General features: G+C 72.6%; 42 protein-coding genes (1 of these 42 cut by a window edge). 18 read left to right on the forward strand and 24 right to left on the reverse strand.

The annotated features are described in order from the left end of the window. Nucleotides 1-5,361: type I polyketide synthase (locus tag CK485_RS06450; protein WP_199239258.1), on the reverse strand; the 5,361-nt coding region annotated here is incomplete at its 3' end. A 609-nt stretch (nucleotides 5,362-5,970) separates the two neighbouring features. On the opposite strand from CK485_RS06450, the gene CK485_RS06455 reads away from it, so the two are divergent. Next, nucleotides 5,971-7,404, forward strand: a complete 1,434-nt coding sequence (locus CK485_RS06455; RefSeq protein ID WP_109447903.1) for a condensation domain-containing protein — start codon at nucleotides 5,971-5,973, stop codon at nucleotides 7,402-7,404. Here CK485_RS06455 and CK485_RS06460 read toward each other — a convergent pair. After that, a complete protein-coding gene (locus tag CK485_RS06460) occupies nucleotides 7,386-7,721 on the reverse strand; it encodes a hydroxyisourate hydrolase (protein ID WP_109447905.1) in 336 nt (111 codons plus the stop codon). The two genes, CK485_RS06455 and CK485_RS06460, sit on opposite strands and share 19 nt — an antisense overlap. A 304-nt stretch (nucleotides 7,722-8,025) precedes the next feature. Between CK485_RS06460 and CK485_RS06465 the strand changes: the two genes are divergently transcribed. Next, on the forward strand, nucleotides 8,026-8,229 hold the full coding sequence (locus CK485_RS06465) for a hypothetical protein (RefSeq protein WP_109447907.1): 204 nt from the start codon (nucleotides 8,026-8,028) through the stop codon (nucleotides 8,227-8,229). A 72-nt stretch (nucleotides 8,230-8,301) separates the two neighbouring features. On the opposite strand, the gene CK485_RS06470 is transcribed toward CK485_RS06465, so the two are convergent. Then, nucleotides 8,302-11,649: a BTAD domain-containing putative transcriptional regulator gene (locus CK485_RS06470; protein WP_109447909.1), complete on the reverse strand. Its 3,348-nt coding sequence runs from the start codon at nucleotides 11,647-11,649 to the stop codon at nucleotides 8,302-8,304. A gap of 589 nt (nucleotides 11,650-12,238) precedes the next feature. After that, entirely contained in the window at nucleotides 12,239-12,994 is a 756-nt protein-coding gene (locus CK485_RS06475) for an SOS response-associated peptidase (RefSeq protein WP_109447911.1), read from the reverse strand. Nucleotides 12,995-13,098: 104 nt separating this feature from the next. On the opposite strand from CK485_RS06475, the gene CK485_RS06480 reads away from it, so the two are divergent. Then, entirely contained in the window at nucleotides 13,099-14,070 is a 972-nt protein-coding gene (locus CK485_RS06480) for an SDR family NAD(P)-dependent oxidoreductase (protein WP_109447913.1), read from the forward strand. Nucleotides 14,071-14,104: 34 nt separating this feature from the next. Here the strand turns inward: CK485_RS06480 and CK485_RS06485 are convergent, their stop codons facing one another. Both CK485_RS06485 and CK485_RS06490 read right to left on the reverse strand, forming a co-directional pair. Then, nucleotides 14,105-14,464, reverse strand: coding sequence for a hypothetical protein (locus CK485_RS06485; RefSeq protein ID WP_241968175.1), 360 nt, complete (start codon nucleotides 14,462-14,464; stop codon nucleotides 14,105-14,107). 8 nt (nucleotides 14,465-14,472) lie between these two features. Next, the gene (locus tag CK485_RS06490; RefSeq protein WP_109447917.1) at nucleotides 14,473-14,982 is read right to left on the reverse strand and encodes a SigE family RNA polymerase sigma factor; all 510 of its coding nucleotides are present in this window, start codon (nucleotides 14,980-14,982) and stop codon (nucleotides 14,473-14,475) included. 210 nt (nucleotides 14,983-15,192) lie between these two features. Here CK485_RS06490 and CK485_RS06495 point away from each other — a divergent pair, with 210 nt between their 5' ends. Then, nucleotides 15,193-15,615 carry a hypothetical protein gene (locus tag CK485_RS06495; protein WP_109447919.1) on the forward strand — a complete coding sequence of 141 codons (423 nt, stop codon included), beginning with the start codon at nucleotides 15,193-15,195 and terminating at the stop codon, nucleotides 15,613-15,615. A 320-nt stretch (nucleotides 15,616-15,935) separates the two neighbouring features. Here the strand turns inward: CK485_RS06495 and CK485_RS06505 are convergent, their stop codons facing one another. Both CK485_RS06505 and CK485_RS06510 read right to left on the reverse strand, forming a co-directional pair. Beyond that, a complete protein-coding gene (locus CK485_RS06505) occupies nucleotides 15,936-16,331 on the reverse strand; it encodes an ROK family protein (protein WP_109447923.1) in 396 nt (131 codons plus the stop codon). A 369-nt stretch (nucleotides 16,332-16,700) separates the two neighbouring features. After that, nucleotides 16,701-17,909 carry a S53 family peptidase gene (locus CK485_RS06510; RefSeq protein WP_109447925.1) on the reverse strand — a complete coding sequence of 403 codons (1,209 nt, stop codon included), beginning with the start codon at nucleotides 17,907-17,909 and terminating at the stop codon, nucleotides 16,701-16,703. 795 nt (nucleotides 17,910-18,704) lie between these two features. On the opposite strand from CK485_RS06510, the gene CK485_RS06515 reads away from it, so the two are divergent. Together CK485_RS06515 and CK485_RS06520 are read left to right on the forward strand one after the other, a co-directional pair. Continuing rightward, entirely contained in the window at nucleotides 18,705-19,391 is a 687-nt protein-coding gene (locus CK485_RS06515; RefSeq protein ID WP_199239259.1) for a GntR family transcriptional regulator, read from the forward strand. Further along, nucleotides 19,388-20,248, forward strand: a complete 861-nt coding sequence (locus tag CK485_RS06520) for a sterol desaturase family protein (RefSeq protein ID WP_109447929.1) — start codon at nucleotides 19,388-19,390, stop codon at nucleotides 20,246-20,248. The genes CK485_RS06515 and CK485_RS06520 overlap by 4 nt, the downstream gene beginning before the upstream one ends. An 11-nt stretch (nucleotides 20,249-20,259) precedes the next feature. Here CK485_RS06520 and CK485_RS06525 read toward each other — a convergent pair whose 3' ends face one another. Beyond that, entirely contained in the window at nucleotides 20,260-21,327 is a 1,068-nt protein-coding gene (locus CK485_RS06525; protein ID WP_109447931.1) for a Gfo/Idh/MocA family oxidoreductase, read from the reverse strand. A gap of 2,147 nt (nucleotides 21,328-23,474) precedes the next feature. On the opposite strand from CK485_RS06525, the gene CK485_RS06530 reads away from it, so the two are divergent. Together CK485_RS06530 and CK485_RS06535 are read left to right on the forward strand one after the other, a co-directional pair. Continuing rightward, a complete protein-coding gene (locus CK485_RS06530) occupies nucleotides 23,475-27,350 on the forward strand; it encodes a Pls/PosA family non-ribosomal peptide synthetase (RefSeq protein ID WP_241968176.1) in 3,876 nt (1,291 codons plus the stop codon). 40 nt (nucleotides 27,351-27,390) lie between these two features. After that, a complete protein-coding gene (locus CK485_RS06535) occupies nucleotides 27,391-28,809 on the forward strand; it encodes a M1 family metallopeptidase (protein ID WP_241968177.1) in 1,419 nt (472 codons plus the stop codon). A gap of 42 nt (nucleotides 28,810-28,851) precedes the next feature. On the opposite strand, the gene CK485_RS06540 is transcribed toward CK485_RS06535, so the two are convergent. Then, nucleotides 28,852-29,205, reverse strand: a complete 354-nt coding sequence (locus CK485_RS06540; protein WP_109447943.1) for a hypothetical protein — start codon at nucleotides 29,203-29,205, stop codon at nucleotides 28,852-28,854. Nucleotides 29,206-29,466: 261 nt separating this feature from the next. On the opposite strand from CK485_RS06540, the gene CK485_RS06545 reads away from it, so the two are divergent. Next, nucleotides 29,467-30,306 carry an SAM-dependent methyltransferase gene (locus CK485_RS06545; protein ID WP_109448495.1) on the forward strand — a complete coding sequence of 280 codons (840 nt, stop codon included), beginning with the start codon at nucleotides 29,467-29,469 and terminating at the stop codon, nucleotides 30,304-30,306. Nucleotides 30,307-30,361: 55 nt separating this feature from the next. Here the strand turns inward: CK485_RS06545 and CK485_RS06550 are convergent, their stop codons facing one another. Continuing rightward, on the reverse strand, nucleotides 30,362-31,702 hold the full coding sequence (locus CK485_RS06550) for a ricin-type beta-trefoil lectin domain protein (protein ID WP_109447945.1): 1,341 nt from the start codon (nucleotides 31,700-31,702) through the stop codon (nucleotides 30,362-30,364). Nucleotides 31,703-32,289: 587 nt separating this feature from the next. Between CK485_RS06550 and CK485_RS06555 the strand changes: the two genes are divergently transcribed. Then, on the forward strand, nucleotides 32,290-34,563 hold the full coding sequence (locus CK485_RS06555) for an RICIN domain-containing protein (RefSeq protein ID WP_109447947.1): 2,274 nt from the start codon (nucleotides 32,290-32,292) through the stop codon (nucleotides 34,561-34,563). Nucleotides 34,564-34,690: 127 nt separating this feature from the next. Here the strand turns inward: CK485_RS06555 and CK485_RS06560 are convergent, their stop codons facing one another. Further along, on the reverse strand, nucleotides 34,691-35,794 hold the full coding sequence (locus CK485_RS06560; protein ID WP_146214493.1) for a hypothetical protein: 1,104 nt from the start codon (nucleotides 35,792-35,794) through the stop codon (nucleotides 34,691-34,693). Nucleotides 35,795-36,116: 322 nt separating this feature from the next. On the opposite strand from CK485_RS06560, the gene CK485_RS06565 reads away from it, so the two are divergent. Continuing rightward, on the forward strand, nucleotides 36,117-36,686 hold the full coding sequence (locus CK485_RS06565) for a HutD family protein (RefSeq protein ID WP_109447950.1): 570 nt from the start codon (nucleotides 36,117-36,119) through the stop codon (nucleotides 36,684-36,686). A gap of 115 nt (nucleotides 36,687-36,801) precedes the next feature. On the opposite strand, the gene CK485_RS06570 is transcribed toward CK485_RS06565, so the two are convergent. Further along, a complete protein-coding gene (locus tag CK485_RS06570) occupies nucleotides 36,802-37,431 on the reverse strand; it encodes a TetR/AcrR family transcriptional regulator (RefSeq protein ID WP_109447952.1) in 630 nt (209 codons plus the stop codon). An 89-nt stretch (nucleotides 37,432-37,520) separates the two neighbouring features. Between CK485_RS06570 and CK485_RS06575 the strand changes: the two genes are divergently transcribed. From CK485_RS06575 to CK485_RS28965, 4 genes are all read left to right on the forward strand, one after another. After that, nucleotides 37,521-39,143: an FAD-dependent monooxygenase gene (locus tag CK485_RS06575; protein WP_109447954.1), complete on the forward strand. Its 1,623-nt coding sequence runs from the start codon at nucleotides 37,521-37,523 to the stop codon at nucleotides 39,141-39,143. 126 nt (nucleotides 39,144-39,269) lie between these two features. After that, nucleotides 39,270-39,743 (forward strand): GreA/GreB family elongation factor, encoded by a 474-nt coding sequence (locus CK485_RS06580; RefSeq protein ID WP_109447956.1) that lies wholly within the window; start codon nucleotides 39,270-39,272, stop codon nucleotides 39,741-39,743. Between the two features lie 268 nt (nucleotides 39,744-40,011). Further along, nucleotides 40,012-42,516 (forward strand): ATP-dependent Clp protease ATP-binding subunit, encoded by a 2,505-nt coding sequence (locus CK485_RS06585; protein WP_109447958.1) that lies wholly within the window; start codon nucleotides 40,012-40,014, stop codon nucleotides 42,514-42,516. Between the two features lie 61 nt (nucleotides 42,517-42,577). Further along, on the forward strand, nucleotides 42,578-42,748 hold the full coding sequence (locus CK485_RS28965) for a hypothetical protein (RefSeq protein ID WP_199239260.1): 171 nt from the start codon (nucleotides 42,578-42,580) through the stop codon (nucleotides 42,746-42,748). A gap of 44 nt (nucleotides 42,749-42,792) precedes the next feature. On the opposite strand, the gene CK485_RS06590 is transcribed toward CK485_RS28965, so the two are convergent. The 3 genes from CK485_RS06590 to CK485_RS06600 form a co-directional block, all read right to left on the reverse strand. Next, entirely contained in the window at nucleotides 42,793-43,140 is a 348-nt protein-coding gene (locus CK485_RS06590) for a DUF1801 domain-containing protein (protein WP_241968178.1), read from the reverse strand. A gap of 52 nt (nucleotides 43,141-43,192) precedes the next feature. Next, a complete protein-coding gene (locus tag CK485_RS06595; RefSeq protein WP_109447960.1) occupies nucleotides 43,193-43,591 on the reverse strand; it encodes a VOC family protein in 399 nt (132 codons plus the stop codon). A 298-nt stretch (nucleotides 43,592-43,889) separates the two neighbouring features. Next, on the reverse strand, nucleotides 43,890-44,369 hold the full coding sequence (locus CK485_RS06600) for a hypothetical protein (protein ID WP_109447962.1): 480 nt from the start codon (nucleotides 44,367-44,369) through the stop codon (nucleotides 43,890-43,892). Between the two features lie 239 nt (nucleotides 44,370-44,608). On the opposite strand from CK485_RS06600, the gene CK485_RS06605 reads away from it, so the two are divergent. After that, on the forward strand, nucleotides 44,609-46,357 hold the full coding sequence (locus tag CK485_RS06605; protein WP_109447964.1) for a TIGR03767 family metallophosphoesterase: 1,749 nt from the start codon (nucleotides 44,609-44,611) through the stop codon (nucleotides 46,355-46,357). A 157-nt stretch (nucleotides 46,358-46,514) separates the two neighbouring features. Continuing rightward, a complete protein-coding gene (locus tag CK485_RS06610; protein ID WP_158288174.1) occupies nucleotides 46,515-47,507 on the forward strand; it encodes a helix-turn-helix transcriptional regulator in 993 nt (330 codons plus the stop codon). An 81-nt stretch (nucleotides 47,508-47,588) separates the two neighbouring features. Here the strand turns inward: CK485_RS06610 and CK485_RS06615 are convergent, their stop codons facing one another. From CK485_RS06615 to CK485_RS06630, 4 genes are read right to left on the reverse strand one after another with little or no spacing between them, the layout of a single operon-like run. Beyond that, nucleotides 47,589-49,223, reverse strand: a complete 1,635-nt coding sequence (locus tag CK485_RS06615) for a glycoside hydrolase family 13 protein (protein WP_109447968.1) — start codon at nucleotides 49,221-49,223, stop codon at nucleotides 47,589-47,591. Between the two features lie 41 nt (nucleotides 49,224-49,264). Continuing rightward, nucleotides 49,265-50,152: a carbohydrate ABC transporter permease gene (locus CK485_RS06620; RefSeq protein WP_109447970.1), complete on the reverse strand. Its 888-nt coding sequence runs from the start codon at nucleotides 50,150-50,152 to the stop codon at nucleotides 49,265-49,267. A 6-nt stretch (nucleotides 50,153-50,158) separates the two neighbouring features. Further along, nucleotides 50,159-51,133: a sugar ABC transporter permease gene (locus CK485_RS06625; protein ID WP_109447972.1), complete on the reverse strand. Its 975-nt coding sequence runs from the start codon at nucleotides 51,131-51,133 to the stop codon at nucleotides 50,159-50,161. Between the two features lie 17 nt (nucleotides 51,134-51,150). Next, a complete protein-coding gene (locus CK485_RS06630) occupies nucleotides 51,151-52,563 on the reverse strand; it encodes an extracellular solute-binding protein (protein ID WP_109447974.1) in 1,413 nt (470 codons plus the stop codon). 222 nt (nucleotides 52,564-52,785) lie between these two features. Here CK485_RS06630 and CK485_RS06635 point away from each other — a divergent pair, with 222 nt between their 5' ends. Beyond that, nucleotides 52,786-55,053 (forward strand): discoidin domain-containing protein, encoded by a 2,268-nt coding sequence (locus CK485_RS06635; protein ID WP_109447976.1) that lies wholly within the window; start codon nucleotides 52,786-52,788, stop codon nucleotides 55,051-55,053. Between the two features lie 111 nt (nucleotides 55,054-55,164). Here CK485_RS06635 and CK485_RS06640 read toward each other — a convergent pair whose 3' ends face one another. The 4 genes from CK485_RS06640 to CK485_RS06655 form a co-directional block, all read right to left on the reverse strand. After that, nucleotides 55,165-56,169: a LacI family DNA-binding transcriptional regulator gene (locus CK485_RS06640; protein WP_109447978.1), complete on the reverse strand. Its 1,005-nt coding sequence runs from the start codon at nucleotides 56,167-56,169 to the stop codon at nucleotides 55,165-55,167. Nucleotides 56,170-56,236: 67 nt separating this feature from the next. Next, nucleotides 56,237-56,902 (reverse strand): DUF4232 domain-containing protein, encoded by a 666-nt coding sequence (locus tag CK485_RS06645; RefSeq protein WP_199239261.1) that lies wholly within the window; start codon nucleotides 56,900-56,902, stop codon nucleotides 56,237-56,239. A 254-nt stretch (nucleotides 56,903-57,156) separates the two neighbouring features. Continuing rightward, on the reverse strand, nucleotides 57,157-57,564 hold the full coding sequence (locus tag CK485_RS06650; RefSeq protein ID WP_241968179.1) for a hypothetical protein: 408 nt from the start codon (nucleotides 57,562-57,564) through the stop codon (nucleotides 57,157-57,159). Further along, nucleotides 57,536-57,671: the 3' portion of a helix-turn-helix transcriptional regulator gene (locus CK485_RS06655; protein WP_109447982.1), read on the reverse strand. Its footprint extends 74 nt past the window's final position; the window shows 136 of its 210 coding nt (coding positions 75-210); its start codon lies beyond the right edge, outside the window; the stop codon is at nucleotides 57,536-57,538. Before CK485_RS06655 ends, CK485_RS06650 begins: the two co-directional genes overlap by 29 nt.

Genomic DNA, 57,671 nt, shown 5'->3' on the forward strand with positions numbered 1-57,671 from the left:
ATCAGCGAACCGCACCGCATCACGCACCTGATCCGTCCAGTACTCCGGATCCGACCACGAACGCCCCACACCCACCGCCGGCTCATACGCCACCACCGGCTCACGAAACTCCACCGACGCCAACTCCGCCCGAAAACCATCCAGCACCGGCTCCATCAACGGCGAATGAAACGCATGACTCACCGGCAAACGAGACACCCGACGCCCCCGAGACACCCACCCCCCAGCAACCGCCTCACACACCCCCACCTCCCCCGAAATCACCACATCAGACGGACTGTTCACCGCAGCGACGGCAACACGACCCTCCAACCCCACCAGCGAACCACGCACCTCCTCCTCACTCGCCGCCACCGCGAACATCCCCCCACCCGACGCCAACCCCTGCATCAAACGACCCCGCGCCACCACCAACCGCGCCGCATCCGCCACACCCCACAACCCCGCCACACACGCCGCAGCGAACTCCCCCACCGAATGACCCGCCACCACACCCGGCACCACACCCCACGACCCCAACAACCGGAACAACGCCACCTCGAACGCGAACAACCCCGGCTGCGTGAACCCCGTCTCATCCACCAACCCCGCACCCACACCTCCAGGAACAGCCCACAACACCTCCCTCAACGACCGCCCCAACAACCCGTCAACCACCCCACACACCTCATCGAACGCCCCCGCGAACACCGGAAACGCCTCATACAAACCCCGCCCCATCCCCAACCGCTGACCACCCTGACCCGAGAACACCACCGCGAGCCGGGGGTCACGGTGTGCGGTCGAGGTGATCAGGCCGGGGGCCGGACGGCCGTCGCGCAACGCGTGCAGTGCGTCGAGGAGTTGGGCGGCATCCGTGCCGAGGGCCACCGCCCGCCGCTCGAAGCGCGTTCGGGCCGCGAGGGTCGCCGCAACACCGTCCGGGTCCTGGCCGTCGTACCATCGCGCGATCCGCCCGGCCTGGGTGCGCAGGGATTCCTCTGTGCGCGCGGTCACCGGCCAGGCGGTGAGCGTCCCGCTGGGCCGCGGGGCGGCCGGGAGGGCGGCGGTGTGACCGGGCTCCTCCAGCACGACGTGGGCGTTGGTGCCGCTGATGCCGAACGAGGACACCGCGGCCCGCCGCGTTCCGTCCTCACGCCTCGGCCATCGCTGATCCGCCGTCAGGAGCCGCACGTTGCCGTCGCCCCAGTCGGCCTTGGTGGTCGGCTCGTCGGCGTGGAGGGTGCGGGGCAGGATCTCGTGGCGCATCGCCTCCACCATCTTGATGACGCCCGCGACCCCGGCCGCCGCCTGGGTGTGGCCGATGTTGGACTTCACCGAGCCCAGCCACACGGGGTGTTCGTCGTCGCGCCCGGCGCCGCGCCCGTAGGTGTCGATGAGGGCGTTGGCCTCGATCGGGTCGCCCAGCGCGGTGCCGGTGCCGTGTGCCTCGATCGCGTCCACGTCGCCCGCGCCCAGGCCCGCGTCCGCGAGCGCCTGTCGGATCAGCCTGCGCTGCGCCTGACCGTCCGGCGCGGTCAGCCCGTTGCTCGCGCCGTCCTGGTTGATCGCGGTGCCGCGGATCACGCCGTGCACCGGGTGCCCGGCACGTACCGCGTCCGACAGCCGCTCCAGTACCAGCACTCCGCAGCCCTCGGCGAACGAGGTGCCGTCGGCACCAATGGAGAACGCCTTGGCCCGGCCGTCCGGGGCAAGGCCGTTCTGCCTGCTGAACTCGACGAGGTTGCCTGGAGCGGCCATCACGGTGACGCCGCCGGCCAGGGCCATCGGGCACTCGCCGCGCCGCAGGGACTGCACCGCGAGGTGCACGGCGACCAGGGAGGACGAGCAGGCGGTGTCGACGGTGAGCGCGGGGCCGGTCAGGCCGAGGGTGTAGGCGACCCGTCCGGAGGCGACGCTGAGGGCCGTGCCGGTGAGCAGGTGGCCGTCCCCTGCGCCCGACGGGGCGGAGAGCCTGGGGCCGTACTCCGCGGCCATCGCGCCGACGAAGACGCCCACGGGCCTGCCGGAGAGCGCGGCCGGGTCGAGGCCCGCGCGTTCCAGGGCCTCCCACGAGGTCTCCAGCACCAGCCGCTGCTGCGGGTCCATGGCGAGTGCCTCGCGCGGGCTCAGCCCGAAGAACGCGGCGTCGAACTGCGGCGCGTCGTGCAGGAATCCGCCGTACGCGCTGGTGAGCCGGCCGGGCCCGTCGCCGAGGAGGGTGTCGAGGTCCCAGCCCCGGTCGGCGGGAAGGTCACTGATCGCGTCCGTCCCCTCGGCCACCAGCCGCCACAGCTCCTCCGGTGTGGTGACGCCGCCGGGGTAGCGGCAGGCCATGCCGACGATCGCGATGGGATCGCCCGCATCGGCCGGTGTGTTCTGAGCGGGCCGCGGTGCGGGGGCGGGGGCGGCGGCGGGGGAATCGCCGTCCAGGAGGTCGTGGAGGCGGGCGGCGAGGCGCTCGGGGGTGGGGTGTTCGTACGTCACGGTGGTCGGCAGCGGCAGGCCGGTGAGCGTCCTGAGCCGGTCGCGCAGTTCGACGGTTCCCATCGAGTCGAGTCCGAGGTCGCGGAAGCTGCGCGCGGGATCGAGGGCGGTGCCGTCGGCGTGGCCCAGGACGGCGGCTGCGGCGTCGGTGACGGTGCGCAGGAGTGCGGCCGGGGTGGGAAGCGGCCGGGGGCGGTCGTCCTTCGAGGGCGCGGCGGCAGGGGTCGTCGCCGCGCGGGGGCGCGGTGCCTCCCCGATCCAGTGGCGTTCGCGCTGGAAGGCGTAGGTGGGCAGGTCGGTGAGGCGGGCGCCGGGGACGTCGTGCTCCGGGCTCCAGTCGACGGGCGCGCCGTGGGTGAACGCCTCGGCGAGGCTGCGGCGCAGCCGGTCCCGGCCGCCTTCGTCCCGTCGCAGGGTGCCCACTGCGGCGGCTTCGCGGTCGGCCTCCTCCGCGGTCTCCTGGACGGCGCCCAGCAGGATGGGGTGCGGGCTGCACTCGACGAAGAGCGTGCATCCGGCGTCGAGCGCGGCGCGGGTGGAGTCGGCGAAACGCACCGGCGAGCGCAGGCTGCGGTACCAGTACTCCGCGTCGAGGGTCGCGGTGTCGACGGGCTGCCCGGTGATGGCGGAGTGGAACGGGATGTCGGTGGAGACGGGGGCGATGGGGGCGAGGGCGGTCAGGATCTCGTCGCGTACGGCCTCCACCGCGGCGGTGTGCGAGGCGTAGTCGATGGCGAGGGGGCGGCTGCGCACTCCCATGGCCTCGAACCGCTCGCGCAGCACGGCGAGTTCGTCCTGCGGTCCGGCGAGCACGGTGGCGCGCGGGCTGTTGACGACTGCGACGCCGACGGCGCCGGACGCGGGCAGTTCGGCGGCCACGACGTCACGTGGAGCGGCCACCGACAGCATCCTGCCGCCCGCGACGCGGGAGAGCGCGCGGGCACGCAGTGCGACGACACGGGCGGCGTCGGGCAGCGGCAGGGCGCCGGTCACCGTGGCGGCGGCGATCTCGCCCTGCGAGTGGCCCAGCACGGCGCAAGGACGCACGCCACGGGAGCGCCAGACCTCGGCGAGGCCCACCATGACGGCCCACAGCGCGGGCTGCACGACGTCCACCCGCTCGTGGCCGGGGGCGTCGGGCTCGCCGCGCAGGACGGCGAGCAGGTCGTAGTCGACGTAGGGGACGAGCGCTTCGGCGCACTCGGCGATGCGGGCGGTGAACGGGCCGGCCTCGGCGAGGAGTTCGCGGGCCATGCCGGCCCACTGGGAGCCCTGCCCGGGGAAGACGAAGGCGCAGCCGCCCGTGGTCGCGCGTCCCGCGATCACCTGGGCGCCGGGCCGGTCGTCCGCCAACTCCTGTACTACTGCGACGAGTTCGGCACGATCGGCGCCGAGCAGTACGGCACGCTGTTCGAAGAGGGTGCGGGTGCGGGCGAGGGAGAGCGCGACGTCGGCGGGGCGGGCGTCCGGCCGGTCGGCGAGGTGGGTGGCGAGGGCGCGGGCCTGGCCCCGCAACGCGTCATGGGATCGCGCGGACAGGATCCAGGGGGCGGGCTCGCTCGCGGCCTCGACGCCGTCCGGCGCACCGCCGTCCCCGCGGTCCGTAGCCGGTTCGACGGAGGCCAGCACCAGGTGGCAGTTGGTGCCGCCCATGCCGAACGCGCTGACTCCGGCCACCAGTTGCCCGGTCTCGCCGGGCCAGTCGCGTACAGTCCGCACGACTTCGAGGCGCAGGTCGGCCAGCGGGACGCGGTCGGAGGGCGTCTCGAAGGTGGGAGTGGGGACGAGGGTGCGGTGGCGCAGGGTCAGGGCGACCTTGATCAGGCCGGTGATGCCCGCCGCTCCCTCCAGGTGTCCCACGTTGCCCTTGGCCGATCCCACCAGCAGCGGGGATCGGGCGGCGCGGCCGATGGTGAGGGCGGCGCCGAGGGCCGTCGCCTCCACGGGATCGCCCACCGCGGTGCCGGTGCCGTGCAGTTCGACGTAGCGCACGGAGCCCGGGGTCACGCCCGCCTCGCGGCAGGCGGCGCGCACGACCTCTTCCTGGGCCCGCGCCGACGGCACGGTCAGGCCCTCGCCGCCGCCGTCGTTGTTGACGGCGCCGCCGAGGATCACGCAGTGCACGGGGTCGCCGTCGGCGAGGGCGGCGGACAGCGGCTTGAGGACGACCATGCCGCCGCCCTCGCCGCGCCCGTAGCCGTTGGCGCGGCGGTCGAAGGTGTGGCAGCGGCCGTCGGGGGAGAGTGCGCCGAACCTGCCGAGCGCGGCGCTGGTCTCGGCCAGCAGGTTGAGGTTGACGCCGCCGGCCAGGGCCAGGTCGCAGGCACCGCGCCGCAGTTCCTCACAGGCCAGCCGGACCGCCACCAGGGACGAGGACTGGCCGCTGTCGACGACGAGGCTCGCGCCGCGCAGGCCGAACAGGTACGAGACGCGGTTGGCGATCAGGCTGCGGTGGGTGCCGGTGACGGAGTGGCGGCTCAGCGCCGACTCTCCCAGCCTGTCGTGCAGTTGGGCGTAGTCCCCGGAGATCGCGCCGACGAAGACGGCGGTCGGGGTGTCGCGTACGGATTCCGGGAGGAGGCGGGCGTCCTCCAGCGCCTCCCAGGCCAGTTCCAGCGTCAGCCGCTGCTGCGGGTCCATGGCGGCGGCCTCGGCCGGCGGGATGCCGAAGAACGCGGCGTCGAAGCGGTCGGCGTCCTCGATGAACCGTCCCCGCTCGTGCTCCTCGGCGCCGCCCTCGGCCAGCCGTCCGGCGGGAGCCGTGCCGTCCGCCTCGCCTCCGGCGCGCAGCAGCTGCCAGAACTCCCGCGGGCTCGCGGCTCCGGGCAGTCGGCAGGACATACCGATGACGGCGACCGGCTCGGCGGTCCGTGACCGTTCATCCACGGAAGACATCGACCCACCTATCGTCATGCCGCCATTCCCGTTCTCGGCGGGAACACGGAAGGGATCGGGAAAGGAGCAGCGGGAAATCGCGAGGGGCGCCGCGAGGTGCCGCGGTCGGCCGGCGGGCCGCGTCGGCCGGGGGTGTTCCGGCCGGTCGTCCCGGGGTGCGCCACCGAGCTTCCCCGGGGCGACGTCGCTGGTCAAGGCGGTACGGGAGGGTGGGCGGTGGCAGTCAGTGCCGGTCAGAAGCTGCCAGCGCGGGCGCGTTGACCAAGGGTGCGGGCGCATGGGTAAGTGGGTGCCATACCGGCTTCCCCGACGCGTCGCGGAAAGGGCTGGGAATCGCGGAAGCGCAGGCGCGGAACTGCCCCGCGTCCGTCCACCTCCGCTTCCGGTGTCCGAATCCGTCGCGTCCTCCACGGAAAGGGGGTGGCAGCCATGCGCATGGTGGTCTGTACGAAGACCGCGCGCCGGCGCGGCATCCGCCGGGGCTGACGCAGGCCTCCCGGCTCCGGGGCGACCCGGGCTCTCTTCGCCCCCGCGTCCGGCGCGCCGCACGGCGTCCCGGACGCGGGGGCGGGCCGGTGGCAACCAGACGACCCACGTACGGGAGGGATTATGCCCATCGACGCCCCGCTGCACTTCGGGCAGTTGTCGACCTGGCGTTCCATCGAGACCTTCGCCGCCGACCGGCTGATGGAGGTGAACGTCCCGGGCTCCTGGGACGTGACCGGACTGGACGAGGCATGCATCCTGCGTGCACTGCGCTGCCTGACGGAGCGTCACGAGGCGTTGCGGACCACGTTCCACACCGCGGGCGAGGTGCCGTTCCAACGCGTGCACGCGCAACTTGAGCCGCGTGTCCACCGGTTCGAGGCACCCGACGCCGAACCCGGTACCGTGACGACCGCCCTGCGGGCCCTGCACGGCCGCGCGTTCCCGGTGACGGACGATCCCGGGTGGCACGTGGCGCTGCTGCGGGTGGGCGGGCGGCCGCGCAGGCTGCTGGTGTCGCTGTCCCACATGGTGGTCGACGTGTGGGCGGTGCGCCAACTGGAGGCCGAGTTCCGCGTGTTCGCCACCGGCGGGGTGCCCGGCGGTGAACCGGCGGCCCACCCTCGTGACCTGGCCGAGGCGCAGAGTGGTGACGGCTGGGCGTCCCGTCGGCGCGGTGCGCGCACGTACTGGAACCGGGTGCTGGACGGGGGCCCGGGGCGCAACCTGCCCGTCCCTCCCGCGCGCACCGACGAGTGCCGTATCCAGGCGACGTTGCGTTCGCACCGGCTGGCGGAGCTGACCCGTCAGGCGGCGACGGCGCACGGGGTGTCGCCGCAGAGTGTGCTGACCGCGATGACGGCCGCGGCGCTCGCGACCGTGCTGCGGCGCGACCGGGTCGTGCTCAGTGTGATGTGCGCGAACCGCTTCGACCCGCGCTGGCAGTCCATCGTCAGCACGATGAACCAGCTCGTCCCGCTGGTGTGCGCCACCGGCCCGGACACCGCGCTCGGCGCCTACCTCAAGCGCGTCCACCTGGGCGCCCTGCTCGCCTACCGGCACGGCTCCTACGACGTGGACATGGCAACCGAGCTGGCCGAACAGCGCGTCGGCGGCGTGTCCTTCGCGCACGACTGCTGGTTCAACTACGTCACCGGCCCGGACGCGCCGCCTTCCGGTCCGCCGGGCACGCCGCCGCCTGCCGCGTTCGCCTGGACCCCGCCGCCGCGCCATGCGGGTCATCCCTTCTACGTGAGGGTCAACGGGGACGGCGACACCAGCGTCGAGATCACCCTGCGCGCCGATCCCGACCTGCTGCCCGCCGGGGCCGTGGTGACCGCGCTGCGCACGATGGTGCTGGGGGTGCGACGGGCGGCCACCTCCCCGGACAGCACGCTGGGTGAGCTGTCCGACGTGGCTGATCTGCCGTCACCTGCCGTTGCGGGGGCGGAACTCGACGCCGGCCTCTTCCCGCCCGAGGTGCCGGCGGCACCACGGGTGAACCGGGGACCGGAGGCGTCGCGTCGGCCGCGGACGCTTCAGCTCACGCCGCGATAGCTCAGACAGGAGTGCGAGGAGACCACCAGCGGCAGATGCAGGTCCGCCACCGGGTCGCTCACCCGGAACTCCACGATGGCCCGCGGGTGCAGCGGCACCGTGCCGAGGATGGCGTAGTAGCCGTCCAGGTCGCAGACGAGCTGGTAGACCCCTGACTCCAGGGGCGCGCCGCTCCACACCGCGAGGGTGCCGTCCGCCCCCGTCCGGCCGCGTACGAGGTCCTTCCAGCCGCCGTCGACGTGGCACCTGAGCAGGACGTCGACGTCCGCCGCGGCGACGCCGAAAGCGCTGTCGGTGATGTGGATCGAGAGCTTCATCGGGACACCGTTCCTCGTTCGGGCGCGGAAGGACCGCGGGTACCGGCCCACGGTTGGCTGCGCCGGTATCGTCCGGCTATCGATCCGCCTTCGCCCACGGGCCGGCTCCCTTCGGGGAACGCCGAAGTCACGCCGGGCCGGACCGGCGGAGGCCGCGGTTCCGCCGACGGCGGCCGCCACTCGAGTCGCGCTCGATAGCGGTTCGAGGACGCGGGGGAAGCCGGACGAAAGCCCCCCGGCGAACCATCGAAGCCATCGACCGCCGGGCCCCGGACGGCGGTCCCCACCACAGGAGTTGGCTTCGATGTCCCCTTACGCCCTGCGCCGCCTCGCCGTCTGCGCCACCCTGCTCACCGCTCTCGCGGGCAGCGCGGCGGCCGTCGCACCCTCCGGCTCTCCCGCCCACGCCCCGCGCACCGCGGTCCTCACCGCCGACGGCGGCAGCACTCCGGCCCCGACCGGCACGCCCACCCCGGCGCCCGCCCCCGGCAACACCCAGTGGGACTGACCCGCGCCTCGATCGCGACTTCTGCGGCGGGACCGTCCGCCCGACCCGCCCGATCCCGCTCAGCCGATCCGCTCACACCACCTGGTCCGCGCAGGACATCTCGTCCGCCCGCGTCAGCGTCCCGGCCTCCCCGGCGGCCTCGCCCGGCAGCGCGGCCAGCCGCCGGTTCAGCTCACCGACCAGCGCCATCGCACCCTGGTCGAGCCGCAGCCCGGACAGCATCCCCTTCGCCGCCCGCCAGTCGTCCCTGGCCGCCTCCGGGTCGCCGCCCTGCGCCCGTATCCGGCCCCTGACGCCCAGCGCCCTGGCCCTGAACAGCGTCGCCCCGATCGCCTCGAAGCCCCGCAGGGCGTGCTCCGCGTGGGAGGCGGCCGCCTCGGGACGCGCCACCATGCAGGCTTCCGCGAGCGCGAGGGTGATCCGGCTCTCCGCCATCCGCGCGCCCTCCTTCACCGCCAGGCGCAGCGCCTCGGTCAGCGTCTGAGTCGCGGCGCCGTGGCCGCCGCTGCGCATCTCGACGGTGGCGAGGCCCAGGAGCGCGTAGCACTGCCCTACCTTGTCGCCCGCCGCGCGCACGCTCTCCAGCACCGCCTCGTAGGCACGCCGCGCGCCGTCGAGGTCGCCGCCGCCGAGGCACAGCTCGCCGAGGCGGTTGCGGACCTGGGCGGCCACCCGTTCGTTGCCGACCTCCTCGCAGATCTCCCCCGCCCGCTCCAGCAGGCGCAGCGCCGCGTCCGGTTCCCCGCAGTCCTGGCGCACCCGGGCCATGCGCTGGAGCACGTGGGCCTCGGCGACGCGGTCGCCGGTGACCTGGAAGACGCCGAGCGCCTCCTCCCACCGGCCCATGGCGGACGTGACGTCGCCCTTGAGCCAGTCCTGGTAGGCCATGTTGCGGGCGACGAGCGCGGCGCCGTGGTGGTCGTCCATCCGCCGGTAGAGCGCGTACGCCTGCTCGAACTGGCGCATGGCGCGGTCGGAGGCGTGCTCGAAGGAGTGCAGCGAGCCCAGGGAGTAGCGCATCGCGGCCTCGCCGCGCCGGTCACCGGCACGGCACGCCGCCTTGAGCGCCACTTCGTGGGTGTCGCGCCAGTCGTCGAAGTAGGAGTTCGCCTCGAACAGCGTCACCGAGCTGAGCGCCAGGTCCCAGGCATGGTCGACCAGTCCGCCGGCCGCCGCCTGGCGCACCGCCGCGACGAGGGACGTGCGCTCCTGCTCGTACCAGCCGAGCGGGTTGGCCATCAGCCGGTCGACGAGCCGTCGCGGCAGTTGCCAACGGCTCGCCGGGCTGCGCAACTCCAGGTAGTCGCCCGCGTACTGGCGGCGGTGGGCCTCGCCGGTGAGCGACAGCAGGGCACCGAGCCAGCGTTCCAGGGCGCCGCGCCGCTCCCCCGCGTCCTCCTCGACCAGACGCTCCCGGGCGAACGGACGCATCATGTCGTGGAAGCTGTAGCGCACGTGGCCGCCGGGGCCCGGCTTGGCGTTGATCAGGTAGGCCTCGGCCAGCACCTCCAGCGCCTCCTGGGCGCGCGGCGCGTCGACCTCGAGCAGCGGGGCTCCCACCCAGTGGGCGAAGCTCGGCACGTCGAGCAGCGCGAGGCGGCGGAAGAGCAGGCGGGCGTCGTCGGACAGCCCGTCGTAGGTGAGCGAGATGGAGGCGCGCACCTCCAGTTCGCCGTGGTTGAGTTCGTCCAGGCGCCGGGACTCGTCCACCAGGCGGTCCACCAGGTCGGCCACGCTCCAGTGCGGGCGGGCCGCGAGCCGGGCGGCGCAGATGCGCAGTGCCAGCGGAAGGTTTCCGCACAGCCGGCTCAGTTCCGCGACGTCTTCGGGCTCGGCGCCGATGCGTTCCTCGCCGACGATGCGGGAGAGCAGTTCCGCCGCGCCGCCGTCGCTGAGCGCGCCGATCTCGACACGGGCCGCCGACGGCAGCCCGGTGAGTCTTCGGCGGCTGGTGACGATCACCGAACTGCCCGCGGTTCCCGGCAGCAGCGCGGCGACCTGGCGCTCGGTCATCGCGTCGTCCAGCACGATCAGCATCCGGCGTCCGCTGACCAGGTCCCGGAAGAGTTCGGCGCGCTCCTCCAGGCCCTTGGGCAACGCGGGGCCGCTCACCCCGAGCACCCGCAGGAAGCGCTCCAGGATGTCGGCGGGACTCGCCGGCCGGTCACCGGTGCGCAGGTGGGCGTAGAGCTGGCCGTCGGGGAAGTCCTGCGCGAGCAGGTGGGCCACGTGCACGGCGAGCGTGGTCTTGCCCGCGCCGCCCTGTCCGACGACCACGCACACCCGTACCGCGTGCTCGGTGCCGCCGTCGCCCTTGCCGCCGACCTGGCGGAGGATCAGCTCGATGGTCTCGCGGCGTCCGGTGAAGTCGGGTATGTCGGCGGGCAGCAGGCTGGGGGTACGCGCCTGCGGCCAGGCGTGGGTCGTTAACCCGGTTTCCGGGGTGGGGGGTTCGGCGCCGGTGCCTTCGGTGACGGCTTCTGCCACCGGATCGGTCGTCGCGCCCGGGGCGGACGTCACGGCGGAGGCGCCGGTCGGCAGGGCCGCCAGGGACTGCGAGGGCGCCTCGGGGGTGCGGGACGACGCGACGTCGGAGGTGGGGGCGTGCTGCCGAGCGGCGGGCTCGGCGGCAGAGGCGGGAGCCGGGCCGTGTGACGGGGGAACGGCGCCCGGCGGGGCGGGGGTGAACTCCCCCGCCAGCATGCTCTGGTGGAGACGGCGCAGCTCCTCGCCGGGCTCGATGCCGAGTTCGTCCATCAGCACGTGGCGGGCGCGCCGGTACTCCTCCAGCGCCTCCGCCTGCCGCCCCGCCCGGTACAGCGCGGTCATCAGCAGCGCCTTGAAGTGCTCCTGGAGCGGGTGTTCCACCACAAGTGACTGCAACTCGCCGATCAGTTCGCGGTGTTCACCGGAGAGCAAGCTGCATTCCAGGCATTCGCCCAGGACGGTCAGCCGCCGCTCGTCGAGTCGCGCCGCGCCCAGCCGCACCAGCCGGCTGTCGACGTCCGCGAGCGCGGGGCCGCGCCACAGTGCCAGTGCCGACCGCAGCTCCGTGACGGCCCGCGCGGGGCGGGATCCGGTCATGGCGGCCCGCCCCTCGGCGACCTGCTGCTCGAAACGGTGCAGGTCGAGGGTGCCGGGCTCGACGCGGATGCGGTAGCCGGGGTTGCGCGTCTCGATGGGATCGGGACCGCTGAGGGTGATGCGGCGGCGCAGGTTGGATATGCAGATGTGGATCTGGCCGCGCGCGGTCGCGGGTGGGTCCTCGCCCCAGACCGCGTCGATCAGCCGGTCCACCGGGATCACGTGGTTGGCCTCGAGCAGCAGCAGCGCCAGTACGGCTCGCTCCCGCGGGCCCCCGAGCGGTACCGCGGTCCCCGCCCGGAAGACTTCGAGGTGCCCAAGGATGCAGTACTCCACCGCTCATCCCCCCGAAACGACCAGCCCCCAGTCGCGACGCCACGTTGATGGCCCGTCCCCCGAGTCGCGTGTGGTGTCCAAACATATGCAGGGGAACACGGAGGCGACAAGGCGTGGGGCTCAAGCGGGAGTTGGGGCGCGAACCCTGTGTGATCGGCAAGCCACGGCCGCGGGCGGCTTCGCGGCGGCTCGGTCCCCGGTGGAAAGCGGAAGGAGCGGGGCGACCGGTCCGGTCCCGGATGACCGTGCCGGCCGCCCCGTTCGCGTGATCGTCGTCATCCTTCCGCCGCCGTGAGCAGGCGAACCGGCGTCGGCCCCGACCGCACTCGAAGGCGTGAACCCGGCCCGCCGGGGTTTCGCCGCGGACCGGGCAGCTTCACGCAGCGGCCGGGTGCGACGCGGGCCGGTACGACCGTGCGGCTGCCCCCCGGCGACTTCACGGGCGAGCGTTCGGGATCGTCCGCGAATCCCGAACGCTCCCGTCCTGACGCCCCAGCTCCCCCGACGTGGTGTGGCATCCCGCATCCCCGCCGATCACGTGGACGGCGAACCGCGCCGTGCCCGGGGGTCACGCGATTCCGCGGCGGCCTCACGCGCCCCGGAACGGCTCGACGTCGACCGCGGTCAGCAGCTCGGGGCCGTTGTTGCGCACGTTGTTGACCGCCGTGGTCACCGCCTGGGCGTCGAGCCTGCCTCCGGCCGGAGGCGTCAGCAGCTCGCGCAGTTCCTCCGGGTCCTGGCGGGCCGGGTCCAACCAGGCGTCCCAGTCCCCGGCGGCGATCGCCAGCGGCATCCGGGGATGGACCCGCCCGGCCGCGTCCGTGGCCTCGGTGGTGATGATCGTGCACGAGGCCAGCCAGGCCCGCGGGTCGTCGTCCTCGGCGACCTGCGGGTCGCGCCAGAACTCGTACAGTCCCGCGAACGCCATCAGCGACCCGTCGGCCGGGCTGATGAGGTACGGCTGCTTGTACGGCTTGCGGTCCTCGCGGGCGGGCATGCCCTGCCACTCGTAGAACCCGTCGGCGGGCAGCAGGCAGCGGCGTTTGACGAACGCGCGCCGGAACGCCGGCTTCTCCCCCACGGTCTCCATCCGGGCGTTGATCATCCTCGCCCCGACGGTGACGTCCTTGGCCCAGGACGGGACCAGGCCCCAGCGCAACGGCCGCAGCCGCCGGGTCACCTCGCCGGTCCCGCGGTCCGCGCGTTCGAGCACCGACCAGACCTCGTCGGTCGGCGCCACGTTCCACGAGGGGCCCGGCGCGTCGGCCGACGCGGGAGGCTCGGCGGTGTGGAAGACGTCGGCGAGGTCCCTCGGGCTGCGAGTGGAGACGTAACGGCCGCACATGCTCCCACCTTGCCACGCCGCACCCCGCCGGGCGGCGGCCTCGGCGGTCGTACCGCTCGTGTCACCTTGCGTTGGAGCGCGCTCCAATTCCTAGTCTCGACGTCATGACGACATCGAAGGCAACACCGCAGCACAGGATCGGATCGGGGTTCGGCGCCGACAGCACGGCGGCCGAGGTGCTCGACGGGGTCGACCTGACGGGCAAGCTGGCCATCGTCACCGGCGGGTACTCGGGCCTGGGTCTGGAGACCACCCGGGCGCTGTCCGCCGCGGGAGCCCACGTGGTCGTGCCCGCCCGGCGGCCCGAAGCGGCCCGTGAGGCGCTCGCGGGCGTCGACCGTGTCGAGGTCGAGCGGATGGACCTGGGCGACCTCGACAGCGTCCGGGACTTCGCGGAGCACTTCCTCGCCTCCGGCCGCGACGTGCACATCGTCATCGACAACGCCGGGATCATGGCCTGCCCCGAGACGCGGGTCGGGCCGGGGTGGGAGGCGCAGTTCGCCACCAACCACCTCGGCCACTTCGCCCTCGTCAACCGGCTGTGGCCGGCCATCGCGGCGGGCCGGGCCCGGGTGGTGTCGGTCTCCTCGACCGGGCACCACAACTCCCCCATCCGCTGGGACGACCTGTGGTTCGAGCGCGGCTACGACAAGTGGGAGGCGTACGGCCAGTCCAAGACCGCGAACGTGCTGTTCGCGGTCCGCCTCGACGCGCTCGGCAGGGACGCCGGTGTACGGGCGTTCGCGGTGCACCCCGGCGGCATCCTCACCCCGCTCCAGCGGCACCTGACCCAGGAGGAGATGAGGGAGCGCGGCTGGATCGACGACAACGGCGAACCGGTGCCGGACCTCGGCTTCAAGACGCCTCAGCAGGGCGCGGCCACCCAGGTGTGGGCGGCGACCTCCCCCCGACTGGAGGGCATGGGCGGCGTCTACTGCGAGGACTGCGACATCGCCGAGCCCGCCCGAGCCGACGGGCCCCGCACCGGCGTGCGCGACTGGGCGCGCGACCCGGAGCAGGCGGCCCGTCTGTGGGAGCTGTCGGCGCGGCTGACCGGCGTCGACGCGTTCGCCTGACCGGTGAGGCCCCCGGCCGGGCGCGGACCGCGCCCTAGCCGGGGCTCCGGGTGGGGGACGCGCTGCCGATGTGCGGCGACGCGCTCACCGGCGTCGGCACCGACACGCCGCTGGGTGAGTGGTCCGGGCTCGCCGGGCCGACGCTCGGCGGGCTGAGCGGCACAGGACGGTGCTGCGGCTGCGCGCCCGGCAGGGCGGCCACGGCGGTGGCCGTCAGCGCGACGAACAGCATCGTGCCCGTGGCCGAGAGCGCCAGGCGCCGGCGCCGTGTTCGTCGTCCGCCCGCGACGGCGGCGTCGACGGCATCGGCGACGTCGCGCGCGGCGGGCTCCCCCGCGGCGTCGAGGATCTGCTCGAAGGCGGTCCGCACGACGTCCCCTTCCTCCCCGTTCATCTCCCTCCTCATCTCCGGCTCGTCTCCTCGGCGAGGTCCCCGACGAGTTCCCGCAGCCGCGCGAGCCCCCGGGCGCTCTGGCTCTTGACCGTACCCGTCGACACGCGCAGTGCCTCCGCCGTCTGCTCCACGCTCCAGTCCTCCCAGTACCGCAGGACCAGCACGGCACGGTAGCGGGGTGGCAGCCGCATCAGCGCCGAGCGCATCACGAGGCGCAGTTCCGGCGCCTCCGGGCCGGTCGACGGCGGCTCGGCCAGCTCTGCGAGCGGCTCCTCGCGCCAGCGGCGTCTGCGGTGCTGGTCGATGAAGGTACGCGTCAGGATGGTGCGGGCGTATCCGTCCACGTTGCCGTCCTTGCGGACCCGCCCCCAGGCCGCGTAGAGCTTCATCAACGTGACCTGGACCAGGTCCTGCGCCTGGTGCCAGTCCCCGCACAGCAGGTACGCGCTGCGTCTGAGCTGCGGCTGCCGTGCCTCGGCGAACGCCCGGAACTCCCGTTCACGGACTTCTTCCCTCACACACACGCCTTCCGTCCGCGAACCGTCTTCCGTCCTGGTAGTGGTACGCGAGCGGACTCCCGGCAGGTTGCACGCGAACGGGAACGAGATCCCTCGGCCTCGCGTGCAACCCGTCCTGTGGCCGGTCCCGTACTCCTCTCATGCCAGGGCCATGGCCCAGGTCAACGGCTGAGCGGTCCCGCTCGGCCCCGTGGTTAGGAGTTCAGCTCAATGCATCGCAAGTCCTCACAGCGCACGCACCGAGTCCGTCGTCTGCTGCTCGGCGTGACGGCGGGCACCGCGGTCGCCGCGGCGGGCTGGGGCGCCGTGGCCAACGCGGCCGCCAACCCCGCCAGGCCGGCGGCGCCGGGGCACAGCGCCTCGCCCACTCCCGTGGCCCCCGCTCCCGTCCGCAGCGCCTCGCCGGTCCCGGGAGGCGTGGCGACCGCCAGCCCCGTCCCGGGTGGCGGCGGCGCCGCGACGCCCGCTCCGGTGCGCAGCGCGTCCCCGGTGCCGGGTCACGGTGCCTCCACGCCGGTGCGCACCCCTTCGCCGGTCCCGGCGCGCGGTGTCGCCACGCCCACGCCCGCGGGCAGCGCCTCCCCCGTTCCCGCACCCGTCAGCGCAGTCGCGACGCCCGCGCCGCGCGGCTGACGCGCCGAACGCCGCCTGCGGGGCGTCGCGCTCCTTCGGGGGCGGGGCGCCCCGCAGGCGAACAGAACCACACACGCCCCTTGCGCCATTATGATGGAGTCCGTGCTTATTGAGGACGCCACCCGGAGGTGCGGGCAGGTCGTCCAGGGGTGGGCCGTCGTGGCGCCGCGACGCGTCCTGCCGACCGGTGGCACGGGTGGCGGGCGCGAGCCGCCCATCCGTCCCGAGCGGCGCGGGCCCCACACCGCGTCGCCCGGGGACGCCGACACGCGGCGTGAGGAAGGGAGTTGAGCATCGGCCGGTGTGGGGGGCGGCCCCGGTCACAGGTCGGCGGAGCGCTCCAGCGGCAGTTGTTCGGCGTGGTCGAGCGCCAGCCGGACGGCGCCAAGGACCGCGCACTCCTCGCCGAGCGTCGAGGCCTTCACCTCGGGCGTCCGGACGCACACGCGGTTCAGTTCGGTCACCAGCGGCTCGACGAGCAGATCCGCCGCCTCGGAGAACTCCCCTCCCAGTACGACGAGTTGGGGGTCGAGAGTGAGCACCAGGGCCGAGGTGCCGACGGCCAGGTCCCGTACGTACCGGCGCACGGCCGCCGCGGCCGACCGGTCGCCCTCGCGCGCCGCGGCGAAGACCCGCTTCGGATCCTGCCCGGCGTCCGCGTCCGGGGCGTGTTCCCCCGCCCACGCGGTGAGGTGGCCGGGCGCGTCGCGACTCATGAACGCTCCCCGTCAGCGGCCCGAGGGCTTCGGGCGTCCTGGGCGGATATAAGGCGGACTCCACCATAAGACAGGCACGCCACCTCACACACCACGAGGGGTGCCGGAGCCCGCTGTTGGCAGTGGCCCGCCGGACACCCGTGCGTCAACGCCCTCCAGGGCAGACCGCGGGCTGCGCCAAGGTCTGAAGCGAGCACGCCGACCTGCTGCCGCACCACAACGGCGGCGTATGCCCGGTGTCGTCGAACTCGCGGACAACGCGTGTCCCGGCGGACAACGCGTGTCCCGAACGGGCCCGTCCGTCTCGCCGCGTGCCACGGGCCCCGGCCGCGGGGTGGCGGTCGGGGCCCGTGCGCGATCGGCGGAGGGTCAGCCGGTGAAGGCCTTCAGGCCGTTGGGCGTGCCCAGGCCGGTCGGGCCGTCGTAGCCGGGGCCCGCGGTGCACAGGTACGTGCCGTTGCAGTCACCGTTGGAGCCCGAGGTGACGTCGTTGAGCGCCGAGGTGTTCTTGTACGGGAACGACGCCGGGTTGCTGCCCGACGACGGGGCGCCCGCGTCGGCGTACACCGAGGCGATGATCGGTGACGAGGCGCTGGTGCCGCCGATGACCTGCCAGCCGCCGGACTGGTAGCTGTCGTAGACCGCGACACCGGTGGCCGGGTCGGCGACCGCCGAGACGTCCGCGACGGCCCGCTTCGAGCAGCCGGTGTCCTTCTGCCACGACGGCTTGGTCTCGATCGTCGAGCAGCCGGAACCGGTGCCCTCGCTGCTGCTGGTGTTCCACACCGACTCCGACCAGCCGCGCTGGCTGGAGTCCTTCTTCAGCGACGTGCCGCCCACCGCCGTGACGTCGGGGGAGGCGGCCGGGTACTCGACGCCGTAGCCGGAGTCGCCCGCCGACGCGGTGATGACCACACCGGGGTGGTTGAAGTACTGGCTGTCGGCCTGGGTGTCCGAGGCGTCCTCGGAGCCGCCGTAGCTGTTGGAGACGAACTTCGCGCCCTGCTTCACGCCCTGGTTGACGGCCGCGCCCAGGTCGCTCATGTTGGCGGAGTTGGCCTCGACCAGCACGATGTGCGCCTTGGGGGCGATGGCGGAGACCATGTCGAGGTCGAGCGAGATCTCACCGGCCCAGCCGGAGTCGGCGGTCGGGTAGCTGCTGCCGCCGTTCTGGTCGACCTTCTTGAAGCACCCGTTGGCGGTGGTGCAGTCCGGCAGGCCGAACTGCTTGCGGTAGGCGCCGAGGTCCTTCTCCGCGTTGGGGTCGTCCTGCGCGTCCACGATGGCGACGGTCTGCCCGGCACCGCCGTCCGACGGCAGGTCGTACGCGCTGCGCAGGTCCGACGGGCCGAAGCCGGACGGGGCGTCACCCGGGGCCACGGCGTGCTTGGCGACGATGTCGGTGCGCTCCAGCGCGTTGCAGGCCATCTCGCCCGGCTTGTCGGGCTGCGAGCACAGCCGCTTCACGTGCGGCCCCACGGCGGCGGACACCGTCGCCGCGCCCGCGGGGGCGACGATGGCGTAGGTCCCGCCGACCACGGCGGCCGCCGAGACGGCGGCGATGAGGGACTTGCGCATGCCGCTCTTACGGCGATGCGTACGCACCTCGGGAGTCGATATCTGCAATGAACGGCCCTCCCTGGGGGGATGGGACCGGCGCGCTCGGACCCGGGTGGGCCCGGGGACGCACGCCGACCCGGGATCAACCACCACTCGGTCCCGTGCGGTTCCGGTCGCGTGGGGCACACCGGGTGGGGGTGGCACGGAGGGGAGACGGCGTTCCGCCCTGCGCGCACGGCCCTGGGACACGCCGTGACGCACGGGGGAACGGCTGCCACCCCGCCAAGTGGTGGCTGATCGGGGAAGTTAGTGGAATCGAAAGCGGGCTCACAAGGTCGGCCAGTTGTGCGGTCCACAGATTTCGTCCACACAACCTCCCACCGGTGACGGTCTGAACGGTCCGCCAGTGGGAACGCGGCCATCCGGCGCCACGGGGCCCGACACCGGTTTCACAGCGGCGTCAAAGGCACCGCACAACCTCGCACGGACCACGGTTGACGTGCGCCGCGGCCACGCCGGCAGCGAGGACGGAACTCCGTCCGCGGCGCACCCCTCCCTCAGCGGGCAGACGCCGACTTGCGGCGATAAACGGACCCAACTCCCATGTCGGGTCATTCAGTCGCGAAAGCGGAACGCGCTCTTCACGGATTCCTCACGAGACGGTTTCGAGGCAACGGGGCAGGTACGGACCAGGCCGGGGGCGGAACATCACGCCATACCGCGGCGAAAACCAGACTGGTCCAACCAGTTGACCGGTCCCGCACACCGGTTGATGCTGTGCTCATGACAGGACGCGCCATTCGGCGGACTTCCGTGTCGGAGCAGACGTTCGTGATCCTGCGCGATCGCATCGTCGCCGGGGACCTCGCTCCGGGCCAGCCTCTGCCTGCTGAAAGGGAGTTGGCGCAGGAGTTCGGAGTCAACCGGCACGCCGTGCGGGAGGCGCTGCGGCGGCTCCAGCAGGCACGGCTGGTCGAGGTGTCCCACGGCGGGCGCACCATCGTGCTGGACTGGCGCCGCACCGCCGGGCTCGACCTGGCGGTCGGCGGCGCCGGTGGCTCCGGCCCCGTGGACCTGCCGGGCCTCGAACAAGGCGCGTGGGAGATGCGCGCCTGCGTGGGCGCGGACGCGGCCCGGCTGTGCGCCCTGCGCGCAGACCGGTCCACGACCGACGCCATCACCGCGGCGACCGACCGCTACGCGCGGTCCCAACCCGACCTGGAGGCGCTGGGCGCGGCCGATGTCGCGTGGTGGCGCCTGATCGTCGAGGGGTCCGGCAACCTGGCCTACCTGCTGGCGTTCAACACCCTCGTCCAGGGCGCTCTGGCCGAGGCCGGGCCACCGACCGCGACCCGCACCGCCGAACTCCTGGACGTGGCCGCCCACCGGCAACTGGCCACGCTCATCGCCTCGCACGAACCGGAGGCGTCCTGGCGCCTCGCCCGCGACCTGCTGTCGCGCAGTCTGATCCCCTCCCGGACAGGAGAACGGGTCCGTTGATTCCCGCGATCGTCTACGCCATTCCCCTGTTCGTCGTCCTGGTCGCCCTCGAAGCGCTCTCCTACCGCTTCCTGCCGGACGACGACGAACGCGGCTACGAGGTGAGGGACTCCGCCACCAGCCTGACGATGGGCGCGGGCAGCCAGGTCATCGCGATCCCCTGGAAGGCCTGCACCGTCCTGGTCTACGCGGCGGCGTGGACGGTCGCCCCGGTGCGCCTGTCGGCCGCCTCGCCGTGGACCTGGGTCCTGCTGTTCTTCGCCGACGACCTGGCCTACTACGCCTACCACCGCGCCCACCACCGGGTGCGGGTGCTGTGGGCGAGCCACGTGGTCCACCACTCCAGCCTGCACTACAACCTCTCCACCGCCCTGCGCCAGAGCTGGACACCGATGACGGCGCTGCCGTTCTGGCTGCCGCTCGCCCTGCTCGGCGTCCCGCCGTGGATGATCCTGCTGGAGCAGGCCGTCAGCCTCCTCTACCAGTTCTTCCTGCACACCGAACGCGTCGACCGCCTGTGGCGTCCGCTGGAGCAGGTGCTCAACACCCCGTCCCACCACCGGGTCCACCACGGCTCCAACTCCGCCTATCTGGACCGAAACTACGGCGGCATCCTCATCGTGTGGGACCGCCTCTTGCGCACCTTCGAGCCGGAGGGCGAGCGTGTGGTGTACGGCCTGACGAAGAACATCGGGTCCTTCAACCCGGTGCGGGTCGCCTTCCACGAGTACCAGGCCATCTGGCACGACGCGCGCCGGGCGGACCGCTGGCGGGACGTGGCCGGCTACGTGCTGCGCCCGCCCGGCTGGTCGCCCGCGCCCGCGACGCCCCGGGCGGAGGTGGGTTCCGTGGTGTGACGGGCCGCCCGTCACTCCCCCGGGTACCTCACCCCGAGCCTTCCGCGCACGTCGTCCAGCATCCGCATCAGCCGCAGTGTCTCCTCCAACGGCATCAGCTGCGACTCCAGGCGCCCCCCGGCGACACAGCGCGCGGCCTCCGCCGCCTCGTACGCGTAGCCGTCGTCGGAGACGACCGGGCGGTAGGAGTCCACCAGGCGCCCGGCGCGGTCGAAGAGATCCATCGTGGTGGGCGTGTGGAACTCGCCCCGCAGCTCAAGCCTGCCGAGGGAGCCGCATATCGACGCCGTGGTCGGTGTGCGCGCGTACATCGTGGTGTGCACGATGCCGTGGGCGCCGTCGTCGTTGACGAGGATCACCGACGCCTCCCCGTCGACCCCGGTGTGCGTCGCCGAGCCCGCGACGGACGCCACCGAGCACGGGCCCAGTGCCATGGACGCGAAGGAGAGCGGGTAGACGCCCAGGTCGAGCAGGGCGCCGCCGGCCAGTTCGGGGGCGAAGCACCGGTTGGCCGGGTCCGGGTCCATGCGGCGCCCGAGGTCGGCGAAGACCGCGCGCACCTCCCCCAGCGCCCCGCTCTCCAGGCACTGCCGGACCACGTCGGTCTGCGGCAGGCACCGCGTCCACATGGCCTCCATGAGGAAGACGCCACGCGAGCGCGCCGCCGCGACGAGTTCTTCCGCCTCCCGCGCGTTGCGGGTGAAGGCCTTCTCCACGAGCACGTGCCGACCCGCCTCGATCGCCGCCTTCGCGTGCGCGAAGTGCTCGGAGTGCGGGGAGGCGACGTAGACGATGTCGACCCGGTCGTCCGCGAGGAGGCCGGCGTAGCTGCCGTGGGCGGCGGGGATCGCGAACCGGCGGGCGAACGCCTCGGCCCGCTCGGCACTGCGCGACCCCACCGCCACGACCTGTTGGTGCGTGTACGTGCGCAGCGCCTCGACGAAGGTCGCGGCGATCCCACCGGGACCGAGCACCCCCCACCTGAGCACCGGGGCCGATCGCGGCGACAGGGTACGCGGCGCGGACAGCCCCGCGACCGGCTCGCCGTTCACGGCCGCCTCGGATCCCTCAGCACTCATCGCTGCTCTCCCACTTCCTGCGTAGTGACGGAGTGCTCCGTCGTGACGGCATCCTCCGTGGCCGGCTTCCTCCGTGGTGCGGTTCCGAGGGATCTACCCGCCCAACGGGCCGTAAGACCAGGGGGTTTCCCCGGGTCGCCCGGGACGCTGCGCGGCCATGCTGGACGGCGGATCCCCGACCAGGCCCCCACCACTGACCCGGAGGAACGGGATGCTGCGCACGATGCTTCGGATCCGCGTCTTCGAGGACCGGTTCCGAGGCCTCGCGCACAGTCTGCCGGGAACCCTTCCGGCGAGCTGCCGCGGCGGTGCGGAGGGCGTGGTGGCAGGAGTGTGCTGCGCGCTGCGTCCGCCGGACCGGGTCTTCACCCCGGCCGACCCGCACCGGCGGCTGCTCGCCAAGGGGTTCGACCCGACCGTCGTCGTGCGGGAAGCGCTCGGTTCCGAGGACAGCCACACGCTGGGCAAGGGCGGGTGGGCCGATGTCGTCGACGCCTCGCGCGGTGTGTTCCCCTGCGGCGGTGAGGCCGCCGCCCCGCGCCCGGCCGCCATGCTCAGGAGCCCAGGGCCTCGCTGCGGAACGGCCCCGCGGGAGTCCGCAGGACGGCCTCGCGGTGTCGCCCGCCCCCCTTCCCGGTCCTGTCGCTGCACGCCCCGCACCCCGGGACCCGCGCCCCTGCTCCGTCCACGAGTGACAGTAACGCTTGCGGCTGACAAGGGAGGTGACGGGCCGGGGAGGCGGCAGGCCGACGCCGTAGGACGCAACCCCAAGTCCCTTGTGTCCGAACGCTGTAGACGACTTCGGCGGCAGTACGCGACCGCTCACGAGACGCACGAGAACGCCACCCGGCGCTGCCGGTCCTTCACGATCATTTCCGCCGCGGACGCGTTCCGCGGGCGCCGCGAATGCGCTCCGCAGCATGCGGTGGAAGTTCGCGACGCACGCGGGCGGCCCACGCGGCGCAGCGGGCGGCACATTTTCCCGCACCATCCGTTTCCTCATCCGACGGGCGGAAGAATCGAGGCCGCCGCGCACTGGGAACACGCTTTCTGCCCTGCCAAGTCCGACGGCCGGCTCGCCCCCGAATGAATCCCACGGCTACATGTGGGATGACCTACGGAGGTCTCGAAACAACTCGGCGCCCGCCCGCGCAGAAGTACATCAGGGAATTGCGGATGACACCACAATTCCCTCCGCGTCATCTAGCCGGTGCCGCGAGGGGGGCGACAGGCGTCTCCTCATTCCAGGATTGGCCGCACGCGGCATCCGCGGTCGTCCCGAAATCCCTGGCACCCAACCTGAACCGCATCCCGGGGCACCCCACCGGGTCGCACGCCCCGCCCCACCACCCGCGCCCACGTCCGCCAACGCGCTTCCGCCGGTCACCGCAGACGCCCCGGCCTCCGCCCGGCGCCTCGCGCCGCCCGCTCGCGACACCCCACCGTTCATCTGGCATTCAACAGTCGACCCGATCCGATCAACCATCGCACCACGGATGTCGAATACGTCACACCCGCTGTCATCTTCAGGTAAATTCCACGCTTGTCAAATCAGGGCAGGCGGCCAGCTGCGCCGTGGCCGAAAAGCTACTCTTCGCGATGCAGTGTGCACGTCATGGCGGAAACGCGGCCAACCCTTGGTGAGTTGTTTGCGCAAACGAAGGAACGGGGCACGGGTGTCCGGCCATCCTTAACCACGGACATGAAGCCACATGCCGAGCGGCCCCTCGACACCCGCACGGCCGGCGCCGTCGCCCGTGACGAGTAAGGGCAGCGAGCAGCGCCGTCACGCACAGACTACTCACAAGGAAATGTCGTTGACCACCTCACCGCGTTACCCGGGCACACCCGGAGCGGAGCGTCCCCGGCGGATCACCGATACCGCGCACTCATCCACCACACCGGCAGTCGGCGCCTGGTCACCCACACCACAGGCATCCGCGCCGCAGGCACAGTCACCGCAGGCACAGTCACCGGCACCGACGCCGCAGGCACCGGCATCCGCAAAGGCAGCGGCACAAGCCGCCGCGCCGCGGTCAAAGCCGCAGACGCCGGCGCCGCAGGCCCCCGCACCGCTGAGCCCGCCGCGGCTCCACACCCCGCACACCACGGGCCACGCCCTGTGGCCCGCGCGCCAAGCGGCCCCCGTGCGCACGCTGGTGGACATCCTGGAGGAGACCGCCCGGCGCCACCCGACCGCGGCGGCGCTCGATGTCGACGGCGTGGTCCTCGACTACCGCACGTTGCTCCGTCAGGTGTCCGAACTCGCGGACCAGCTGGGCGGCTTGGGCGTCGGCCGCGGTGACCGGGTCGGCATCAGGGTGCCGTCCGGCACGTCCGACCTGTACGTGGCCGTCCTCGCCGTGCTGTGGGCCGGAGCGGCCTACGTGCCGGTCGACGCCGACGACCCGGACGAGCGAGCCGCGATGATCTGGTCGGAGGCCTCCGTGTGCGCCGTCGTCGGCGCCGGACAGACCGTCCGGCTCCGGCCCGAGGCCCCGCCGCGCGGCCGGGCGGAGGGCCCCGCGTCGCGCCCCGGGCCCGATGACGACGCCTGGGTCATCTTCACCTCCGGGACGACCGGACGTCCGAAGGGCGTGGCGGTCAGCCACCGGTCCGCCGCGGCGTTCGTCGACGCCGAGGCACGGCTGTTCCTCCAGGACCACCCGCTCGGCCCCGGGGACCGGGTGCTCGCCGGACTCTCCGTCAGCTTCGACGCCTCGTGCGAGGAGATGTGGCTCGCGTGGCGGCACGGCGGTTGCCTGGTCCCGGCGCCGCGTTCGCTGGTGCGCGCGGGGACGGACCTGGGCCCGTGGCTGGTCGAGCGGCGGATCAGTGTGATCTCCACCGTGCCGACCCTCGTCGCGCTGTGGCCGGCCGGGGCGCTGGACGCCGTGCGTCTGCTGATCGTGGGCGGCGAGGCCTGTCCGCCGGATCTGGTGGACCGGCTTGCCGGGGGCCGCGAGATGTGGAACACCTACGGACCCACCGAGACGACCGTGGTGGCCTGCGCCGCGCTGCTGTCCCCCGGCGAACCGGTGCGTATCGGGGCGCCGTTGGACGGCTGGGCGCTGGCCGTGGTGGACGGCGAGGGGCGGCCGGTGCCGTGGGGCGGCACCGGTGAACTGGTCATCGCCGGTGCGGGGACGGCACGTTACCTCGATGCCGCCAAGGACGCCGAGAAGTTCGCCGCCCACAGCGCGCTGCCGTACGACCGCGCCTACCGCAGCGGTGACCTGGTGCGTGCGGAGCCCGAGGGCCTGGTGTTCGCGGGCCGCGCGGACGAGCAGGTGAAGATCGCGGGCCGTCGCGTCGAACTGGGGGAAATCGACGCGGCGTTGCAGTCGCTCGCCGGGGTCAGGGCCGCCGCAGCGGCGGTGCGGCGCACCCCGGCCGGTGGCCAGCTCCTGGTCGGATACGTCGTCCCCGACCGCGGTCCGGACGGCCGTCCGGTGGAGTTCGACGTCTCCACCGCGCGGGAGGAGTTGCTCGGCCGGCTGCCGCAGCCGCTCGTCCCGATGCTCGCGGTCGTCGACGACCTGCCGACCCGTACCTCGGGCAAGGTCGACCGCGCCGCCCTGCCGTGGCCGCTGGAACGCGACGGCGGCGCCTCGTCCGCGCTGGAGGGCACCGCGGCCTGGCTCGCCGGGCACTGGCACGCGCTGCTGGGGCTGCCCGTCGAGGCGGACAGCGACTTCTTCGCGCTCGGCGGCAACAGCGTGGCCGCCGCGAAGCTGGTCGCCGCGTTGCGCGAGCGGCACCCTCAGGTGTCGGTCGCGGACGTCTACCGGCATTCCCGGCTCGAGGCGCTGGCCGCCCGGCTCGACGCGTTCGGCGGACGCGCGCAGGTGCGGCGGGAGATACGCCCGGTGCCTCGCCGGGCCGCGGTCGTCCAGACCCTGGTGCTACTCGTGCTGTCCACCGTGACGGGGTTGCGCTGGCTGGTGGCGCTGGCCGCCGTGGACGACCTCGTGGGGCTGCCGTGGGCGCCGCACGTGTCGTGGTGGGCGGTCGGCGCCGGGTGGCTGGCCCTGTACAGCCTCCCGGCCCGGCTGGGCGTCGGCGTGGGCTGGGCCCGTCTGCTCACCCGCGGACTGCGCCCGGGCACGTACGCGCGCGGTGGCCGGGAGCATCTGCGGCTGTGGGCGGCGGAGCGGATCGTCGCGACGTTCGGCGTCGCCGAGGTGCTGGGCACGCCGTGGGCCCCGGTGTACGCGCGCGCCCTGGGCTGCTCGGTCGGCGATTCGGTGGATCTGCACACCATGCCCCCGGTGACCGGCATGGCGGAACTCGGCGACGGCTGCGTGGTGGAGAGCGAGGCGGACCTGTCGGGATGGTGGATCGACGGCGACCTGCTGCGCCTGGGCGGCGTGAGAGTGGGCGAGGGCGCCCGGGTCGCCGCGCGCGCCACCTTGATGCCGGGGGCCGAGGTGAGGGCGGGCGCCGAGGTGCTGCCGGGCGCGTGTGTCGACGCGGTGGTGCCCGCTGGGCAGCGCTGGACGGGCAGCCCGGCGCGTCCCGCCGGGCCCGGTGAGCCGGACGCGTGGCCCGCGCCGCGCTCCGTGGGGCTCGCCAAGTCCCGTGCCCGGTACGGCCTTTCCCTGGTGGCGCTCAACCTGATGCCGCTGCTGTCGGTGGTCCCGGCGCTGGTGGTGCTGTACCTGGTCTCGCGCGGCGACGACGCCCTGCGCCCGCTCCTGGTCACCCTGCTGTGGAGCGCGGCACCGCTGACACTGCTCACGATGGTGTGCTACGCGGGTCTGCTCGCCGGCGCGGTACGGCTGGCGGGGCGGCGGCTGCGGCCGGGCGTGCACCGCGCGGACGGCACCGAGGCGTGGTGCGCGTGGCTGACGCTGCGTCTGACCGGGGCCGCGCGCGGAGCGCTCTTCCCGCTGTACGCGAGTCTGTTCACGCCCGTGTGGCTGCGGCTCCTCGGCGCCCGGGTCGGCAGGCGCGCCGAGGTGTCGACCACGCTCGGGCTGCCGTCGCTGATGACGGTGGAGGACGGGGCGTTCCTCGCGGACGACACGCTGGTCGCGCCGTACGAGATCCGCGGTGGCTGGATCCGGCTCGGCGCCTCCCGGGTCGGGCGGCGGTCGTTCGTCGGCAACTCGGGCATCGTGGGTCCCGGCCGCGATCTGCCGGACGGTTCCCTGGTGGGCGTGCTGTCCGACGCTCCGGCGCAGGCCGAGCCCGGCAGTTCGTGGCTGGGCCGCCCCGGTGTGTCCGTGACGCGCGCGCCGGACGCCGGGGACCCCGAGCGCACGTACCGGCCCGCGCGGCGCCTGGTCGTGGCGCGCGCCGCCGTCGAACTGTGCCGGTTCCTCCCGCTGTTGTGCACGGCCGTACTCGGCGACCTGCTGTTCGTGGCGGTGCAGAGGATCGTGGACGTCGACGGCTGGACGGCGGCCGGTGCTCTCACCGGCGCGCTGCTGCTGGCGGCGGGGGTCGTGGCGTGCCTGCTGACGACCGCGGCCAAGTGGGTCCTGGTGGGCCGCTTCCGGCAGGGGCAGCACCCGTTGTGGAGTTCGTTCGTGTGGCGCAACGAGTTGTACGACACGTTCGTCGAGGAGCTGGCCATGCCCTGGCTGGGCGCCGCCATCACGGGTACGCCGTGGCTCAACGTCTGGCTGCGCACGCTCGGCGCGAGCATCGGGCGCGGGGTGTGGTGCGAGAGCCACTGGCTGCCGGAGACCGACCTGGTCGGTCTCGGGGACGGGGTGACCGTCAATCGCGGCTGTGTGCTGCAGACCCATCTGTTCCACGACCGGCTGATGCGGGTGGACGCGGTACGGATGGAGGCGGGCGCCACCGTGGGGCCGCACTCGATCGTGCTGCCGGGCGCCGCCGTGGGGCGCGGCACGGTGATCGGTGCGGCGTCACTGGTGATGCGCGGCGAGCGCGTACCGGCCGACACCAGGTGGCTGGGCAACCCGGTCGCCTCGTGGCCCGCGGCCGACGACGCGCCGCACGCGACCGGCTCGGCGGAGCACGGGCCCGTCTCCTCGGTCATGGCACCCTGAACCGGACGGCTCACACCGCCACCCCTGGGAGAGGATCGCAGTGACGCTCTGGACCCGCCGCGGGTTCGTCGCCGGAGCCCTGGCGCTGCCCGCCTCGGCCGCCCCGCAGGCCCCGGCGCGGGCCGCGGACGCGCCGGCGACGCCTCGGACGCCCCCGCCGTACTTCCCGGCGCACGGCGATCCGCGCTTCCGCGTCGCGGAGTACGACCTGCGGCTGGACTGGCTGCCGTCGCGGTCGCGGCTGCGGGCGGTGGCCGTCGTGACCGGGGTCGTCGAAGAGCACACGCAGGGGCTGGGGTTGGACCTGGCGTCCACGCTCACCGTGCGGTCGGTGAGCGTGGACGGCGCTCGCGTGAGGTTCACCCACCGGGGCGACCGGGTGCGCGTCACGCTGCCGGAGCGGTACGCGCCGGGCCGTCCTTTCCGCGCGCAGATCACGTACGAGGGTCGGCCGCGCCCGGCGCGCACCGCGTACGGCGACGTGGGGTGGGACTACACGGACGCCGCGTCGTCCCACGTGCTCGTCGCGAGCGAGCCGTTGGGGGCGCCCTCGTGGTTCCCCTGCAACGACCGGCCGGACCGCAAGGCGGCGTACCGCGTCACGGTGGCGGTGCCGGACGGTCTCCAGGTGGTCGCCAACGGCACGCTGACCGGCCGCGCGCCCGGACCGCGCGGCCGGCGGCTGTGGACGTACGCCCATCCGGGTCCCATGGCGACCTACCTGGCGACCGTCGCCATCGGCCGCTTCGCGTTCTCCACCCAGTCAGGTGGCCCGGTCCCGATCCGCAACGCCTGCCCGCCGGAGCACGCGGCGGCGTTCGCGCACGACTTCGGGCGGCAGCCGGAGATGATGCGGCTGTTCGCGGGCCTCTTCGGGCCCTACCCGTTCGAGGTGTACGGGTCGGTGGTGGTGGACACCGCGCTCGACGACCCGGTGGAGAACCAGACGTATTCACTCTTCGGCACCAACCACCTGGACGGCAGGCGCGGCAACGAGACGCTCGTCGCGCACGAACTCGCCCACCACTGGTTCGGCAACAGCGTCGGGATCGCCGACTGGCGGCACATCTGGCTCAACGAGGGTTTCGCCACGTACTGCGAGTGGCTGTGGGCCGAGCACGCCTCCGGCACGCCGGCCGCCCGCACGGCCGCCGCGGCCCACGCCGCGCCGGCCTCGGCGCCGGACGGCGTCCGCATCGGCGACCCCGGCCCCGGCGACCTGTTCGACAGCACCGTCTACACCCGTGGGGCGTGCACGCTCCAGGCGCTGCGGACGACGGTGGGCGACGCGGCGTTCTTCGCCGTCCTGCGGGCCTGGGCGACCCGTCACCGCCACGGCACCGCGACGACACCCCAGTTCGTCTCCCTGGCCGAGCAGATCACCGGTCACGACCTGGCTCCCCTGTTCCACGCCTGGCTCTACGAGACGAGGCTCCCGCCGCTTCCCCGCCCCGAGTGACCGCGTTCACGTGACGAGCCGAGCGGGTCCCCGGCCACCGCGCTACGAGGTGGCGATCCGGTGCGCCAGCACCGGTGCGCCGATGAGCACACAGCTGCCCGTCGAGGTGCCCGATCCGGAGACCGTGGTGCCAGGAACCCAGGAATCGATCAACTGGCCGCGGTAGTCGTACTGACACTCCACGTCCACGTACCACTGCTGGCCTGCCGCCGCCTCGCAGGCCGCGGCCACGCCGTACACGCCCGAGGAGTCCGCGGTCGCGGTGTAGGCGCACCCGCCGGGCGCCGACGCGGACGGCCGCGCGGCGGCGGACGCTTCGCCGGGAGCGACGACAAGGCCGAAGACGGGGGCGGAGGCCGCGGTGAACAGGACGAGCAGGCGGATGATACGGCGCATCGGCAGCACCTTTCTGGCGAGGGTGGGTCACGTCGTGGGTTTCGGCGGGGTTTCTCGCACGTGCTGGTGGAGCGTGGCTGGAGCCGCCGGCCGGGTCTTCCCGGGCCGAACACGCGAGCGGGCCCGGGGCGTCGCGGCCGCGCTCGACAGCGTCGGACCACACGTCAGTGGCTCGAACCCATCGGTCGTCGGTCCCCTGCGGCGGGTCGATCACCGTAAGGTGAAGGCGAGTCGGCCTTGAGGCGTGAGGGGATGGCCCGCGTGGACACACCGGAGTGGATGAGGGCGCGGCCGCGGACCGCGATCGACTTACGCACCGACCGGCCGCACGCGGCCCGCGTCTACGACGTGCTGCTCGGCGGTAAGACCAACTACCCCGCCGACCGCGCGCAGGCGGCGGCCGTCGCCGAGCGGATGCCCTCGGTGCGGATCGCCGCCCGCGTCAACCGGGCGTTCGTGATGCGTTCCGCCAGGGAGCTGGCTCGGGCCGGGATGCGGCAGTTCCTGGACATCGGCACCGGCATACCCATGGAGCCCAACCTGCACGACACCGTGCAGCGGATCGATCCCGCCTGCCGGGTGGTCTACGTCGACAACGACCCGATCGTGCTGGCCCACTCGCGCGCCCTGCACACTTCCGACCCGCGTGGCCGCACCGCCTACATCGACGCGGACGCCTCCCGCCCCGAGACCGTTCTCGGCTCCGGCGAGGTCACCGCGACCCTGCGGCTCGACGAGCCCGTCGCGCTGTTCATGTGCCTGTTCCTGCACTGGCTTCCGGCCACCACCGACCCCTACGAGGTCGTCGGCCGACTCCTCGAAGCGCTCGCGCCGGGCAGCCATCTCGTCATCACCCACCTCGCGAGCGACATCACCCCGGCCACCGTCACCTCGGTCGAGGACACCTTCCAGGGTTCCGGGTCCGAGGTCCACGGCCGCGACCGCGACCAGGTCGCCCGTTTCTTCACCGGCCTGCGCCTCGTCGAGCCCGGTCTCGTCACCCCTCAGCACTGGCGGCCCGACGATGACCTGGCCGGCGTCGGCGGCGCGCCGGCCGACGACGCCGTGCCGGTGTGGGCGGGCGTCGCCGTCAAGCCGTGATCCCCGGCCGGCGCCTCGCGCCCGCCGGGGACCGTTCCTCGCGGCCCACTCCGCGTCAGCTGGGCAGTGTCCACTGCTGGTTGGCGCTGTCGTAGCAGGTCCAGATCTGCAAGCGGGTGCCGTTGGCGGAACTCGGGCCTGTCGCGTCCAGGCACTTGCCCGAATTCGGGTTGACCAGCTCACCGTTGGACTGGTGCTGCCACACCTGCGCCGCCGTGCCGTTGCAGTCGTACAACTGCACCTGCGTGCCGTCCGACGTCCCCGCCGACGTCACGTCCATGCACTTGCCGAGCGCCCGCAGCGTCCCGTCGGAGGCCACCGTCCACTGCTGCGCGTTCGTCCCGTTGCAGTCGTACAACTGCACCGCCGTGCCGTCGGCGCTGTTGGCACCATCCACGTCCACGCACTTGCCGCCGTAGCCGGTGATCCGGCCGGTGCCGGACGGAGGCGGCGTGCTGCCGCCGCCCGTGATCTGGTTGAAGACGCGGGAGTAGGCGTAGCCGGTGGCCTTGTCGTAGGCGTCGACCTCCCAGAACGACAGCTCCTGGACGCCGTGGGATGCGGCGAAGCTCTCCAGGGTCTGGGCGTCCGCCTGCGAGAAGTACTCGTTGTCGTCGTTCTGGCCCGCGATCGGCGTGAGCCCGATCCGGTTGTAGGCCGCCGACGTGGGGATGCCGTAGAGCCCGGCCAGCTGACCGGCGGCACCGGTCGCGGCGGACTCCGCGTCGTTCAGCGCGTTCTCCCCGTCGCCGAAGTCCATGGTCATGAGGTTGACGGCGCTGACGTCGACGCCCTTGCTCCTGGCGTCGCTGAGGACGCCGTACTCCTGCGAGGGCAGGCCATCCGGGGCGACGGCGAGGGTGTAGGACACCTGCACGGCCGGGTCCTGCGCCTGCAACGCCGCGAGCGCCTGGTCGCGGCGCTGGTTGGACGCCGTGTCGCCGAGGGTGCCGCCCTCGATGTCGAAGTCGAGGCGGGTGATGCCGTAGGTCTTGACGACGTTGAGGTACGCGGCCGTCAGGGACGGTACGGAGGTGCAGGTCTGCGCGAGTTCTCCGCCCTCGGCGCCCCCGAAGGAGACGATGGCCGTGCCGCCGGCCGCCGTGAGCGCGTTGATCTGGGAGGCGTACGCGCCGACCGGGTCGCCGCTGTCCTCCCACTGGGCGGTGCAGCCGGACTTCGGGATGAGGAAGGCGAGCGTGTAGTACTTCAGCCCGGTGGCGTTCAGGTCCGACGCCATGTCGCCGGCGGTGCCGCCGTCGACCTGCAGGTAGGGGGCGGCGAAGTGGGCGGGGAGTGCCGTCGCCGCGTGGGCCTCGCCCGCGGTGCCCAGGAAGGCGCCCGCGGTGGCGATGGTCATCGTGGCGACGGAGGCGATGGCATGTCTCAGACGCATGCGTGGCTCCGTCCAGGCCGGAAGGTGGGGGTGTGTTCGGCCGAGCAGAACCGGAGTGAAGCCCCCGGTGTGACGCCTCGTCAAGACTTCTGACAGGAAACCTTACTGGCGAACACGGCCACACCATGCCTCTCCAGGGCGCCCCTTCATGGCAACTCCCCACCTGACCTGGGCTGTTCACAACATGGACAGGCGGCGCCTCTTTGCGGCATCTTGACTGCGGCCAACTCTTCAGGACTTGAACCGGTGGTGACCACGCGCCTCCCGCTGCCCCGCCCGCCGCGCCGGACCAGCCCGACACCACGCCGATCGGCGCATCGCCGTCACCTCACCACCCGTGACCTGCCGCATCCCCGCAGAGCGCCAAATGCCGCCCCGCTCAAACCACTTGGCACGCCGCTCCGCAACGCACGCGGCCCACGGCGTCGCAACGCTTGACAGGTTCAGACCATGCTGCTTCTGTTTGTGAAACTCATGTTGTACGGGGCACCGCCCCCGCCCCGCCGCGCACAGCCCTGCGCCGACCCCGGTGCGACGGACTCACCCCGTCCCCACTCCATGCCATCCACCCGTTGCGAAGGGGCAGCATGAACCGATTCCCAGGACGCGCCCGAATCCGCTCCGGCCCCCGTACCCGCTCGGTACGCCGAGTGGCCGGGGCCGCGACCGCCGCGGTGCTCACGGCCGCCGCGCTCTCGGTGGCGGGCGCCTCCAGCGCGCACGCCGACATCTCCTCCTCCACCTGGTACGACCTGGTGGCGGACAACAGCGGCAAGTGCGTCGACGCGGCGGCGGCCGGTACCGCCAACGGCACCGCGGTGCAGCAGTACACGTGCAACGGCACGACCGCCCAGCAGTGGCGGCTCGAACCGGCCGCCGACTCCGGCTACTACACCATCGTCAACGCGAACGGCTCCCAGCCGGCCATCGACGTGGAGGGCCCGTCCACCGCGAGCGGTGCGCTGATCCACCTGTGGTCCGACGGCGGCTGGAGCAGCCAGGAGTGGCAACCGGTGCGGGAGACCAGCGGCCGGTACCACTTCGTCAACCACTACAGCGGCCTGTGCCTCGACGTGCCCGGCGCCTCGACCGCGGACTCGGTGCAGTTGCAGCAGTACACCTGCAACGGGACCGGCGCGCAGTCCTTCTCGCTCGACGCGGCGGACGGCACCGGTGGCACTCCCCCGCCGACCAACCCGGACAACCCCGACCTCGGGCCCGACGTCAAGGTCTTCACCCCGTCGATGTCGGCCTCCTCCATCCAGTCGGCCGTCGACTCGGTCTACGCCTCCCAGGAGTCCGACCAGTTCGGCACCAACCGCTACGCCCTGCTGTTCACCCCGGGCAGCTACGACGTCGACGTGCCGGTCGGCTTCTACACCGAGGTGGCGGGGCTCGGCGCCTCGCCGGACGACGTGTCACTGACCGGCGGCGGCGTTCACGTGGACGCGGGCTGGTCGGGCGGCAACGCCACCCAGAACTTCTGGCGCGACGTGGAGAACCTCTCCGACACCCCCAGCTCCGGGACGCTGGAGTACGCCGTCTCGCAGGCCGACCCGTTCCGCCGGGTCGACGTGCACGGCAACATGGTCCTGGACGACGACACCTCGGGGAACTCCAGCAGCAACTGGTCATCGGGCGGGTTCATCGGCGACTCGCGGATCTCCGGGCAGATCAACTCCGGCACCCAGCAGCAGTTCCTGACCCAGGACACCTCCATGGGCAGCTGGACCGGCTCGAACTGGAACATGGTCTTCGTCGGCGACAAGGGCGCCCCCGCCCAGTCGTTCCCCACCTACACCACGGTCGGCCAGTCGCCGACGGTGCGCGAGAAGCCGTACCTGTACGTGGACTCGACCGGCCTGTACAACGTGATGGTCCCGGGGTTGCGCACCAACGCGAGCGGGCCGGACTGGACCGGCGGCTCGACCGCCGGGACGTCGATTCCGATCACCCAGTTCTTCGTGGTCAAGCCGGGTGACACCGCGGCCACCATCAACGCGGCGCTGGCCGCAGGGAAGAACCTGCTCGTCACGCCCGGCGTCTACCACCTCAGCCAGAGCCTGGACATCACCCGCCCCGACACCGTGGTACTCGGCCTCGGCCTGGCCACCCTGGTCCCGGACAACGGCGTCACCGCGATCACCACCGCCGACGTGGGCGGCATCGACATCGCCGGACTGATCGTCAGCGCGGGCACCACCAACAGCGACGCGCTGGTGCGCATCGGCCCGTCCGGCTCCTCGGCGGACCACGCGAGCGATCCCACCACCTTGCAGGACGTGTTCTTCCGCGTGGGCGGTGACGTGGCGGGCAAGGCCACCCAGTCCCTGGTGGTCAACAGCGCCGACACCATCGGCAGCGACCTGTGGATCTGGCGCGCCGACCACGGCAACGACGGCACCGTCGGCTGGAACACCAACACCGCCGCCAACGGCCTGGTGGTCAACGGGTCCGACGTGACGATGTACGGTCTCGCGGTCGAGCACTACCAGAAGTACCAGACGCTGTGGAACGGCAACGGCGGCCGCACGTACTTCTACCAGTCCGAGATGCCCTACGACGTTCCGGACAACGGCAGTTGGACGCCGGGGGGCGGCGAGAGCGGCTATCCCTCGTACAAGGTCGCCGACTCGGTGACCTCGCACCAGGCCTGGGGACTCGGTGTGTACTGCTACTTCAGCACCAACTCGTCGGTCGCGGCGGACCGTGCCATCGAGGTGCCGGGCAGCGGCTCGTCGTTCCACGACATGGTGACCGTGTCACTGGGCGGCACCGGCACCATCCGGCACGTGATCGACGACTCCGGCGCCCAGGTCTCCGGTGGCTCCACGGTGGCCTATCTGACGTCGGGTCCGTGAACCGGGCCCGGCCACCGGGGTTGTTCCGCCTGACGGGCTCCGGCGCGTGAGTGCTCGGCCGGACACCGGTCCTCCCGGCGTCCGGCCGAGCGCTGTGCCGTGCGCGTTCCGCGTCGACCAGGTTCCGTTACGAGGGCGCGTCCGCGGAGCGGGGCACGCCTCCGGCGCGGCGGACCAGCACGGGCAGCGCCAGCAGTACCGCCACCGCGCCCGCGGCCATGGCGATCACGGCGGCGGCGTTCGCGCCGTGCCGGAAGGCCGCCCCGAGCGGGGACAGGTGCATCGCGCGGGCCACCGCGTGCACCGAGACGACGGCCGCGGCCGATCCGGCCACCGCGCACCACACGGCGATCGTGTCGCGCACCATCAGGCACACCACCAGCACCGCGCACACCAGGGCGATGGCAGCGCCGGCGCCTTCCGCCACGGTGAACGCGCCGGTGTGTGTCAGCACCGCGCGCAGGTGGACGAGGGCGCAGAGCGCGATCGCGAAGGCGGCGGGCCACCGCAGGACGGAACGCCGGGCCCCCGCCTCGCCGCCGGCCAGGGCTCGTTGACGCGACGCATGCCGCGAGGGGGCGTCGGCGACACGCGAGGAGGCGTCGGCAGCAGGCGAGGTGGCGTCGGTCGCGGGCGACGAGGCGTCGCCGTCGGTGCGTGTCTGCGGCGCGCGCAGGTGCGCCAGGCGCCGCACGAGTTCCGCGACCTCGTGGACCGGGCGGCCCGTGGCGGCGGCCTCGATCGCCGTGTGCATGGTCTCGGCGTCGTGCGGCGGCCGGCTCAGGCACTCCACGAACTCGATCACTTCCTGCACCGGCCGGGCGGACGCCGCCATGCGGACCGCCTCGTCCGAGCTGCGGGGGTCGGCGGGCGGACGGCTGGCGAGGGCGGCGAGCTCGGCCGCCTCGGGCACCGGACGGTTCACTACGGCCGTGCGCAGCGCTTCCTCGCCCCACGCGGCGTCGGCGTGCGACTTGCGCAACTCCGTGACGAGGTCGAGGACGTCGTCCAGCGGACGCTCGACGACCGCTGCGTTCAGCAGCGCGTCGCACGCGCTGCCCTCGCCGGGTCCGGAGGACGCCCCTGTGCCGCCCGGCACCGGGGGCGCCTGCGCGTCCGGCGTCGGCGCTCCGCCGGAGACGTGTGTCGCCGGGTCGGGAGGACGGGAGCCGTCGGATATGGACCGGGGGTCGGTCGAGGGCTCTTCGGGGACTGCCGATATGGCGGACATGCATGCTCCATGGGTGTCGGGCACGCACCCATTGCCGCGTACCCAGTGGGTGACTTTCGGTGCACGCTATGAGACGGCGACGGCGCGGGCGACCTCACGCCACCCCGGTTCGCGGCACGCCGAGTGGTCTCGAAGGCCGCACGACCCATGGGGCACCGGGCCAGGACGGCCCGCGCGGGACGGCACGGCGTCCTGCTCCAGCGGGGTGAGCGCCCGGCCGCATCCGCTCGGGCCCCCGCACGCGCGGCCCTGATACGTTCGGGTCCCCGCGCCGGTCCGGGCGCGGTCGGGTGCCGGATGGAAGGCGGGACGAGGAGTGCGCATGGACGGGACGGCGGTGCTGCGCTGGGATGATCTGACCGTCACGCCGTGGAAGAACGGCGGCGGTAGCACCCGTGGCCTCGCGTCCTCCCCCAGCGGGTCCACGTTGGCGGACTTCGACTGGCGCGTGAGCGTCGCCGAGGTCGGGGCTGACGGTCCGTTCTCGGCGTTCCCGCGGATCGATCGCGTGATCATGCTCGTCGACGGCGGCACGATGGTCCTCGACGTCGACGGCGTGGCGCACACGCTCGGGCGTTTCGACTCCCTCGCCTTCGACGGCGAGGCCGCGACGACGTGCCGCCTGCCGTCCGGGCCCACCCGCGACCTCAACCTCATGACCCGGCGTGGCCGCGCGCGAGGGTCCCTGGTCGCGGTCGACGTCGCCGGGCAGTACGAGACGGTCGTGGGTGAGGGCGACGTGGCCGTCCTCGTCGCCCTCACCCCGGGTCTGATCCTCGCGCCCGGCCGCGGACTCGGCGCCCTCGACTCCGTGATGCGGGACCGGCCCGGCTCCCTGCGCATCAGCGGCACCGGCACCCTGGCCGAGATCCGGATCAGCCCGCAGCGGTGAAGCGCCGGTAGTTGACGGTACGTCATCTTCACGCTGTCGACGGGTCATCCGGCCGGTCGAGGGACCGTCCGGTGCGCCTGGTGGCGGGCGCGAGGGGAGTGCACCGTCGACGGGCTCACGCGTCCTGGTCGGGTGCTCCCGCGCCCCGCAGGACCAGGTCGACGATCCGGCGGGTGTCGCGTTCGGGGTCGAGGTGGTCGGTGCTGCCGGACGCCATGCGGGCGAGGAGCGGGGAGACCAGTAGTTCCGCGACGAGGTCGAGGTCGGCGTCGCCGCGGATCTCGCCGCGTTCCGCGCCGCGCCGCAGTACGGCGTTCATGGCCTCCCGGCGGGGGGCGACGATCTCCTCGAAGTAGCGGCGGTGCAGTCGCGGGAAGGCGGCGGCCTCGGCGTTGAGGGCGCGCAGCACGCTGCTGGCCCGTTCGTCGACCACGCGGTCGGCGAGGGTGCGCAGAACGGCCACCAGGTCCTCGCGGGTGCCGGCACCCTCCGGCGCGGGCCTGGGCTCGTTGATGGTGGCGAGCACGTCGAGGTAGAGCTCGTCCTTGGTCTTCCAGCGCCGGTAGACGCTGTTGCGCGAGACCCCGGCCTGCTTGGCGATGGCCACCAGCGACAGGCCGGTGAGTGTCGCGCCCGCCGCCACCATGTCGAGGACGGCCTCGATGATCGCCGAGTCGGTGGCGGGGTCGCGCTGACGGCCGCCCTGGCGAGCCGCGGGTTCCTGGACGGCTGGTTGCTGGATCACACCGTTAACGATACAGCGCTGTTGCGTTTCGTCACTCGGGCATGGCAATAATGGAACAGACCTGTTCTGTTTCCTTTGGAGGCCGTCCCATGTCCGAGCACGTCCCGGTGCTGATCGTCGGCGGCAGCGTCGTCGGCGCCTCCGCCGCCCTCTTCCTCGCCGCCCGCGGCATCACGCCTGTCCTGGTCGAGAAGCACCCCGGGATCTCGACCCGGCTGCGGGCCAAGCTCTTCTATCCGCGCACCATGGAGGCGTACCGGGCGGTCGGCGCGGCGGACGACGTCTACGCGGTCGAGCGCCGGCATCCGCCCGCCGACCACGCGGCGCTCGTCACCTCGCTCGCCGGGCCCGAACTGCGCAGTTGGCCGCTGCCCGCCGCGCGCGACGTCAGCGCCGTCTCACCGTGCCGGTCCGCCTTCGTCAAGCAGGCCGACCTGGAGGAGGTCGTACGCGCCCACGCCCGCGCCGCCGGGGCGGACCTGCGCTTCGGCCACCGCCTCCTCGGCCTGCGCCCGTACGACGACCACGTGAGCGCCCTCGTCCGGGACGCCGACGGCGTGCTCCGCACGATCACGGCCGACTACCTGCTCGCCGCCGACGGCAACGCCAGCGCCGTCCGCGAGAGCCTCGGCATCGGCCGCACCGGACCCGGGACCGTCGCGCACCTCATGGAGTTCGGCTTCGAGGCCGACCTGCGCCCCGCGCTCGACGGCCGCCGTCTCGCGCTGGCCTTCACCGCCGAGCCCGACCACGCGTTCCTGTCCTGGGACACCACGTGGCGCCGCGGCGCGGTCTCGGTGGCCTACGACCCGGCGACGACCGGCCCGGAGGCGTTCGACGACCTGCGACGGCTGGAGATCGTCTCGCGGGCGCTCGGCCTGCCGCCGTCGGCCATCGCGCTCACCGGCTCCCGGAACTGGCAGATGGACGGCTGGGTGGCCGACTCCTACCGCCGCGGCCGGGTGTTCCTGCTGGGCGACGCGGTCCACGTCACGCCGCCGACCGGCGGTTTCGGCGCCAACACCGGCATCCAGGACGCATGGAACCTCACCGCGAAGCTGGTGTCCGTGCTGCGCGGTCACGCCGGGCCGCGGCTCCTGGACGCCTACGACAAGGAACGGCACGCGATCGGGCGGATCACCGTCGAGCAGGCACTGCTGCGCGCCCGCGACCGCGCCCGGGTGCCGATCGAGGACCGGCCGCTGCTGAGCGAGGCGGCGGTGACACTCGGCTACCGCTACCCCCAGGGCGACGAGGACCCGGCCACCGCCGGCCTGCCGCTCGCCGACGAACCGGAGCGCTGGCGCGGCGAACCCGGCACCCGCCTGCCCCACGTTCCGCTCGCCGGCGGTCGCGGGGCCGCGTCCACCCTCGACCTGGTCCGCGACGGCCGCCACCTGCTGCTCGTCGGGCCGGACGGCGAGGACTGGACGCGGGCCGCCCGCCGACTGGACCCGCACGGCACGTTCCTCGACACGGCGCCGCTCCCCCGCCACCCCGCCCCGCAGGCGCGAACCCGGCCCACCGACGCGTGCGGGATCGGGGACCGCGGCGCGCTGCTGGTCCGCCCCGACCACGTGGTGGCCTGGCGCGGCCCACAGGCCGTTCCGGACGCCCTCGCGGTCCTCGGGGCGGCGCTGCGGGAGGCGCTCGCGGGCGGCGGGGCCGACGACCGTCCCGCAGGGCCGGAGCCGTCCGTCACCGCGCGCTGAACCGCCGCGCGAGGTGCCGGAGGGGGCGGGGATCCGCTGCCGGGCCTGATCGGTCGGCGAGCCTTAGGCTGGTCCGGAGCCCAGGACGTCCCGCGCCCCCTCACGGGCCACGAATCGGGAGCAGCCATGACCTCACAAGCCGCACCGATCAGCGACGACGCCCGCCAGGCGCTGGAGCGGGAACTCGCCGTACTGCGCGAGGAACGCGACGCGATCGCCGCCACGGTCCGGGACCCCTCCACGGACGTCGGCGACTACGCGGACCGGGCGGACGAGCTGCGCCGCGCCACGGAGCTGGAGCGGCTGGACGCCCGCGTCGACGGCCTCGCCGCGCGGCTTCGCGGCGCCGGGACGGCGGGGCCGCCCGACCCGGACCGGGTGGGCATCGGCAGTTCGGTGACGGTGGAGTTCGCCGACGGTTCGCGCGAGAGAGTCGACATCGTGGAGGTCGTGGTGCCGTCCGACGCGCCGCTGGTCACCGACGACAGCCCGCTCGGCAAGGCCCTGCTGGGGCGCCGGGTCGGCGATCGCGTCGAGTACAGCGCCCCGGACGGCGACACGACCGCACGGATCGTGTCGCTGGACTCCCGTACATCCTGACCGGGGCCTGGTGAGCACGTTCGGGCAGACGGGGGTCGAGCGCGGATGACCGGAGTGCCGACGACGCCCAAACGCCCCCGCGCCGCACGGCGTTGCGGCACGGCCGGGTCGAGAGACCTTCGACGCACGCGAAACGGCTTGCGGGACAAGCCGGATCGCGTGCAGTCCGTCGGTGCCAACCGCTCTCGGGCACCGGTTGCGGGCCATCCGAGGGGTTGTTTGAGTGGGAATCGGCCTGTTCGCCGCAGTCGCGTCCACTGGAGCCCCCATGACGATCCCCTTCGGCTCAGCCTTCGGTTCCTCCGACCCGTTCGGTGAGATGCTCAGCCGGTTCTTCGGCACCTCCCCCGCCTCCTCGCCGCCCGCGGTGCAGCGGGTGCCGATCGGACGGCTGCTGAGCGAGTCCTCGCACGAACTGCTGAACCTGGCCGCCCGGCGGGCCGTCGAGGACGGCAGTGCCGACCTGGACACCGAGCACCTGCTATGGGCCGCGGCGCAGGTCGATCCGTCGCGGCGGCTGCTGGCACGCGCCGGCGTGGACCCCGACGCGCTCGCCGCGGAGCTGGCCCGCGCACTGCCCAGGGAGTCCGCCGAGCCGTCCACGGAGCCGGGCCTGACCCCCGCCGCCAAGCGGACCCTGACCACGGCGTACGCGCACTCGCAGGCCGCGGGCGGGTCGTACATCGGCCCCGAGCACATCCTGTCCGCCCTGCTGGACGACACGGATTCCGGCGCCGCCCGCGCGCTGAGCGCGGAGAACCTCGACGTGAGCAAGTTGCGCGCCACGGCGGACCGGGCCTCGCGCGGGGACGGCACCCAGCCGGGGGCGGGCGGCGGTGCCGCGACGACGCTGGAGGAGTTCGGACGCGACCTCACCGAGGAGGCCAGGGCCGGGAAACTCGACCCGGTCGTCGGGCGCGCCGAGGAGATCGAGCAGACGGTGGAGATCCTCTCGCGCCGCACCAAGAACAACCCGGTGCTCATCGGCGAACCGGGCGTCGGCAAGACCGCCATCGTCGAAGGGCTCGCCCAGCGGATCGTGGCCGGCGAGGTGCCCGACACGCTCAAGGACAAGCGCGTCGTCTCCCTCGACCTGTCCGGCATGGTGGCGGGCGCCCAGTACCGGGGCCAGTTCGAGGAGCGGCTGAAGAAGGTCATCGACGACGTCAAGCAGGCCGAGGGCGAGATCGTCCTGTTCATCGACGAACTGCACACCGTGGTCGGGGCCGGGGCCACCGGCGAGGGCTCGATGGACGCGGGCAACATGCTCAAGCCCGCGCTGGCCCGCGGCGAGCTGCACGTCGTGGGAGCCACGACCATCGACGAGTACCGCAAGCACATCGAGAAGGACGCCGCGCTGGAGCGCCGCTTCCAGCCCGTACTGATCCCCGAGCCGACGGTCGAGGAGACGGTGGCGATCCTCGAAGGGCTGCGTGACGCCTACGAGGCCCACCACCAGGTCCGCTTCGCCGACGGCGCACTGGCCGCGGCCGCCGAGCTGTCCGACCGGTACGTCAGCGACCGCTTCCTGCCCGACAAGGCCATCGACGTGATGGACCAGGCGGGCGCCCGGGTGCGGCTGCGCAACGCGAGCCGATCGACGGAGGTCGTCAGCCGCGAGGACCGGCTGGCGAAGCTGCGGCGGGAGAAGGACCAGGCGGTGGCGGCGGAGGACTTCGAGCGGGCGTCCGGGCTGAAGGCCGAGATCGCCGAGGCGGAGAGCGAACTCGCCGGGATCGAGGAGCGGCGCGAGGGCGTGGTCTCCGTGACCGAGGCGGACGTCGCCGAGGTCGTCGCACGCCGCACCGGCATCCCCGTCTCCCAGCTGACCGCCACCGAGAAGGAACGCCTCCTGCGGCTGGAGGAGGAGATGCACGCCCGGATCGTCGGGCAGGACGAGGCGGTCACCGCGGTGTCGCTCGCGGTGCGCCGCAGCAGGGCGGGCATGGGCGACCCGAGGCGACCCGTCGGGTCCTTCCTCTTCCTCGGCCCGACCGGCGTCGGCAAGACGGAGCTCGCGAAGACCCTGGCCGAGCTGCTGTTCGGCGAGGAGGACCGCATGGTCCGCTTCGACATGAGCGAGTTCCAGGAGAAGCACACGGTGGCCCGCCTCGTCGGCGCCCCTCCCGGGTACGTCGGCTACGAGGAGGCAGGGCAGCTGACCGAGAAGGTCCGCAGGAACCCCTACAGCGTTCTGCTCTTCGACGAGGTGGAGAAGGCCCACCCCGACATCTTCAACACCCTGCTGCAGATCCTCGACGACGGCCGCCTCACGGACGCGCAGGGGCGCACGGTGGACTTCCGGCACTGCGTCGTCATCATGACGTCCAACATCGGCGCCCACCGCATCCTGGACCACGAGGGCGACGTGTCCGAGATCAAGGACGAGCTGATGGAGGACCTGCGGGCGCGGTTCCTGCCGGAGTTCCTCAACCGGATCGACGAGATCATCATCTTCCACGGCCTCACCGAGGACGATCTGAACCGGATCGTGGACCACCTTCTCGCGCAGAGCGAGCGCCGCGTGCACGCCCAGGGCATGACCCTCGAAGTGACCGACGTGGCCAGGAAGTTGCTCGTGCAGCGCGGCTACCAGCCGGAGTTCGGCGCCCGGCCGCTGCGCCGGACGATCCAGAACGAGCTGGACAACCGCATCGCCTCGCTCCTGCTGTCCGGCGAGGCGGAACCGGGCGACACCATCGTCGCCGACGTGGTGGACGGAGCCCTCCAGTGCAGCGTACGCCACGCGGCATCGCGGGACGGCGGCGACTGACGCGCCTGTACGCGCCCATCCGACCCATCCGACCCAGGCCGATCCGACAAGGGGAACGACGATGGCTCATCACCACAAGTCCAACAAGCAGGTCGAGCAGAACCCGGACACCGGCCACAGCCGCGGCATGCCGCGCCGGCCCGACGAGGAGGAGATGGACGAGCGCACCCGCGAGGACCGGGACGAACTGCGTGAGGAGAAGCGGGAGGAACACGAGGAACGCGAGCGCTGACACCGCGCGTCAGAGCGCGGTGAGGCACGGAGCGCCTGCCCCGGTCAGGGACTGAGCGCTTGCCCGACCAACGCGGTCAGTTCGTCGTCCGTGATCGTTGCCGCGTCCTCGGGGCGTATGCGCAACGTGGCCTTGCCGAAGAGCAGTTCGGGGTGGCGGGCGGCGAAGTCCGCGTTGCGGTCGGGCTGCCAGCCGTAGAGCGAGACCCCGTGGCTCCACACGGCGAGGTGGAGCCTGCGCCTGCCGACCCGGTACGTGGGCATCCGGTAAGAGATGCCCACGCTCGCCTCCGGACGGGCCTGGAGGATCAGCCGGTGCACGCGGTCGAACAGCGGCCGGTACTCGGCCGGAACGGCGTCGGCGTAGGCCTGGAACTCCTCGTTCACGTCCACACCGGCATTGTCTCCCCGGCCTCGGTCCCGCGCCGTCCCGGGACGCGGCCCGTCAGTCCTGCCGCGGCGGTGCGCTGCCGTAGGGGCGGGTGAGGATCTCCATGCCGTGTCCGGCCGGATCGAGGAAGTACAGGCCCCGGCCGCCGTAATGGTGGTTGATCTCGCCCGGCTGCTTCAGGTGGGGGTCGGCGTAGTAGGTGATCCCGGCGTCGGTGATCCGTGCGAACGCGGCGTCGAACTCCTCGTCGGACACGAGGAACGCGTAGTGCTGGGCGGTGATCGACGCGGAGTCCGCGGTGGCGAAGTCCAGGGTGACGCCGTTGGCGGTGGCCACGGGGACGAACGGCCCCCATTCGGCGCCGACTTCGAGCCCCAGGACATGGGCCAGGAACTCGGCGGACTCGTGCTTGTCGTGGGCGTGGACGATGGTGTGGTTCAACTCGACCGACATGGGTGAAGTGCCTCCGCTGGGCAGCTCACGGGCACCTCCATGCCTCACCCGGTCGGTGACGGCACGCGATGCCGTGATCCGATCGTAGCCGCGCCGCCCCGGAAACGACCATGCCACCCGCCGTGCGCGGCCTGGGCATTGACGACTTCCGGCCACGGTCGAAGATCGCCCGGGAGCAGGGCCGCCAGGCAGCCGAGGTTGGAACGCCGGGCCATCGCCTCGGTGCCGTCCGCGGCTCCGCCCTCCTGCTCGTGGGGACCTCAGGCAACGTTGCGGACAGGAATCGGGGGCGCGGGGTTCAGGCGGGCGGTTCGACCTCGACGTGGCGGCGGCCGCGTGCGTCGCGGTACTCCAGCGCCGTCCACCCGGCCTCTTCCAGCACGGCGGCGCAGCGCTTCAGGGCCGCGGCGGCCTCGTGCGGGGCGCCGCTTCCCCTGGGGCCGACCCACTCGACGCGCACGACGCCCTCGCGCGGGGCCGAGACGAGGTATCCGGTCACGGCGGGGGCGCCGTCCGGGCCGACCGCGGACGGCTGGAGACCGTGCGCCTCCAGGGTCAGCGCGACCGCCCGCACCGCCTGCCGGGCCTCCCAGGGCGCGGGGAGCCGCAGCGGCTCCGGCACGTCGGCGTTCACCAGGCGGCGGATGTCCAGCAGGGCGGCGTAGGCGGCTTCGACCTGCCGCCGTCGACGGGCGTCGGGCGGCCCCGCCGGTTCGTGCCCGGTCGCCACGGGGAATCCGCCCACCGGGGCACCGCCCGGCCCTGCGGCATCGGTCATTCCGTAAGCCTACGGCGGGGCATCGGACGCGTCGTCGGTCGCCCGCGCCGGCTCTCCGTCTCCCAGCCTTCCCGAGGCCGCCGTCAGCGGCTCCGTGCAACGACCTTCATGCGCACGACATTTCCTCAGTCCGACGTGTTCACGTCACGGACGAAGAGTGTCCTAATGCTGTGCGGCGCCTGCTACCCACCGGTAGCGCCGGTGCCCGCCCCTGCGCCTCGACACTCAGGAGATCTCGGATGGCCGCATACAGCAGACGACAGTTCGTCACCGGCGCGTCCGCCGCTTTCGCCGCGGCGGCACTGACGCTGGGCGACGCCCGCTACGCTTCGGCTGCCGCCCGGGACCGCGCCCTGGCGCTGTCCGCCGCGCGGGCCGTACAGGCCGCGGGCACCACGCTGGAGCAGGTCGCCACCCCGTCCGCGGCCGGTCCGTACCACCGGCTGGCGGCGGGGCCCGGATGGCCGCTGGTCGTACGCACCGACCTGGTCGCGGGGCAGTCCGGACGCGACGACCGCCGTACCGGGCTCGCCTGCTTCGTCCAGTTCACCGACCTGCATCTGGCGGACACCGAGTCCCCGGCGCGCTTCGAGTACCTGGCGCAGTACGCGGACGGCGCGTACCGGCCGCAGGAGGCGCTGACCGTGCGCGGCGCCTCCTCGCTCGTCGAGCGCGTCAACTCCCTGCCCGGCGGCCCTTACACGGGCAGCCCCTTCTCCTTCGTCATCGCCACCGGTGACAACGCGGACAACCACGAGCAGCTCGAACTCGACTGGTACCTCACGGTGATGAGCGGCGGCTCCATCACCCCCAACAGCGGCGACCTCACCCGGTACGAGGGCGTGCAGAACTCCGGTTCCACCGCGTACTGGAACCCGGAGTCCAGTCTTCAGGACGACTACAAGACGAAGGCCGGGTACCCGCAGATCCCGGGCTTCCTCACCGCGGCGGGCCGCCAGTTCGACGCGCCGGGGCTGCGGGTGCCGTGGTACACGACCGTCGGCAACCACGACGACAGCATCGAGGGGACCCTGCCCGACCTCGGTCTGCTCAACTCCCTCTACACCGGCGACCGCAAGCTCGAAGGCTGCGACGACGCGGACGCCGCCAAGCTCGCCGCGGCGCTGCGGAACGACCCGGCGCAGGCGCTCACGCTCTTCGTCAAGCTGCTGGACAACGGGCCGGTGCGCCGCGTCACCCCCGACGCGCGCCGCGCGCCCTTCACCCCGGAGCAGTTCGCGCAGGCCCACCTCGACCCCTCGTACACCGGCGCGGGCCCGGTCGGACACGGCTTCACCGCCTCGGCGGCCTCCAGCGGGAAGCTGTACTACACCTTCCCGGTGGCGCCGGGGGTGCTGGGGGTCAGCCTGGACACCACCAACCGGGCGGGCTGGGCGGACGGTTCGGTCGGCACCGCGCAGCTCGACTGGCTGGAGTCGGTCCTCCAGGCCAACAGCACGCACTGGTACGACACGGACGGCAACGTGGTGCGCGCAGGCTCGACCGACCAACTGGTGGTCGTCTTCAGCCACCACACCAGCTCCACCATGGGCAACCTGCTGCCCGACCCGTACAACCTGCTGGAGGCCAGGCACAGCGGCTCGGAGGTCGTCGCGCTGCTCCAGCGCTACCCGAACGTCGTCGCCTGGGTGAACGGCCACACCCACGCCAACCAGATATCGCCGCACCCGCACGCGGTCCCGGAGCGCGCCTTCTGGGAGATCAACACCGCTTCGCACATCGACTACCCGCACCACGCCCGGGTGATCGAGATCGCGGACAACGGCGACGGCACGCTGTCGCTGTTCACCACGCTGATCGAGTCGGCGGCTCCGTACGCCACCGATTTCTCCGACACCTCCGACACCGGGCTCGCCGCCCTGTACCGGGAGTTGGCGTACAACGATCCCTACGCCACCCCCGCGCAGAAGCTCGGGGCCTCCGGCGACCACAACACCGAACTGCTGCTGGCGAAGCCCGGCGCCTGAGAGCAGGCGGGCACCCGGGGAACGGCGGGCCGGCGGGGCGACCTCCCCCGCCGGCCCGCCGGGGTCCGGCCGCCGGGAAGCGGACTCGTATATCCGGCATTCATCGCACTCCGTCAGCATGGTCGCATCGCCCATGCACAGCGGAGGTCGAGTGCCCGTGTACCTCGAAGACCCACCCCGGCGGCACCTCGAAACCCCCGGCGCGCCCGACGCGAGCGCCGAGCGGGAACACTGGTGGCCGAGTCTGGCCGATCCGCGCAAGCGTGCCACGTTCGCGAGCGTCAGTGCGGACCCCTCACTGGCGTTCGGCAGACCCCATCCCGCGCTGCTCCCCTACGTGCTCCAGTACACCGGCATCGCGGCCATGGGCGACGGCGCCGGCCTTCCCTCGGTGCAGCGTGTCCCGCCGGAGTGCGCGGTCATGCTGACCATCTCGCTGTCCGAGTCACCGCGCGGGAGCGTCATGGGGGCGGACGGCACCCGCGACCTGCCGGGGGCGGGACTCGCCGGGCTGCACGAGCGCTTCTACCTCATCGAGTACGCCGCCCGGCGCGGCAGCGCACTGCTGGTGGCCCTCACCCCGCCCGGCGCCTACGCGCTCTTCGGCTTGGCGATGCGTGAAGTGGCGAACGAACACGTGGCGTTGGGCGACCTGCTGGGCCGGCGCCGCGCGGACCGGCTCGTCGACGAGCTGGTGAGCGCGCCCACCTGGGACCACCGGTTCGCCGTGCTCGACCGCGTCCTGACCGCGCGCGCGTCCCAGGGCCGGGAGCCGGACGGCGTGCTGCTGCGGGCCTGGGAGGAGCTCGCGCGGTGTCAGGGCCAGGTGCGGATCGGGCGTCTCGCGGAGGAGCTGGGGTGCAGCCGAAGGTACCTGGAGAAGCGGTTCGGCGAGCAGGTCGGCCTCACGCCCAAGACGGTCGCCCGGATGTGGCGCTTCCAGCGGGCGACGCACCTGCTGATGGATCCCGGCGCGCCGACGTGGCGGGAGGTGTCGCACACCTGCGGCTACACCGACCAGGCGCATCTGGTGAAGGACTTCCGCCTCCTCGCCGGCTGCACCCCCACCCAGTTGCTCGGCCTGCACCCTCACCGGCCGGATCGAAGGCGTTCGCATTTTTCCAAGACCGGGCCGGACGAGCGCCGATAGCGTCGCGGCAGGCGGGTTCCCGGCCGGGGCGACGGGGGAACCCCGGCCGGGAACCCGCCTGCCCTCGTCGTGGGCGGCGCGTCACGTACGCAGCCACACCGCGGTGTCCGGCGGCAGCCGATCCCCGTCCAGCGCACCGCTCGCCAGGAGCGGTGCGCGGTGCTCCGGGAGCCGCACGGCGTGCGGGGCGAGATTGAGCACGCAGGCGAACGAGGCGTCCCGGCGGAAGGCCAGCACCCCGGGCCCCGCGTCCAACCACGTCAACGTGCCGTCACCCAGGGCGGGTTCGCGGCGGCGCAGGCGCAGGGCCGCGCGGTACAGCTCCAGCATGGAGTCCGGGTCGCCGCTCTGCGCCTCGGCGGTCCGCCCGGCCCAGTCGTCGGGCTGCGGCAGCCAGGGCTCCGCGCCGCCTTCGGGCCCGAAGCCGTAGGGGGGCCGCGTGCCGGACCAGGGCATCGGGACCCGGCAGCCGTCCCGTCCGGGGTCGGCTCCGCCGGTGCGCAGGTACATCGGGTCCTGACGGCGGTCCGCCGGGATGTCCTCCGCCTCGGGCAGTCCGAGTTCCTCCCCCTGGTAGAGGTAGACCGATCCGGGCAGCGCGAGCGTCAGCAGTGCGGCGGCCCGGGCCCTGCGGGTGCCGAGCGCCAGGTCGGTGGGGACGCCGTGGGCCTTGGTGGCGAAGTCGAAGCCGGTCTCCGCGCGGCCGTAGCGGGTGACCGTCCGCGTCACGTCGTGGTTGCACAGCACCCAGGTGGCGGGGGCGCCGACCGGGCGGTGCGCCGCGAGGGTGGTGTCCACGCACGTCCTGAGGCGTTCGGCGTCCCAGGGGCAGCACAGGAAGCCGAAGTTGAACGCGGTGTGCATCTCGTCGGGCCGCAGGTAGCGGGCGAACCGCTCGGGGTCGGGCGTCCACACCTCGCCGACGAGGATCCGGGCTCCGGGGTAGCCGTCGGCGACGGCCCGCCAGGAGCGGTAGATCTCGTGCAGGTCGTCGCGGTCGACGTACGGGTGCGGGTCGGGCTCGCCCCGCGCCGGCAGGTCGGGCAGCGCCGGGTCCTTCGTGAGCAGGGCGGCCGAGTCGACCCGGACGCCCGCCGCGCCCCGGTCGAACCAGAAGCGCAGCACCTCCTCGTGCTCTCGCCGCACCGCCGGGTGGGCCCAGTTGAGGTCGGGCTGGCGGGAGTCGAAGAGGTTGAGGTACCACTCGCCGGGGCTGCCGTCCGGTTCCGTGGTCCGGGTCCAGGCGGGGCCGCCGAACTGCGAGGGCCAGTTGGTGGGCGGCAGCTCACCGTGCGCGCCGCGGCCGGGGCGGAACCAGAACAGCTCACGGGCGGGGCTGCCGGGCCCGGCCGCGAGCGCCTCGCGGAACCAGGGGTGTTCCGCGGAGACGTGGTTGGGGACGATGTCGACGATGGTGCGCATGCCCAGGTCCAGCGCCTCCGCGATCAGCTTCTCGGCGTCGGCGAGAGTGCCGAACATCGGGTCGACGTCGCGGTAGTCGGCCACGTCGTAGCCGCCGTCGGCCATCGGCGAGGGGTACCAGGGGTTGAACCACAGCGCGTCGACGCCCAGTTCGCGCAGGTAGCCCAGGCGGGAGCGGACGCCGGCGAGGTCCCCGGTGCCGTCGCCGTCCGCGTCGGCGAAACTGCGCGGGTACACCTGGTAGATGACCGCGCCGCGCCACCAGGCGTCGTCGGTCGCGGAGATGTCTGCCACGGGGAGTCCTTTCGTGTGCGGCCGGCCGGGCCGTGGGACGTTCAGCCCTTCAGGCCGCCGGCGGTGAGGCCGGACATGATGTTGCGCTGGAAGAGCAGGAAGACCAGCAGGGTCGGCAGCGACGCGATCGCGAGGGCCGCGATCAGTTCGTTCTCGGTGACGCCGGTCGCCAGCGCGTAGATGCCGACGTTGAGGGTGCGGCGGGCCGGGTCGGGCTCGGTGAGCATCGGCCACAGGAAGTCCTTCCACACGTTGACGACGGCGAAGATGGACACGACGCCGAGCACCGGCCGGGAGATCGGCAGCACGACCGAGCGCAGGGTGCGCAGTGGCGAGGCGCCGTCGATCGCGGCGGCGTCCAGCAGCTCCGTGGGAATGGAGTCGAAGAACCGCTTGAGCAGGAAGATGGTGAAGGCGTTGGTGACCGAGGGCAGCCAGATCGCCCAGGGCGTGTCGAGCAGGTCGAGGTGCAGGAGCGGCAGGTCGAGCACGGTCAGGTACTGCGGTACGACGAGCACGGTGGCCGGGATCATCAGCGTCGCCAGCATCAGTGCGAGCACCACGTTGCCCAGTACCGGACGCAGCTTCGACAGCGAGTAGGCGGCGGCGACGTCCAGCACGAGTTGGAAGGCGAGCGCGCCGAACGCGTACCAGAGGGTGTTGACCAGCAGTCGGGCCAGGTCCAGGTCGCTCCATGCCTTGGCGTAGGTGGCCGGGTGCGGCTGGTGCGGGTAGAGGGTGGGCGGGTCCTGGATGATCTCGTGGGTGGTCTTCAGTCCTCCGGTGACCATCCAGTACAGAGGGCCGAGGAAGACCAGGGTGAAGACGGCGGTCACCAGGACGAACAGGGTCCAGTACAGCGCCTTGCCCCGCGGGCGGGCGAGCTGGACCGGGGAGATCAGGGTGCGGCTGTCGGGTGTGGTGGCCATGGTGTCCTAGTCCTGGTCCCGGCCGTCGCGGCTGAGTCGTACGTACACGGCGGAGAAGAGGGCGAGCACGACGAGCAGCACGAGGCCGAGGGCCGCCGCGGCCCCGTAGTTGTCGAAGTTGAAGGCGTACTGGTACATGAGGTAGACGACCGTCGTCGTGGAGCCCTGCGGCCCGGCGCCGCCGGTGAGCAGGAAGGGCTCGGTGAACACCTGCATCGTGGCGATGATCTGCATGAGCAGCATCAGCGAGAGGATCAGCCGGGTCTGCGGGACGGTGACGTGCCAGATCCGGCGCAGCAGTCCGGCGCCGTCCAGCTCGGCCGCCTCGTACAGTTCGCCGGGGATGCCCTGGAGCGCGGCCAGGTAGATCAGGGTGGCGCTGCCCATGTTCATCCAGGTGGAGGCGATGACCACGGACAGCAGCGCGGTGCCGGTCGACTGGAGCCACTGCGACGTGGGCAGGTGCAGGGTGCGCAGGATGTGGTCGAACAGGCCGTAGCCGGGGTCGTAGAAGTACTTGAACAGCAGGACGGAGGCGACCGGTGGCAGCATCACCGGCAGGTAGACCAGCACCCGCAGGTAGCCCTGGCCGTGCCGGAACTCGTTGAGCAGCACGGCGACGAGGAACGGCACGACGAAGCCGAGCAGCAGGGCCAGGCACGTGTACTCGACCGTGTTGCGCCACGCCTGCCAGAACGCGGGGTCGTGCACGATCTGCCGGAGGTTGTGCCAGCCGGCCCAGGTGGTGCGCCCGCGGTGGGTGCGCTGGAAGGCGAGGACCACCTCGCGGACCATCGGGTACCAGGAGAAGAACCCGAAGCACAGCACGGCGCCGACGAGGAAGCCGTGCGCGGTCAGGTTGCGGCGCGCCGACCGCGCCAGGGCCGCCTTCCGTGACGCCTCGTCAGAATGCTGTGGTGGAGCGGTTGTCCGGGTCCCGGTGCGGCTGTCCTGGCCGCCGGGGACGACGAGTGCCGGCATGATGGTCCTCCGCCTCCCTACTGGCTGTTGGCCAGGACCTCGTCGACCTGCGCGGCGGCGGTGGACAGCAGCTTGTCCACGTTCGCCGAACGGTCGGTCAGCACGCCCGACATGGCGTTGTCCAGCACCTTGTAGATCTCCTGGGCGTTGGGCGGCTCCGCGCGGCCGGGCAGCGGATGAGCGGTGAACGCGGCGAAGTTGGCGACGGGCATGGTGGCGCTCGCGGCCTTGAGCCGGTCGTCGGTGGCCTTGGTGGCGCCGGTGTAGAACTCCGGCTGGGGTAGTCCCACGGGCAGCCCGTCGGCCTTGGTGCGGGCGTAGTCGAACTGGCCCTGCCCCTCTTTGAGGAACTTGAAGTCCAGCCAGGCGATGCCGGCCTTGATCTGGTCCGGGGTGTCGGACTTCTTGAACAGGTAGGCGTCGCCGCCGAGCAGGGTGCCCTTGCCGCCGGGCATCGGGCCCATCCCGTAGTCCTCGTAGTGGCCGCCGAGGGTCTCGACCATGTACGTGATGTCGTCCGGCGCCGCGATGAACATGCCGAGCTTGCCGGCCACCATCTGCTTTTGCAGGTCGCCCCACTTGAGCAGTTGGGTCTGACCCATGCTGTCGTCGTCCCAGCGCATGGCGTGCAGTGTGTCGAGGATCTGCCTGCCCTGGGCGTCGTCGAAGGTCGCCTTGGTGCCCGCGGCGTTGACGACGCTCGCGCCGAGGCCGTCCATCTCGGCCGTGAAGTGCCAACCGCCGTTGTTGCCCGCGCTGTAGTCGCCGTACCCGGCGATGCCGTGGCCGAGGGCGGCGATGGCCTTGGCGTCGGCGCGCACCTGCTCCCAGGTGGCGGGCGGCTTGTCCGGGTCGAGGCCGGCCTCCTTGAACAACTTGCGGTTGATCAGGATGCCCATGGTGTAGTCACTGGCGGGCAGCCCGTAGAGCTTGCCGCTGTCCTTCTCGACGTCGAGCACGTCGGGGGCGATGTCGTCGAGCGTGGGTACCGTGCGCCGGTTGACGTACGGCGTGATGTCGGCCGCCTGTCCGGCGTCGAGCACCTGCGGCAGGTCGGTGAAGTAGCTGTAGAAGACGTCCGGTTCCGTGCCGCCCTTCAGCTGCGCGGCGAAGGTCGCCGGGTCCTCGCACTGCCCGGTGGTGGACTTACCGTCCACGGTGACGTTCGGGTAGAGCTTGTGGAACGCGGCGACGTCCTCGTTCCACTCCTTCAGCTCCGGCTTCTTGGTGGCCGGCGGCATGCAGTCGATGGTGATCGTGACCTTGGTCTTCGGGTCGAGCGGCGCCGAGGCGTCGGCCGGTGCGGCGCCCGATCCGCTCGCGCCACCGGATCCGCCGGAGCACGCGACGCCGGTCAGCCCGAGACCGGCGACCACCACCGCGGCCACCAGCGCACGGCTGCGCCGTCTCGTCGTACGAGGTCTTGTCATGAGCTGTCCCTTCCGCTGAGTGGCGTTGAACGTACAGAAGCCGAAGGGCTTGCGCAAGAAGTTGCGTTGATCCATCGCGGAATTTACGCACAGCATCTTGCTTGCTTGCGAAGGGCGCTCCTATGGTGTGCACGCTCCTCCCCCACCGCACGCCGTGCGGCCGACGCGCGGGCGCCCCGCACGACGCCCCCGCCGAGACGTGAAGAAGGTGCAGCACAGGGCATGGACACACACCGCAGAAAGACCCACCACCCCCCACGCCGACCGGTCACCGCCCGGCTGGTCGCGGCGGCGGCCGTCTGCGCGACGGCTGTCGCGCTCGCCTCCCCCGCCCACGCGGCCGGTTCCGGGCACCGTGCGCATCCGGCCGCAGACCGCCCCGCCGCGGTCACCGGCGGCCAGGGCGCGAGCGTCCCGTTCACCGAGTACGAGGCGGAGAACGCGGCCACCAACGGCACCGTCATCGGCCCCGACTACACCCAGGGCACCGTCGCCTCCGAGGCGTCAGGCCGCAGGGCGGTGCGGCTCAGCGGCCAGGGCCAGTACGTGGAGTTCACCCTCACCGCACCGGCGAACGCGGTCGACGTCTCGTACAACCTGCCGCAGGGCAGCAGCGGTTCGCTCGCCGTGTACGTCAACGGCACGCGTGTCTCCAAGACGCTGCCGGTCACCTCGAAGTACTCCTACGTCAGTACGCCCAACATCGGCGGCTCCAAGACCCACCACTTCTTCGACGACGCGCGGATGCTGCTCGGCCAGAACCTCCAGGCCGGCGCGAAGGTGAGGTTCCAGGTCGACTCCGACAGCACCGGCGGCCCGTTCACCATCGACCTCGCCGACTTCGAGCAGGTGGCCGCGCCCGCCGCGCAGCCGTCGGGCTCCCTGTCGGTGACCGACTACGGCGCGGACCCAAGCGGCCAGGGAGACTCGACCAACGCCTTCGACCAGGCCATCTCGGCGGCGCGTTCGCAGGGCAAGGAGGTGTGGATCCCGCAGGGCGTCTTCACCATCACCTCGCCCCTGCCGGTGGACGGCATCACCCTGATCGGCGCGGGCGAGTGGTACTCCGAACTGCACGGCACCCACCTGATCGACATGTCCAGCGCGCAGGGCGACGTGAAGCTGGAGAACTTCGCCGCCATCGGCGAGGTGACCACCCGCAACGACAGCTCGCCGGACAACTTCGTCAACGGCAGCCTCGGTTCGGGCTCGGTCGTCTCCGGCCTGTGGATCCAGCACGAGAAGGTCGGCCTGTGGCTGGAGGGCACCAACACGAACCTCCAGGTCACCGGCAACCGCATCCTGGACACCACGGCCGACGGCATCAACATCAACGGCACCGCGACCGGCGCGGTGATCAAGGACAACTACATCCGCAACACCGGTGACGACGGCCTGGCGATGTGGTCGCTGTACGCGCCGGACACCGACGACTCGTTCGTCGACAACACCGTCGTCCAGCCCAACCTGGCCAACGGCATCGCCCTCTACGGCGGCAAGGACCTCACCGTCCAGGGCAACTACGTGGCCGACACCAACGCGCTCGGCAGCGGCATCGCCATCTCCAACCAGGCGTTCCTCCAGCCGTTCAACCCGCTGTCGGGCACCATCACCGTCGCCGACAACACCATCGAGCGCGGCGGCGCGATGAACCCCAACTGGAACCACCCGATGGGCGCGCTGCGAGTGGACTCCTACGACTACGCGATCTCCAACCCCGTTAACATCACCGACACCGTCATCAAGGACAGCCCCTACAGCGCCTTCGAGTTCGTCTCCGGCGGCGGCCACGGCTACCCGATCACCAACGTGACGGTCAAAGGCGCCTCGGTGACGAACACCGGCACGGTGGTCGTGCAGAACGAGACGCAGGGCTCGGCGACCTTCTCCGACGTCACCGCGAGCGGCGTCGGCGCGGCGGGTGTCTACAACTGCCCCTACCCCTCGGGCAGCGGCACCTTCGCCGTGACCGACGGCGGGGGCAACTCCGGCTGGAGCAGCACCTGGAACGACTGCTCGACCTGGCCCACCCCGAACGGCGGCAACCCCGGCGGCGGCACGCCCGGCACCGGCAACCTCGCCCTGCACCGTCCCGTCTCCGACACCGGCCACCAGGACGTCTACGTGGCGTCGAACGCGGTGGACGGCGACGCCAACACCTACTGGGAGAGCACCGACAACGCCTTCCCGCAGTCCTTCACCGTGGACCTGGGCTCGACGCAGGCGGTCGGACGGCTGGTGCTCAAGCTTCCGCCCAGCAGTGCGTGGGGCGCGCGGACGCAGACCCTCTCCGTGCTCGGCAGCACCGACGGCTCCGCCTACTCCACGCTGGTGGGATCGAAGGGGTACACGTTCGACCCGGCGAGCGGGAACACCGCGACGGTGACCCTCCCGTCGGGCACCAGCACCCGCTACCTGCGACTGACGTTCACCGGGAACACCGAATGGCCGGCGGGCCAGCTGTCGGAGTTCGAGGCGTACGCGCAGTGAGCCGCAGGAGGGACTGACGCCGCGTCACCCACCTGACAGAGCTGACGAGGCGTCAACGCCGTGGCGTCGAGGGATCGTTACGCACCCCTCGACGCCACGGCCGCGGGCGGTTCAGCGCACCGGCGCCGTGGAGCCCCGGACCACCAGCTCCGGTTCGAAGAGCAGCTCGTCGGCGGGGACGTGCTTGCCGTCGATCCGCGCGGTCAGCAGTTGCACGGCCGCCCGGCCCATCGCCTCGATCGGCTGACGCACCGTGGTGAGCGGCGGATCGGCACAGTTCATGAAGGCGGAATCGTCGTAACCGACCACCGAGACGTCCTGCGGCACCCGCAGCCCCCGCCTGCGCACGCCGCGCACCACACCGAGGGCCAGCACGTCGCTCGCGCAGATGACGCCGGTCACCCCACGCTCCAGCAGACGTCCCGCCGCGGCCTGGCCGCCCGCCTGGGAGAACATCGCGTGCTCCACCCGCTCCTCGGGCAACTCAAGGCCGGACGCCTTCGCGACCTCGTGGGCGGCGGCCAGCTTGCGGCTCGACGGCACGTGGTCGGGCGGGCCGAGCACCAGGCCGACGCGTTCGTGGCCGAGCGAGACCAGGTGGCGCCATGCCTGCTCGACGGCGACCGCGTCGTCGCAGGAGACCTGCGGGAACCCCAGGTGCTCTATGGCCGCGTTGATCAGCACCACCGGCAGGTTGCGCTCGGCCAGCAGCCGGTAGTGGTCGTGCGGGGCGTCGGCCTGGGCGTAGAAGCCGCCGGCGAAGACCACACCGGAGACGTGCTGCTGGAGCAGGAGCGAGACGTAGTCCGCCTCGGAGACGCCGCCGGTGGTCTGCGTGCACAGGACCGGGGTCAGGCCGCGCAGCGCGAGGGCGCCGCCGACGACCTCGGCGAAGGCGGGGAAGATCGGGTTCTGCAACTCGGGCAGCACCAGGCCGACCAACCGGGCGCGCTCGCCGCGCAGTTGACTGGGGCGCTCGTACCCCAGCACGTCCAGGGCGGTGAGCACGGCGGCGCGGGTGGAGTCGGAGACACCGGGCTTGCCGTTGAGGACCCGGCTGACGGTCGCCTCGCTGACCCCGACCTTCCGCGCCACCTCGGCAAGTCGTGGCGTCATGCCCGCAAGAATAACGCATGTGCTGCAAGCTGCTTGCGTAATCCGGCGATGGCGACCGCCGGGACGGCTACTTGCCCGCTCCCACCGGGTCCACGGTGATGTTCGGCCCGCCGGCGGTCACGGGGATGTTGATGCCGAGGGGCATGGTGTGCGATTGCGTCTCGTTGGGCGGGGTCACGACGGCGGTGGTGAAGGTCACCCCGCTGCCGCCGGTGTTGTTCGGCGGGTAGTGCAGGGTGAAGTCGGTGGTCTGGCCGGGCGACAGCGTGACTGTGGGCACCTTCATCGTGCTGCGCGTCGCGCTCTCCGTGCCGTCCCGGCCCTTGAGGTCGACGCCGGGGAATCCGTGCATCGAGCAGGTGGTGGGGCCGACGTTCTTGAGGTTGATCAGTACCTCGCCCTGGGCCATGCCGCCGGAGCTGCTGAAGGAGAGGTTCGCGGTCTTGCACGCGGCACCCGCCGCGGAGCCCCCGCTCGCCCCGGAGCCGCCGCCCGCGCTCACTCCGGTCCCGGCCGAACCACCCGTGGCCGACGAGCCACCCGAACCGCCCCCACCGGTGGTGGCCTGGCCGCCGTTGGCGGACTGGCCGGTGGTGGCCTGGCCGCCGGACGCGCTGGAGGAGGACGCGGAGGAGCCGGCGCCCGAGGAGTCGGGCCCGCACGCGGTCAGGGTCATCCCCGCGACGACGAGCACGGCGGTCGACAGGCTCCAACGGGCGGTCCTGGAACGCATGATGCACTTCTCCCACTGTCGAGACTGCCGCCTCCCGGGAGGCGGTGGAACGGTGTCGCCCCGGCATGCTCAAGATCACCGGGGCCGCACCAAGACACAGTGCCACACCCCGATCCCCCACGTCAGCGCCTGTTACAGCCCCATGACGTAACGCCATAGCCATGACAACAATCCACACGAAAAGATCGCGCCCACCACGACGGCGGCCCGCATCACGACCCGGGCACGCCGGCTCCGGAAGCCGGCCCCCCCTTTCACAACCGCTGGCGCAGCACGCCCACGCACGAGACATAGCTGACGGCGGCGAGTCCCATCAGCCAGGAGAACGGAGAGCCACTCCGCCCTGCGACGAGTTCACCGATGAGGCCGCCGAGGTTCGCCACGGTCAGCACGACCCCCGTCGTCGCCCACGCGGACCGGCCCATCAGGGCGAAGCGTTCATCGGTCTCCCCGGTCACCCCTCGGTACGTTTCGCTACGGCGACCCAGCAGGACCAGGGCGAGACCGCAGACCGCCGCGCTCCCGAGCATCAGCAGCCCCAGTCCGGGACGGCCACCGACCGTGGCGGCCACCAGGCAGACGATGCCGACACCCAGGAAGAACAGGGGTATCGAGCGCGGGGCCGCCGCCTTGTCAGCCACCCGGCGAGTCGTCATCGACATGGAACATCTCCTCAATCCTGACCCCGAAGAACCTGCCCAGGGCGAAAGCGAGCGGCAGTGACGGCGTGTACCGCTCGGTCTCTATTGCGTTGACCGTCTGCCGGGAG

The sequence above is a fragment of the Streptomyces sp. ICBB 8177 genome (genome assembly GCF_003144095.1).
Taxonomy (GTDB): Bacteria; Actinomycetota; Actinomycetes; order Streptomycetales; family Streptomycetaceae; genus Streptantibioticus_D.

Coding starts and splice junctions, on each gene's coding strand:
- CK485_RS06455 (WP_109447903.1), top strand. CDS start 5,971: ATGCCCATCGACGCCCCGCTGCACTTCGGGCAGTTGTCGACCTGGCGT.
- CK485_RS06460 (WP_109447905.1), bottom strand. CDS start 7,721: ATGAAGCTCTCGATCCACATCACCGACAGCGCTTTCGGCGTCGCCGCG.
- CK485_RS06465 (WP_109447907.1), top strand. CDS start 8,026: ATGTCCCCTTACGCCCTGCGCCGCCTCGCCGTCTGCGCCACCCTGCTC.
- CK485_RS06475 (WP_109447911.1), bottom strand. CDS start 12,994: ATGTGCGGCCGTTACGTCTCCACTCGCAGCCCGAGGGACCTCGCCGAC.
- CK485_RS06480 (WP_109447913.1), top strand. CDS start 13,099: ATGACGACATCGAAGGCAACACCGCAGCACAGGATCGGATCGGGGTTC.
- CK485_RS06485 (WP_241968175.1), bottom strand. CDS start 14,464: ATGAACGGGGAGGAAGGGGACGTCGTGCGGACCGCCTTCGAGCAGATC.
- CK485_RS06495 (WP_109447919.1), top strand. CDS start 15,193: ATGCATCGCAAGTCCTCACAGCGCACGCACCGAGTCCGTCGTCTGCTG.
- CK485_RS06505 (WP_109447923.1), bottom strand. CDS start 16,331: ATGAGTCGCGACGCGCCCGGCCACCTCACCGCGTGGGCGGGGGAACAC.
- CK485_RS06510 (WP_109447925.1), bottom strand. CDS start 17,909: ATGCGCAAGTCCCTCATCGCCGCCGTCTCGGCGGCCGCCGTGGTCGGC.
- CK485_RS06525 (WP_109447931.1), bottom strand. CDS start 21,327: ATGAGTGCTGAGGGATCCGAGGCGGCCGTGAACGGCGAGCCGGTCGCG.
- CK485_RS06540 (WP_109447943.1), bottom strand. CDS start 29,205: ATGCGCCGTATCATCCGCCTGCTCGTCCTGTTCACCGCGGCCTCCGCC.
- CK485_RS06550 (WP_109447945.1), bottom strand. CDS start 31,702: ATGCGTCTGAGACATGCCATCGCCTCCGTCGCCACGATGACCATCGCC.
- CK485_RS06555 (WP_109447947.1), top strand. CDS start 32,290: ATGAACCGATTCCCAGGACGCGCCCGAATCCGCTCCGGCCCCCGTACC.
- CK485_RS06560 (WP_146214493.1), bottom strand. CDS start 35,794: ATGTCCGCCATATCGGCAGTCCCCGAAGAGCCCTCGACCGACCCCCGG.
- CK485_RS06565 (WP_109447950.1), top strand. CDS start 36,117: ATGGACGGGACGGCGGTGCTGCGCTGGGATGATCTGACCGTCACGCCG.
- CK485_RS06575 (WP_109447954.1), top strand. CDS start 37,521: ATGTCCGAGCACGTCCCGGTGCTGATCGTCGGCGGCAGCGTCGTCGGC.
- CK485_RS06580 (WP_109447956.1), top strand. CDS start 39,270: ATGACCTCACAAGCCGCACCGATCAGCGACGACGCCCGCCAGGCGCTG.
- CK485_RS06585 (WP_109447958.1), top strand. CDS start 40,012: ATGACGATCCCCTTCGGCTCAGCCTTCGGTTCCTCCGACCCGTTCGGT.
- CK485_RS28965 (WP_199239260.1), top strand. CDS start 42,578: ATGGCTCATCACCACAAGTCCAACAAGCAGGTCGAGCAGAACCCGGAC.
- CK485_RS06595 (WP_109447960.1), bottom strand. CDS start 43,591: ATGTCGGTCGAGTTGAACCACACCATCGTCCACGCCCACGACAAGCAC.
- CK485_RS06600 (WP_109447962.1), bottom strand. CDS start 44,369: ATGACCGATGCCGCAGGGCCGGGCGGTGCCCCGGTGGGCGGATTCCCC.
- CK485_RS06605 (WP_109447964.1), top strand. CDS start 44,609: ATGGCCGCATACAGCAGACGACAGTTCGTCACCGGCGCGTCCGCCGCT.
- CK485_RS06620 (WP_109447970.1), bottom strand. CDS start 50,152: ATGGCCACCACACCCGACAGCCGCACCCTGATCTCCCCGGTCCAGCTC.
- CK485_RS06625 (WP_109447972.1), bottom strand. CDS start 51,133: ATGCCGGCACTCGTCGTCCCCGGCGGCCAGGACAGCCGCACCGGGACC.
- CK485_RS06630 (WP_109447974.1), bottom strand. CDS start 52,563: ATGACAAGACCTCGTACGACGAGACGGCGCAGCCGTGCGCTGGTGGCC.
- CK485_RS06635 (WP_109447976.1), top strand. CDS start 52,786: ATGGACACACACCGCAGAAAGACCCACCACCCCCCACGCCGACCGGTC.
- CK485_RS06640 (WP_109447978.1), bottom strand. CDS start 56,169: ATGACGCCACGACTTGCCGAGGTGGCGCGGAAGGTCGGGGTCAGCGAG.
- CK485_RS06645 (WP_199239261.1), bottom strand. CDS start 56,902: ATGCGTTCCAGGACCGCCCGTTGGAGCCTGTCGACCGCCGTGCTCGTC.
- CK485_RS06650 (WP_241968179.1), bottom strand. CDS start 57,564: ATGTCGATGACGACTCGCCGGGTGGCTGACAAGGCGGCGGCCCCGCGC.